This is a genomic window from Aquirufa avitistagni, assembly GCF_042715545.1.
Classification (GTDB): Bacteria; Bacteroidota; Bacteroidia; order Cytophagales; family Spirosomataceae; genus Aquirufa; species Aquirufa avitistagni.
In genome coordinates this window covers 173,015-230,685 of sequence record NZ_JBBKXZ010000002.1, presented here as the reverse complement: position 1 = coordinate 230,685, position 57,671 = coordinate 173,015, and the positions used below count along the sequence as shown (strand labels likewise).

At 40.4% G+C, this 57,671-nt stretch carries 52 protein-coding genes and 1 tRNA gene (2 of these 53 running past the window's edge); 38 read left to right on the top strand and 15 right to left on the bottom strand.

Annotation, left to right across the window (positions count from 1 at the left end; translation table 11 throughout):
- The 14 genes from U0R10_RS06835 to U0R10_RS06770 all read left to right on the top strand — a co-directional run.
- Positions 1-459, top strand: partial view of a nucleotidyltransferase family protein gene (locus tag U0R10_RS06835; protein ID WP_377983213.1) — the end only. 591 nt of this gene lie to the left of the window's left edge; 459 of the gene's 1,050 nt are visible here — the last part of the coding sequence; the start codon falls outside the window, past its left edge; the stop codon is at positions 457-459.
- The gene (locus U0R10_RS06830; protein ID WP_377983212.1) at positions 456-1,145 is read left to right on the top strand and encodes an acylneuraminate cytidylyltransferase family protein; all 690 of its coding nucleotides are present in this window, start codon (positions 456-458) and stop codon (positions 1,143-1,145) included. Before U0R10_RS06835 ends, U0R10_RS06830 begins: the two co-directional genes overlap by 4 nt.
- Positions 1,139-1,990 (top strand): imidazole glycerol phosphate synthase subunit HisF, encoded by an 852-nt coding sequence (gene hisF / locus U0R10_RS06825; protein WP_377983211.1) that lies wholly within the window; start codon positions 1,139-1,141, stop codon positions 1,988-1,990. The genes U0R10_RS06830 and hisF overlap by 7 nt, the downstream gene beginning before the upstream one ends.
- A gap of 2 nt (positions 1,991-1,992) precedes the next feature.
- Positions 1,993-2,652 (top strand): imidazole glycerol phosphate synthase subunit HisH, encoded by a 660-nt coding sequence (gene hisH / locus U0R10_RS06820; protein WP_377983210.1) that lies wholly within the window; start codon positions 1,993-1,995, stop codon positions 2,650-2,652.
- Positions 2,653-2,656: 4 nt separating this feature from the next.
- A complete protein-coding gene (locus U0R10_RS06815) occupies positions 2,657-3,889 on the top strand; it encodes an N-acetyl sugar amidotransferase (RefSeq protein ID WP_377983209.1) in 1,233 nt (410 codons plus the stop codon).
- 6 nt (positions 3,890-3,895) lie between these two features.
- Positions 3,896-5,155 carry a hypothetical protein gene (locus U0R10_RS06810; RefSeq protein ID WP_377983208.1) on the top strand — a complete coding sequence of 420 codons (1,260 nt, stop codon included), beginning with the start codon at positions 3,896-3,898 and terminating at the stop codon, positions 5,153-5,155.
- 1 nt (position 5,156) lies between these two features.
- Positions 5,157-6,314 (top strand): hypothetical protein, encoded by a 1,158-nt coding sequence (locus U0R10_RS06805; RefSeq protein ID WP_377983207.1) that lies wholly within the window; start codon positions 5,157-5,159, stop codon positions 6,312-6,314.
- A complete protein-coding gene (locus U0R10_RS06800; protein ID WP_377983206.1) occupies positions 6,307-7,167 on the top strand; it encodes a glucosamine inositolphosphorylceramide transferase family protein in 861 nt (286 codons plus the stop codon). Before U0R10_RS06805 ends, U0R10_RS06800 begins: the two co-directional genes overlap by 8 nt.
- A 7-nt stretch (positions 7,168-7,174) precedes the next feature.
- Positions 7,175-8,212, top strand: coding sequence for a glycosyltransferase (locus U0R10_RS06795; protein ID WP_377983205.1), 1,038 nt, complete (start codon positions 7,175-7,177; stop codon positions 8,210-8,212).
- Positions 8,202-9,350, top strand: coding sequence for a glycosyltransferase (locus tag U0R10_RS06790; RefSeq protein WP_377983204.1), 1,149 nt, complete (start codon positions 8,202-8,204; stop codon positions 9,348-9,350). Before U0R10_RS06795 ends, U0R10_RS06790 begins: the two co-directional genes overlap by 11 nt.
- Before the next feature lie 4 nt (positions 9,351-9,354).
- Positions 9,355-10,113: a class I SAM-dependent methyltransferase gene (locus U0R10_RS06785; RefSeq protein ID WP_377983203.1), complete on the top strand. Its 759-nt coding sequence runs from the start codon at positions 9,355-9,357 to the stop codon at positions 10,111-10,113.
- Positions 10,114-10,197: 84 nt separating this feature from the next.
- Positions 10,198-11,181, top strand: coding sequence for a glycosyltransferase family 4 protein (locus U0R10_RS06780; RefSeq protein WP_377983202.1), 984 nt, complete (start codon positions 10,198-10,200; stop codon positions 11,179-11,181).
- On the top strand, positions 11,178-11,921 hold the full coding sequence (locus U0R10_RS06775) for a glycosyltransferase family 2 protein (protein ID WP_377983201.1): 744 nt from the start codon (positions 11,178-11,180) through the stop codon (positions 11,919-11,921). The genes U0R10_RS06780 and U0R10_RS06775 overlap by 4 nt, the downstream gene beginning before the upstream one ends.
- Before the next feature lie 11 nt (positions 11,922-11,932).
- The gene (locus U0R10_RS06770) at positions 11,933-12,814 is read left to right on the top strand and encodes an NAD-dependent epimerase/dehydratase family protein (protein WP_377983200.1); all 882 of its coding nucleotides are present in this window, start codon (positions 11,933-11,935) and stop codon (positions 12,812-12,814) included.
- Here the strand turns inward: U0R10_RS06770 and U0R10_RS06765 are convergent.
- Positions 12,811-14,241, bottom strand: coding sequence for a capsule assembly Wzi family protein (locus U0R10_RS06765; protein ID WP_377983199.1), 1,431 nt, complete (start codon positions 14,239-14,241; stop codon positions 12,811-12,813). The genes U0R10_RS06770 and U0R10_RS06765 overlap by 4 nt on opposite strands.
- 187 nt (positions 14,242-14,428) lie before the next feature.
- On the opposite strand from U0R10_RS06765, the gene U0R10_RS06760 reads away from it, so the two are divergent.
- From U0R10_RS06760 to U0R10_RS06725, 8 genes are all read left to right on the top strand, one after another.
- Positions 14,429-14,501: transfer RNA gene (locus U0R10_RS06760), tRNA-Phe, on the top strand.
- A 159-nt stretch (positions 14,502-14,660) separates the two neighbouring features.
- On the top strand, positions 14,661-15,104 hold the full coding sequence (locus U0R10_RS06755) for a PqqD family protein (protein ID WP_377983198.1): 444 nt from the start codon (positions 14,661-14,663) through the stop codon (positions 15,102-15,104).
- A gap of 8 nt (positions 15,105-15,112) precedes the next feature.
- Positions 15,113-16,171 carry a hypothetical protein gene (locus U0R10_RS06750; protein WP_377983197.1) on the top strand — a complete coding sequence of 353 codons (1,059 nt, stop codon included), beginning with the start codon at positions 15,113-15,115 and terminating at the stop codon, positions 16,169-16,171.
- Between the two features lies 1 nt (position 16,172).
- Positions 16,173-17,282: an SGNH/GDSL hydrolase family protein gene (locus U0R10_RS06745; protein WP_377983196.1), complete on the top strand. Its 1,110-nt coding sequence runs from the start codon at positions 16,173-16,175 to the stop codon at positions 17,280-17,282.
- A complete protein-coding gene (locus tag U0R10_RS06740; RefSeq protein ID WP_377983195.1) occupies positions 17,276-17,974 on the top strand; it encodes a glycosyltransferase in 699 nt (232 codons plus the stop codon). The genes U0R10_RS06745 and U0R10_RS06740 overlap by 7 nt, the downstream gene beginning before the upstream one ends.
- A 6-nt stretch (positions 17,975-17,980) precedes the next feature.
- Positions 17,981-18,874 carry a hypothetical protein gene (locus U0R10_RS06735; RefSeq protein ID WP_377983194.1) on the top strand — a complete coding sequence of 298 codons (894 nt, stop codon included), beginning with the start codon at positions 17,981-17,983 and terminating at the stop codon, positions 18,872-18,874.
- A gap of 12 nt (positions 18,875-18,886) precedes the next feature.
- Entirely contained in the window at positions 18,887-19,804 is a 918-nt protein-coding gene (locus tag U0R10_RS06730) for a glycosyltransferase family protein (protein ID WP_377983193.1), read from the top strand.
- Positions 19,791-21,050 (top strand): glycosyltransferase, encoded by a 1,260-nt coding sequence (locus U0R10_RS06725; protein WP_377983192.1) that lies wholly within the window; start codon positions 19,791-19,793, stop codon positions 21,048-21,050. The genes U0R10_RS06730 and U0R10_RS06725 overlap by 14 nt, the downstream gene beginning before the upstream one ends.
- Here U0R10_RS06725 and U0R10_RS06720 read toward each other — a convergent pair.
- Positions 20,998-22,215 (bottom strand): nucleotidyltransferase family protein, encoded by a 1,218-nt coding sequence (locus U0R10_RS06720; protein ID WP_377983191.1) that lies wholly within the window; start codon positions 22,213-22,215, stop codon positions 20,998-21,000. The two genes, U0R10_RS06725 and U0R10_RS06720, sit on opposite strands and share 53 nt — an antisense overlap.
- 3 nt (positions 22,216-22,218) lie before the next feature.
- Complete coding sequence (locus U0R10_RS06715; RefSeq protein WP_377983190.1) at positions 22,219-22,908, bottom strand: glycosyltransferase family 2 protein; 690 nt, start codon at positions 22,906-22,908, stop codon at positions 22,219-22,221.
- A gap of 90 nt (positions 22,909-22,998) precedes the next feature.
- Between U0R10_RS06715 and U0R10_RS06710 the strand changes: the two genes are divergently transcribed.
- Positions 22,999-24,612: an ABC transporter ATP-binding protein gene (locus tag U0R10_RS06710; RefSeq protein WP_377983189.1), complete on the top strand. Its 1,614-nt coding sequence runs from the start codon at positions 22,999-23,001 to the stop codon at positions 24,610-24,612.
- Between the two features lie 9 nt (positions 24,613-24,621).
- Here U0R10_RS06710 and U0R10_RS06705 read toward each other — a convergent pair whose 3' ends face one another.
- Positions 24,622-25,620, bottom strand: a complete 999-nt coding sequence (locus tag U0R10_RS06705; protein ID WP_377983188.1) for a hypothetical protein — start codon at positions 25,618-25,620, stop codon at positions 24,622-24,624.
- Positions 25,621-25,773: 153 nt separating this feature from the next.
- On the opposite strand from U0R10_RS06705, the gene U0R10_RS06700 reads away from it, so the two are divergent.
- Together U0R10_RS06700 and U0R10_RS06695 are read left to right on the top strand one after the other, a co-directional pair.
- On the top strand, positions 25,774-26,679 hold the full coding sequence (locus U0R10_RS06700) for a sugar phosphate isomerase/epimerase family protein (RefSeq protein ID WP_377983187.1): 906 nt from the start codon (positions 25,774-25,776) through the stop codon (positions 26,677-26,679).
- A gap of 20 nt (positions 26,680-26,699) precedes the next feature.
- Entirely contained in the window at positions 26,700-29,048 is a 2,349-nt protein-coding gene (locus U0R10_RS06695; RefSeq protein ID WP_377983186.1) for a glycoside hydrolase family 95 protein, read from the top strand.
- Between the two features lie 249 nt (positions 29,049-29,297).
- Here U0R10_RS06695 and U0R10_RS06690 read toward each other — a convergent pair whose 3' ends face one another.
- The 5 genes from U0R10_RS06690 to U0R10_RS06670 all read right to left on the bottom strand — a co-directional run bounded on the left by U0R10_RS06690 (position 29,298) and on the right by U0R10_RS06670 (position 34,608).
- The gene (locus U0R10_RS06690; RefSeq protein WP_377983185.1) at positions 29,298-30,290 is read right to left on the bottom strand and encodes a multidrug DMT transporter permease; all 993 of its coding nucleotides are present in this window, start codon (positions 30,288-30,290) and stop codon (positions 29,298-29,300) included.
- 2 nt (positions 30,291-30,292) lie between these two features.
- Positions 30,293-31,828: an ADP-ribosylglycohydrolase family protein gene (locus U0R10_RS06685; protein WP_377983184.1), complete on the bottom strand. Its 1,536-nt coding sequence runs from the start codon at positions 31,826-31,828 to the stop codon at positions 30,293-30,295.
- The gene (locus U0R10_RS06680) at positions 31,825-32,769 is read right to left on the bottom strand and encodes a nucleoside hydrolase (RefSeq protein ID WP_377983183.1); all 945 of its coding nucleotides are present in this window, start codon (positions 32,767-32,769) and stop codon (positions 31,825-31,827) included. The genes U0R10_RS06685 and U0R10_RS06680 overlap by 4 nt, the downstream gene beginning before the upstream one ends.
- Positions 32,766-33,662, bottom strand: a complete 897-nt coding sequence (gene rbsK, locus U0R10_RS06675; protein WP_377983182.1) for a ribokinase — start codon at positions 33,660-33,662, stop codon at positions 32,766-32,768. The genes U0R10_RS06680 and rbsK overlap by 4 nt, the downstream gene beginning before the upstream one ends.
- Positions 33,663-34,014: 352 nt before the next feature.
- Positions 34,015-34,608, bottom strand: a complete 594-nt coding sequence (locus U0R10_RS06670; RefSeq protein ID WP_377983181.1) for a hypothetical protein — start codon at positions 34,606-34,608, stop codon at positions 34,015-34,017.
- 32 nt (positions 34,609-34,640) lie between these two features.
- Here U0R10_RS06670 and U0R10_RS06665 point away from each other — a divergent pair, with 32 nt between their 5' ends.
- Positions 34,641-35,093 (top strand): GNAT family N-acetyltransferase, encoded by a 453-nt coding sequence (locus U0R10_RS06665; RefSeq protein ID WP_377983180.1) that lies wholly within the window; start codon positions 34,641-34,643, stop codon positions 35,091-35,093.
- Positions 35,094-35,357: 264 nt separating this feature from the next.
- Here U0R10_RS06665 and U0R10_RS06660 read toward each other — a convergent pair whose 3' ends face one another.
- Positions 35,358-37,097 (bottom strand): T9SS type A sorting domain-containing protein, encoded by a 1,740-nt coding sequence (locus tag U0R10_RS06660; protein ID WP_377983179.1) that lies wholly within the window; start codon positions 37,095-37,097, stop codon positions 35,358-35,360.
- A 100-nt stretch (positions 37,098-37,197) separates the two neighbouring features.
- Between U0R10_RS06660 and U0R10_RS06655 the strand changes: the two genes are divergently transcribed.
- From U0R10_RS06655 to U0R10_RS06645, 3 genes are read left to right on the top strand one after another with little or no spacing between them, the layout of a single operon-like run.
- Complete coding sequence (locus U0R10_RS06655; protein ID WP_377983178.1) at positions 37,198-40,197, top strand: amidohydrolase family protein; 3,000 nt, start codon at positions 37,198-37,200, stop codon at positions 40,195-40,197.
- A gap of 11 nt (positions 40,198-40,208) precedes the next feature.
- Complete coding sequence (locus tag U0R10_RS06650; RefSeq protein ID WP_377983177.1) at positions 40,209-41,495, top strand: amidohydrolase family protein; 1,287 nt, start codon at positions 40,209-40,211, stop codon at positions 41,493-41,495.
- A gap of 50 nt (positions 41,496-41,545) precedes the next feature.
- Positions 41,546-42,715, top strand: coding sequence for a glycosyltransferase (locus U0R10_RS06645; RefSeq protein WP_377983176.1), 1,170 nt, complete (start codon positions 41,546-41,548; stop codon positions 42,713-42,715).
- Here the strand turns inward: U0R10_RS06645 and recF are convergent.
- Complete coding sequence (recF, locus tag U0R10_RS06640; protein ID WP_377983175.1) at positions 42,690-43,787, bottom strand: DNA replication/repair protein RecF; 1,098 nt, start codon at positions 43,785-43,787, stop codon at positions 42,690-42,692. The two genes, U0R10_RS06645 and recF, sit on opposite strands and share 26 nt — an antisense overlap.
- A 111-nt stretch (positions 43,788-43,898) precedes the next feature.
- Between recF and pdhA the strand changes: the two genes are divergently transcribed.
- The 5 genes from pdhA (at position 43,899) to U0R10_RS06615 (ending at position 48,825) form a co-directional block, all read left to right on the top strand.
- Positions 43,899-44,909, top strand: coding sequence for a pyruvate dehydrogenase (acetyl-transferring) E1 component subunit alpha (gene pdhA / locus U0R10_RS06635; RefSeq protein ID WP_377983174.1), 1,011 nt, complete (start codon positions 43,899-43,901; stop codon positions 44,907-44,909).
- A gap of 65 nt (positions 44,910-44,974) precedes the next feature.
- Positions 44,975-45,619, top strand: a complete 645-nt coding sequence (locus U0R10_RS06630) for a DsbA family oxidoreductase (RefSeq protein ID WP_377983173.1) — start codon at positions 44,975-44,977, stop codon at positions 45,617-45,619.
- Entirely contained in the window at positions 45,606-46,652 is a 1,047-nt protein-coding gene (locus U0R10_RS06625) for an NAD(P)-dependent alcohol dehydrogenase (RefSeq protein WP_377983172.1), read from the top strand. Before U0R10_RS06630 ends, U0R10_RS06625 begins: the two co-directional genes overlap by 14 nt.
- Before the next feature lie 170 nt (positions 46,653-46,822).
- Complete coding sequence (locus U0R10_RS06620; RefSeq protein WP_377983171.1) at positions 46,823-48,244, top strand: DUF2271 domain-containing protein; 1,422 nt, start codon at positions 46,823-46,825, stop codon at positions 48,242-48,244.
- Between the two features lie 2 nt (positions 48,245-48,246).
- Positions 48,247-48,825, top strand: coding sequence for a PepSY-associated TM helix domain-containing protein (locus U0R10_RS06615; protein ID WP_377983170.1), 579 nt, complete (start codon positions 48,247-48,249; stop codon positions 48,823-48,825).
- Here the strand turns inward: U0R10_RS06615 and U0R10_RS06610 are convergent.
- On the bottom strand, positions 48,822-49,322 hold the full coding sequence (locus U0R10_RS06610) for a heme-binding domain-containing protein (RefSeq protein ID WP_377983169.1): 501 nt from the start codon (positions 49,320-49,322) through the stop codon (positions 48,822-48,824). The genes U0R10_RS06615 and U0R10_RS06610 overlap by 4 nt on opposite strands.
- Positions 49,323-49,466: 144 nt before the next feature.
- Here U0R10_RS06610 and U0R10_RS06605 point away from each other — a divergent pair, with 144 nt between their 5' ends.
- On the top strand, positions 49,467-50,303 hold the full coding sequence (locus U0R10_RS06605) for a DUF1684 domain-containing protein (protein ID WP_377983168.1): 837 nt from the start codon (positions 49,467-49,469) through the stop codon (positions 50,301-50,303).
- On the opposite strand, the gene U0R10_RS06600 is transcribed toward U0R10_RS06605, so the two are convergent.
- The gene (locus tag U0R10_RS06600; RefSeq protein WP_377983167.1) at positions 50,297-50,779 is read right to left on the bottom strand and encodes a GNAT family N-acetyltransferase; all 483 of its coding nucleotides are present in this window, start codon (positions 50,777-50,779) and stop codon (positions 50,297-50,299) included. The two genes, U0R10_RS06605 and U0R10_RS06600, sit on opposite strands and share 7 nt — an antisense overlap.
- 76 nt (positions 50,780-50,855) lie before the next feature.
- Positions 50,856-52,913 carry a glycoside hydrolase family 97 protein gene (locus U0R10_RS06595; RefSeq protein WP_377983166.1) on the bottom strand — a complete coding sequence of 686 codons (2,058 nt, stop codon included), beginning with the start codon at positions 52,911-52,913 and terminating at the stop codon, positions 50,856-50,858.
- An 81-nt stretch (positions 52,914-52,994) separates the two neighbouring features.
- Between U0R10_RS06595 and U0R10_RS06590 the strand changes: the two genes are divergently transcribed.
- The gene (locus tag U0R10_RS06590) at positions 52,995-53,813 is read left to right on the top strand and encodes a sterol desaturase family protein (protein ID WP_377983165.1); all 819 of its coding nucleotides are present in this window, start codon (positions 52,995-52,997) and stop codon (positions 53,811-53,813) included.
- 94 nt (positions 53,814-53,907) lie between these two features.
- The gene (locus tag U0R10_RS06585) at positions 53,908-55,386 is read left to right on the top strand and encodes an NAD(P)/FAD-dependent oxidoreductase (RefSeq protein ID WP_377983525.1); all 1,479 of its coding nucleotides are present in this window, start codon (positions 53,908-53,910) and stop codon (positions 55,384-55,386) included.
- Here U0R10_RS06585 and uvrB read toward each other — a convergent pair.
- Positions 55,383-57,404, bottom strand: coding sequence for an excinuclease ABC subunit UvrB (uvrB, locus tag U0R10_RS06580; protein WP_377983164.1), 2,022 nt, complete (start codon positions 57,402-57,404; stop codon positions 55,383-55,385). The genes U0R10_RS06585 and uvrB overlap by 4 nt on opposite strands.
- A gap of 71 nt (positions 57,405-57,475) precedes the next feature.
- Here uvrB and U0R10_RS06575 point away from each other — a divergent pair, with 71 nt between their 5' ends.
- Positions 57,476-57,671, top strand: partial view of a glycoside hydrolase family 16 protein gene (locus U0R10_RS06575; protein ID WP_377983163.1) — the 5' portion only. The gene runs 668 nt beyond the window's last position; the window shows 196 of its 864 coding nt (coding positions 1-196); its start codon is at positions 57,476-57,478; its stop codon lies off the right edge, out of view.

Here is a 57,671-nt window from a genome sequence, read left to right as displayed (position 1 = left end):
AAAGAACCATTGGGGACGATTGGCTCGGTCTCTTTAATAGATAATTTTAAACATAATTGCATTCTAATTACGAATTCTGATATATTAACAAATTTAGATTACGAAGATTTTTACTTGAAATTCATTGAATCGGGGGCAGACTTTGCCGTTGTAACGATTCCATACAAAGTTGACATTCCTTATGCTGTACTTGAAACAAATGGGAATGAAATTCTTAGTTTTAAAGAAAAACCTAGTTATACATATTATTCCAATGGTGGAATTTATCTCTTAAAAAAAGAAGTTTTAAATTTGATTCCTTATGCAGGTTTTTTTAATGCAACTGACCTGATGGAGCGCTTAATCGAAAATGGTAATAAAGTAATTTCCTATCCTTTGAATGGGTATTGGTTAGACATTGGCAAGCCTGATGATTACGAAAAGGCGCAAAGAGACATCCATTTAATTAATTTAAAATGAAATTAGTCGTGCTTATACCCGCAAGAGGAGGCTCAAAGGGTGTTCCGGGTAAAAATATTAAAGTATTAAACGGCAAGCCATTAATTCAGCATACAATTGATGCGGCTCGGGAAATTTGTTCTGATGTGGATATTCATGTTTCATCTGATGAAGTTCAAATAATTAATGTTGTTTCTAACTTAGGCCTTAAAGTACCATATATTCGTCCAGCAGAATTAGCAACAGATGTTGCGAGTAGTTTTGAGGTCATTCAACATGAAATCGCATATTTGGAGTCAATTAATTCTAATCCAGATGTATTGATTTTATTACAACCAACTTCTCCTTTTCGCAAAGGAAAACATATTCTTGAGGCATTGGCTCTTTTTGATCGATCTTGTGATTTAGTTGTATCTGTAAAAGAATCCAAATCGAGTCCGTATTTTAATTTGATGGAAGAAGATAAAAATGGATTTTTGATAAAGTCAAAGCCAAACAATTTTACTAGAAGGCAAGATTGTCCTCCTGTATTTGAATTAAATGGAGCCATTTACATTTATAATTTGGAAAGTTTAAAAAAAGGGGGGGCGAATGGGATTAAGAAAATCAGAAAGTATGTTATGGATGAGATGAGCTCACATGATATTGACACTATGTATGATTGGCAAATAGCAGAGTTAATAGGAATAAATATTAAAGCATGTTAAATGTAAGGTTAATACCAAGGTTAGATATAAAAGGCCCGAATTTAGTTAAGGGTATTCATTTAGAAGGTCTTCGAGTTTTAGGCAAGCCAGAAGTTTTTGCTAAATATTATTATGAAAATGGAGCAGATGAGCTGTTTTTTCAAGATACAGTCGCAAGCCTATATGATCGAAATAGTTTGCAAAGTATAATTACAAAAACTGCAAAAGAGATATTTATACCATTAACAGTTGGAGGAGGTTTAAGAACTATTGAGGATATAAACAATGCATTACGTTCTGGGGCAGATAAAGTAGCAATAAATACCGCTGCAGTAAAAAATCCTGAATTTGTGAGGCAAGCTGCAACTAAATTTGGATCTTCAACAATTGTCGTAGCACTTGAAGTAATTAAAGAAAGAGATGGGAATTACTATGTCTTTACAGATAATGGAAGAGAGTATTCTGGTCTGGAGGCTATTTCATGGGCAAAACAAGTAGAAGAATTGGGTGCAGGAGAAATAGTAATCACCTCTGTTGATAAAGAAGGTACAGGAGAGGGGTTTGATATTGATTTAATAAATAAAATAGCTTCAAATGTCAATATTCCTGTAATCGCACATGGCGGAGCGAAGGATTCTCTTGATGTAGTGAAGGCTGTAAAGGAGGGCAAAGCTGATGCAGTCGCAGTGGCATCCATTTTACATTACGCTGCCATGAAACATATAGAAGATTCAAATGAAGATTATCAAATAGAAGGTAATACTTCCTTTATGGCAAGCGGAAAAACCCCTAAGCACATTTTACCTACAGATTTGATTAGATTAAGAGAGGGGCTAATCACGGCGAAAATTCCAACGAGAAAATAAATATGACTATCAATAATAAAACTATTTGTATCGTCGATTATAAGCTAGGTAATTTATTTAGTGTAAAACAGGCTTTAGAGAATATCGGGTTACATATAATTATTAGCTCAAACCCTGAAGAGATAAAAAATTCAGATGCGCTGGTATTGCCTGGCGTTGGATCATTTAAAGATGCAATGAATAATTTAGATCAACTTGGGTTAATTGACCCAATTAAAAGTGCAATAAATGAAGGTAAGCCTTTTTTGGGAATTTGTTTAGGCTTGCAATTGCTTTTTAGTTCAAGTGAGGAGTTTGGGGAATGTACTGGTTTAGATATAATAAAAGGTAAAGTAAAGAAATTTCCCAATCAGACCATAGATGAGATAGTATATAAAGTCCCCCAAATAGCTTGGAATCAAATTTATGAAGGGAAAAGTTTAACATGGAAAAAAACACCTTTGGGCTCTACCGAAAATGCAGAATACATGTATTTTGTACATTCATATTATGTGCAGCCAGAGGAAAATGTTGGGCTAACATATACTACATATGGCTCTTGTGAATATGTATCAAGTATTTTAAAAGAAAATATTTTTGCTTGTCAGTTTCATCCAGAGAAAAGTGGAGAAAAAGGCTTGGAAATATATAAAAGGTGGGCAGAATTAAATAATATCAAATAATAATATGGGACAAGAATTAAGAGAAGCTTTTTTTGGACTTCCTCAAGAAGTCAAATTTTGCAAAAAATGTGTGATGAGTAATCAAAGGCCAGCTTCAGCGGTGGAATTTAAACACACAAAAGACAGTAAAAAAGTAACGTTGAATTTCGACGATGAAGGTATCTGTGATGCTTGCAGAACTGGGGAACAAAAAGACTCTATTAATTGGGGTATGAGAGAGGAGGAATTATTAAAGCTTCTAGATAAATACCGGTCTAAAGATGGTAGCTATGATTGCTTAGTTCCAGGAAGTGGAGGAAAGGATAGTGCTTATCAAGCACATGTGCTAAAATATAAATATGGCATGAATCCATTGACATGCACATGGCCACCAATTTTATATACTGAGTATGGATATCAGAACTGGAAAAATTGGATTGACTCGGGTTTTGATAACATTTCATTTAATCGAAATGGTCAAGTAATGAAATTGTTGACTAAGTTATCTATAGAAAACTTATATCATCCATTTCAGACTTTTATGTTAGGTCAAAAAAATTTGGCACCAAAAATTGCAAGTAGATATGGCATAAAACTAATTTTTTATGGTGAAAATGAAGCCGAGTATGGTAATCCAATCGCAGATAATAATACATCTTTGCGAGATAAGTCTTATTATAGTTTTAATAACTTAGATGAGATATACTTAGGTGGAGTATCAATTAGAGAACTAAAAGAAAAGTATAATGTCTCTCAAAATGATTTAATGAGCTTTTTGCCTGCTGATGCAAAAGAACTTGAAAAATCAGAAATTGAGGTTCACTATTTAGGATATTACTTGAAATGGACACCTCAAGAGGTTTACTATTATGCTGTAGAGAATACAGGATTTAAAGCTAGGCCATTTAGAACTCAAGGTACATATAGTAAATACAATAGTATAGATGATAAAATTGATGATCTACACTATTATACTACATTTATTAAGTTTGGGATTGGTCGAGCAACATATGATGCCTCTCAAGAAATAAGAAATAAACATCTTACCCGCGAAGATGGAATAGCTTTAGTAAATAAGTTTGATGGGGAATTTCCAGATCGCTATTTTAATGAGGTTATGGAATACTTAGATATAGATCCGGATTATTTTAAAACAAAATTGACTGATAAATTTAGGTCGCCTCATTTGTGGGGGAAGGACGAATTAGGTAATTGGCAATTAAGACATACCGTTTCTAAAAACGGGTTAGATGATTAGTTGGTAGTGAGTGCATTTTTAAAAGATTTAATCAAGGTATTTAATTTTGTTAAATATTTATTTTCAGTCAATGAAAAGAAAAATCTAATACATTCAGAGGTTCTTTTCATTTGTGGGGACTCGAGTCGAACCATTTTAATTGAAAATAAAAGATATTCCCACTTAGTTGATACATTAAATGAAAAGCTATTTTCATTAAATATTAATACTCTTACTATTGCATCGCCCCCAGCAATTATTTTTGGGGATGATGCTTTTGGTAATGTTCATTCAATAAATGGTTTATATTTTCGAGCGCGATTAGTCAAAAATATTTATTCCAAATTGTTGCGAAATTCCCAAGCTGGTAATGCCATTATGGGAGGCATGTGGGCTAATATTTTATCCAAAGTTCGACCTAAATTGATTATTGGAATCCAGCCTGAAATTGAGCTGTGTTTAATTGCGAAAAATAAGAATATCCCAATCTTCGATTTGCAACATGGGATACTTTCAGATGAGGGCTATTATGGTTTACAATGTCGAGAAAGGATTAATCAAGAAGGATGGCCCACATCCATTTTATGTTGGGATCAAAATAGTAAAAATTGGGTTGATAAGAATTGTAAAAATTTTGTTTCTTCAACTGTAATCGGAAATCCATGGTTAAATAGATTCTTAAACAAAAGTGAAAATGATACTGTAGTCAACAGTTTTTCAAACATTGAAAGTATAAAATTAACCGAAAATGGAAAATTTAGTATTTTGATAACTTTACAATGGGGGGCAGAAGAGCAGAATATACAAGGTGCAATTTTAGGCATGCCTCAACAGTTAGTACAAATAGTGAAGGAAACAAGTAATATTTATAATTGGTTTATTCGGATACATCCAATACAAATACTAAATCTAGGCAAAGGGGAAATATTTGAAAATTTGTGCCGGTCTTTTAATGGTTTTTATAATATAAATTGGGATTGGGCTACAGATATGCCTTTGCCAATTGTACTTAGTAAAATGCAATTACATTTAACCTCCCATAGTGCTTGTACGATTGAGGCGTCTTATTTTAATATTAAAACAGGGTTGTTTAATAGTAACTCCAAGATGCTATATGACTATTTTTCTAATCAAATTAAGGAGGGAAACGCAGAGATTGTCGAACTAAGTACACTAAATGATTGGATTAAGAAAAATTTCGAGGATTTAAATACGCAAATAGTTAATAAGGGTTCTGAATTTGAAAATTTCTTAGATTTGGTAATTTCGATTGTTAGAAAAAATTGAAATGGCAAAAGTTTCCAAAGAATGGTTTTCAAATATTTATATAATTCAACTTTTTTTGTTGGCATTCTTGCCGGGTTCAATTTTGTTTGTAAGTCCTATTGCAAGAGCATTTTTTTATTTATTGCAATTATTGTTTTTCTATTTTGGGCTTAAAATTTCGATTGCAAACAAGAATGGTGTTTTTTTGAATTATTATTGGTTGTTGATTTTATTTTCTGTTGGGTTTTCTTTGTCTGGGTTGTTATTAGGGCAAAATGATATAAGTTCTTCAATTTTACTCTCATATATTAGCTTCATATTCTTAATCATTAATTCAGGCTTATTCTTTTCAAATTTGCAATCTTTGAAACTTGAAAACTTTAAATCTATATTTAGCTGGTTTATATTCATTTGTTTAATTATAGGAATTCTGCAATATTTTGGAATAATTGATTTTGAGTTTGCTCGTACTAAATATTTTGTTGCTGGGGAAGATAATAAAATTTTAGAGGCCTCTAGGTCGACATCTTTATTCATCGAACCTTCGGGGTGGGCATACTTTTATTCTCTATTTCTTTTTTATTCAATAAACAAGCAATCGAACAAGTTTTGGAGTATTTTGATTGTCCTGGCATCCTTGTTTTTAAGTAATTCAGGTTCAGGTTATGTTTTTGTCATTTTGCTCTTAGGTTATTGGTTTATTTTTTCTAGATCAATTCCAATTCTCATTAAATTGGTTGTTGTTTCTGTTTTCATTTTTAGTATAATTTATATCGGTTATAGTCAATTTGAACTTATTGATAAATTATTTTTCAGAAAGGATTATCGAAATGTCGCCCCAGCTTTAACTCTCACCTATTTATTAAATGAGACTCCAGAGTCTTTAATTTTAGGGAATGGAATCTTTTCTCTACTCAAATTTACTCCTCAATTGGATTTAGCTGAATACGCTCAAACAACTACTAACTTCTACGTAGATGTTTTATTTGAATTGGGGTTATTTGGTTTATTTGGAGCCTTAATATTCCTCTATAAATCAATTCGAATGTCATTTATTTATTTTATCATTTTATTGGTATTTATATCTCAATTTGGGTATAGATCTTATTTAATTCCATTCACTTTATTTTTGTTTTGGGTTACTCAAAATACAAAATTGAATAAAGGTACAAATGCATAAATTTTCATTGTTGGTTTCACATTATGATAGACTTTTTATAGTTGAAAATCCAATTTGGAAATATTTGGCAGATCCTTTTATTTTAATTTCAGAGGAAAATAAACTCGTAGTTTTAGCAGAGGAGTTTGATCGGTTTAAGAAAAAAGGGGAATTAATATCCATAACAATTACTGGATTTTCTACAAACGAATTATTCGTCTCAAAAAAAGTATTGATTTCTGAGGATTTTCACCTTTCTTTTCCTGCTCCTTATTTTGTAGAGGGTGAATTTTATATTCTTCCTGAATCTTCGGAGATAGAAAAACTTTTACTCTATAAATTGGATATTCCGAATCTTAAAATAATTAAGAAACTTGATTTAAGTGAAGGCCATTTTGTAGACCCGGTTATTTACTCAGATGGTCAGTCGAATTATTTATCATGGTATACAGGTTCAGGCAATTCTGATGGAATCACCGTTGCTCAAAAAATTGATTTGTCGAAATTTTTGAATGGGGAGTTTATTTATGACTCATTTAAATGTAAAAAACTTTCTGATTATAGGGCTGCGGGCAAAATTAATTTAAATGGATATAGGCCAGCACAATCTAGCGAGACTTTTTATGGTGGAGGTTTATTTTTTGAAGAAAATTCAAAGTATAATTCTGTTTCAATTTTAAATAATATTAAGACACCACCCTCCATACTTAGCAAAATTAATACAGAATTATCGCACCATTTTGATATTAATGGTCATTCATGGTGCATTGATTTTTGTTTAAAATCCTATACGCATTTTTCTAAAAATGTAATTCTCAAAAGACTGAATCTCGATTCTCTCGGAAAGGAAATAAAATTCATTAATATAAATTAGTATTTCTATGGGAGTAACAATACTTAATGATTTCCCAACTAGCTATTTTTTTAAACCATTTTCTGATTGTTCGGGTATAAATTTGGTTTCCCTATTTGAACACTCTTCAATAAGGAATAAGGATTATTATACGCTTAATTCCCGTGTAACTTCATTAAATAAACAGTATGAATCTAATTCAAATTTTAGTCGATTAGTAACATTATATAGGCATAGAAAATTATTTAAAGAAAAGGTCTGTATACCTGGATGGGATTATTTTGAATATTGGGTGATTGTTTTTTTAATTAGGCCAAAATATGTTTCAATGATATTTGAATCAACTATTTATGAATCAAAGTATACAGGAATAAACGGGTTTTTAAAGTTTTTGTTTTTGAGTAAAGTTGATTTAGTATTTGCGCCCGGTATTCCACATCAGAATCTTTCAGAAAAACTGGGATTCAGAAAAGAGGTATATATTACTGGGGGGGTTGGATGGCATAATTGGTTTAATTTAGCAATGGTAAATAGAGAAATTGTTGAGGAAATTACCAATATACTCTATGTAGGCAGGCTTTCTGAAGAAAAAGGTGTCACAATGATTCTAGATTTGGCTGAAAATTTCAGCAATTTTCACTTTCAAATTGTTGGCTCTGGGCCTTTGGAAGATAGCTTAAAGGCTAGAATTTTAGATAATCAAATCGATAACGTGGAACTCGTAGGATATGTAAATAGTACAGAGCTCGAGTATTATTATAAAAATAATCAAATACTAATAGTTCCATCAGTATCAGAAGTTTGGTGTTTAGCAATTGAAGAGGCACTTCATTTTCAACTACCTGTTTTAATTTCTGATATGGTTGGATGTCGAGAAGATTTAATTGAAAAATTTGATTTAGGCCTTGTATTCAAATCAGGAAATTTAGATGATCTAATTATGAAATTCGGATTAATTTCCAGCAGGTCTAATTATTCTAAGTTGGTTGGGAATATTTCTTCATGTTCCTTCAAGCAGATTAATAAATATTCGCATTTAGTTGAGAAATTAAAGGATGCAGAATGAAATAAAAGTTGCATTTATTACGTCAGTCTCTCATAGGGAAGGGGCATTTTATGGAGCTGAGACTAGTTTGAAATTTTTATTAAACGAAATCAAAGACGCAAATCCGTCAATTAAATTTGATGTAATCTTACGCAAATCATTTTTGCCTTGGAGAAATAATTCCACTGCTGATATATTGGTAATTGCTAAATTCTTTGAAATAGAGACATCGCAAATAAAAGAAGCTTGGATACCATATGTAACTTTTCCAATTGAGAGACTTTCAATTAAATCATTTATTCGATTTATAAGTACAAACATGATTGAGCCCTTTTTTAGGACAACAATTAATAATTTATTAATTGGTTATGATTTTGTTCATATAAATAATTCGCACTTATATTTAACCGGGAAAGCTCTTAAGTCTAAAAAGGGGAATGTTAGTCAGCATATTCGCGATTATATTCATTATCCAAGTTGGATGTCTAATTGTGCAAGTAAATATTTTGCTATAGATGATACTACATTTAATAGTATGCCTTTTATTTATAAATCAAACGGTTGGAAGTTATTAAATCCTTACCAAAAAAAGGAAATTATAAAATTGGATTTTGAGCTATCAGAAATTAGGGGAAATTATAAGTTTGTTTTTTGCATAGTCGGAGCATTAATTCCAATAAAAGGGGTCGATTATGTGATTAAAGAATTTATAAAAATTAATAATAGTAACTGCTGCCTTGTAATTGCTGGAGGTTATCATGAAAAGGAATATTTCACTTATTTGAAAAAATTGGTAAATGGCGATAGCCGTATTTTTTTTATTGGCCAGGTTGGCGAAGTCGAGCAAGTGTATAATATTTCAGATTTTAATATAAGAGGCGATGATCGATTTTGCATTGGGAGGACAACAATCGAATCATGTTATTGGGGTTTATTAAATATTTTACCCAAAAAAAATTCAGATAAAATTGTTTTTGAATCTGATAATGTAAGTAAATTGATTGAAGAGCGTAGTACATTTTATGATGCCAGAATTGGAGGAAGTTTGTCAACTGTAATTAGAAAAATAATTGCTGGAAGTATCCATAAGCCAAAACCTCAAAGAGTGATCACAACTGAAAAAAACACCTCTTTTTTCCTTCAAAAGATATTAAGTTAAAAATATGATTATTGCACTTTTCAAATCAACATTTGAAATCCTTAAAAAGAATTATTACAAGGCCCAATTTGAGCCCACAATTTTATCTATTTTTATTAATCCTAGTTATTTTATTAGACGTGATTTATTTAACAATATTTCAATCTTAGCTTTAAAAATTCAAGGCTCATTATTGGATTTTGGCTGCGGAAGAAAACCTTACCAGAATCTATTTACTAATTCATTTAGCTATATTGGATTAGATTTGGATCATAGTGACAAATTAAAGAATAATGTATTTGCGGATTTGTTTTATGATGGTGTAACGATTCCAATTGAGGATTATACAATTGATAATATATTTAGTTCAGAAACATTTGAGTTGCTGCCAGATCCCAATCAGATTCTTTGTGAATTTAATCGGATATTAAAACCAGGCGGAAAATTATTAATAACTGTTCCATTTGTTTGGGAAGAGCATTGGAGGCCATATGATAATGTGAGATATACAGAAATTGGAATAAAAAATCTCCTTCAAAATAATGGGTTTGAAATTCTTGAATCTCGAAAATCAACTTCATATTTTGCCTCCGTTCTCCAATTGTTCATTACTTATTTGTGGAGGGTTGTATTTCCGAATAACAAATTATTGAAAGGATTATTTACAATATTATTGATTTCTCCATTTAATTTATTAGGTATAATTATTGATTTTTTTTCTCGGAAAAATTCAGACAGTTATTTCTATCTTAATACAGTCGTTTTAGCACATAAAAAAAATTAAGTGCGCCCTGGCCTTCTTTTTTTCGGAGAACTTTCACCACGAACTATTCACGGCTCAAGTATTTCTAGTACGATTAATCTAGAAATGTTGGAAGGGCGATACCATATAACGAAAGTAGAGGAATTTGCAGACTTAAAGTATCATGGTCAAGTTTCTTTGGGGAAACAAATTGCATTTATTCGAGCTTTTCTGAATTTTTTGCGTCAATTATTTCGCAAAAGATATGCAGTGTACTATGGGGTATTATATCTTTCCTTCTTTGGAATGCTTAAAAACCTTCTGATTGTTTTAAGTTATAAATTATTAAACTTAAACGGTCGAGTTTATTTGCATATACATCGAAGTGATCTTAGTTGTTTTTTGGAGCGCTTTAAAAATCGCTACCTTTTTAAACTGCTCACTAATCTAGTTGACCAATTCATAGTCTTATCTGAAATGCAGGTTACTGAATTGAATGGAATGGACATTTACAATGTTTCTTATCTTCCGAATTGTGTTGAAAAGGAATTAGTCCCTGATTTAAATTCAATGCCTAATAGTAAAAACTTTTCATTTCTTTTTTTAAGTAATTTTTTAGAGAAAAAAGGTCTTTTAGATTTAATAGATGCAATTAGTATTGTAAATGAGAAGCGAAGTGCACCTGTTTTTTTTGAATTAGTGGGGAACTATTCGAATGAGATTTCGAAAGAGAGACTACAGGATTTAGTCAAAAATAATCCGTATGTTCAAGTGGGTAATCCTGTTCAAGGAATGGATAAATTTAAGGCAATTCAAAGAGCAGACGCTTTAATACTACCTTCATATAATGAAGGGTTGCCATTAGTATTGCTCGAATCACTCAGCCTAGCAAAACCAATATTGATTTCTCCTGTCGGATATATTACAGAGGTATTGGGTAATAATTATCCATATTTTATTGAGCCAGGCAACATAAGTTCCATTGTTAATCGAATCAACGACTTAGTTGATAACTTTTCGATAAATCTTAAGTCTGAAATGTATCAATTATATAAGCCCTATAGTTTAGAAACGCATAAGCGCAAATTATTTCAAATATTTACAGAATGAAGGTTTCGCTAATTACTGTTTCCTTTAATTCCATTGAAACTATCCAAGAAACGATAGATACGGTTAAATCACAGTCTATTCTTGGTGATATTGAATATATTGTAATCGATGGGAATTCTACGGATGGTACTAAGGAATTGCTTGCTAACGAAAGGTGTATATCGAAATTTATTTCTGAAAAGGATTACGGTATTTATGATGCCATGAACAAGGGGCTAAGAATTGCAACTGGTGATATTGTTGGATTTATTAATTCGGATGATCTTTTACTGGAAAGCCATGTGATTGAGAATATTGTTCAGGCATTTATAGATTACAATGCTGACGTCGTCTATGCGAATCTCTTTTATGTCAAACGAGAGGATCCGAGTATAATTGTTAGAAAGTGGAAGTCAAAAAAATATTTTAACCGGTTTTTTGAATTTGGCCATGTTCCGCCACACCCCACTTTTTTTATTAAAACAGATCTGTTAGATAAGATAGGCTTATTTAATACTAGATTTAAGTTGGCTGCAGACTATGAATTTATGTTGCGAACCTTAAAAATTCAAAATTTAAGGGCGCACTATTTAGACAAGTATACTGTAAAAATGAGATTAGGTGGCGCAACAAACTTAAGTTTTGGCAATATATTTAAGCAGAATATTGAAATACTGAAAGCTTGGGAGATAAATGGACTGAAGTCCCCTTATTATTTTTTACCTATTCGGATTTTGAATAAAATCTTACAATTTTTTTAAATTAAGCAGATATGAGTGATAAAAAACGCGTTCTGCTTACAGGATCTTCAGGATTTTTAGGTAAATATATTCGGGATGAATACATTTCTGAAGAACTTGAGATTCTGAATCGAATTTCACCTGGAGACCATATTCTTGATTTGTCGCAAAATGTCCCCAAATTTTCTCATCGTTTTGATTTAGTTATTCATAATGCTGGTTTAGCCCATACCGCTTTTGGAAATTTTTTTGAAGTAAATGTCCAGGGGACACGTAATTTATTAAAGGGTCTGAGTAAATCACCACCCAATTATTTTGTATTTATTAGCAGTGTTTCAGTTTATGGACGAATTGAAGGCGAGTATCTAAGTGAAAAATGTCCCGTTCTTGCGACTGATGAATACGGGATGAGTAAAATACAAGCTGAGGCTGAAATTATGGAATGGTGCCAATATCATCAGGTTTGTTGTACTATTTTAAGACTTCCACTGGTCGTTGGGCCTAAACCGCCTGGGAACTTAGGATCCATGGTTTATGCGATTAAAAGGGGTTTTTACGTAAATGTATCAGGCGGTCAGGCAAAAAAAAGTATGGTATTAGCAGGAGATGTAGCTAAATTTATTTTACCTGCTTCGCGTATTGGAGGGATATTTCATTTAACAGATGGGGAACACCCAACCTTCTATCAACTTAGCCATGTAATTGCTCGGCAATTAAATAGAAAGGGAATATGTTCTATCCCCTTCGTACTAGCAATGTTAATGGCTCGGATTGGTGATTTATTTGGAACAAATGCTCCTTTAAATTCAGATAAACTGATTAAGATTACTTCAAATTTAACATTTGATGACTCTTTGGCAAGAGAAAAATTCGGATGGACACCAAGGTCAGTGCTTGAAAATTTTAAGATTTAGTTAATTGAATACTTTAAACCTAGTTGGCCGCCGATCGAGTTATTAATTTGCTCCCCTTGATCAAGTCCAATAACAATATTAGTTATCAAACGTGTCATAAATATTTTTTCTAGCTTCAGTGAAGCTGAAAGCTGTGGGATGTATGAAATAAATCTTGAACTAGGGTAATTCGTCCCATCCTGAATATAACCATGTTTCGATTGGGATAGTCGCATCATCCAATTAATTTCGGCAGGTAATCGACCTCGAACCGCAAGATAAAAGGATTTAAGCGCATTATATCGGAAAGAAGTAGTACCTCCTTGACGCGTTTCTGCATCGATTACAATTATAGGAGTGCCAATCCCTTTTTTCCAATAGGCCCACCCACCACTAGCACCATTGTTAAAGTAGTTTTCCGTTTCAGGATAATGGGTATCGGTAAGTCCAAGGACTTTGGCAAGGCTCGCAACATACAGTCCTTGATTTGCTGTACTTAAATATTCAATGGCAATATGTTCAAATAAGCCATGATTTTTTAATTGCACAGAAGCCCCCCAAATTCCATCATCTGAAGTAGTTAACGAAGCAACTCTTCCTGTTTCATAGGCAGTCTGTTTGTAAAGTAGAATTTTCCCCCAATTGGGCTTTATTTGTATTGCTAAATCAATCGATCCTAAGTGATTCCCATATTGATTTAATGCATCATACCAGGACGTATTTTTATCTGTAGAGACAATTGTTCGATCTTTTAATGCTGTGACTACATAAAAGTAGGCATTTAGACTTGAGGGGTAATAATCAAATTGGCCACCTTTTTCTTTGGCTTCTCCTCCCCAAAATACCTGATGATTTAGTCCCCCAAAAAGATTTATATGTGCATTTGGTTTACCTAATCTACCATATAAGGATTTTTGATGTAAATAAGCATTGATAGTTGGTCCCTGATTATCAAACCAACCATGCGAATAGGTCATGTGCACTCCGAGCCATCCTTTGGCAAAATTCAAGTAATCACGCGTTCCAAGTTGGATTTTTGGCATTGGTACCGCATTACCTGACCAAGCATAGAATCCGCTAGTCATTGTCGTATCTCCCAATCCATATACCTCTTTTCTTCTACCTGCCCAAAGTTCCCACTTTCTCCATCTTCCACTGAGGTAAGCTTGTGTTAGCCAGAAATCATTCCGTTTGCCCGTCCACCCGGTTGCTTCGACCTCATATTTCCAATCGTACTTTTTCTTGAGATTATAGTTCTTACCATTCCAAGCGCGCAATACTAAGCCTGGGTTTTCCATGGGTACAGAACCATATTGCAAACTGCGCATCCAGAAGGGCGTGACACCTGCATCTGAAACGATGGCTTGAGCTTCAACTGTGGTATGAATACTTGTATCAGGTGAAACTATCAGCGAGCTGAAGAAGGTAAGTAAGATACTTAATGTCATCTTGAATTTGGGTAACAAGGTAAAAGTACGGAGTTTTATCTGAATTTATCAAACGGTGTTTAGCGAACGGCTGGATGTTTATCCTCGAATGGCGATTTCCATCTTTTTTAACAATTTTTCTGGGCCCAATTGGGATTAACTAAAATTTCTCCTATTTTTGCAGTCCCGTTACCCTACGGGCAATTGAGGTGGATTAGCTCAGTTGGTAGAGCATCGGACTGAAAATCCGTGTGTCCCCGGTTCGAGTCCGGGATCTACCACTTCAATTTTTGAAACCCCTGCTTTTTGAGTAGGGGTTTTTTTGTGGATTACATTTGGCCTATTGTTTAGGATGTTTTACCGCTAAATACATGATTTTCTCGATAGTTTTTGAGATATTTATGTTTTAAATGATTTCCAATCTTTTATTATAAAGTGTTATGAGTCATACTAGGTATACCGTTTTTGATAATAATATCATAAGCGATGTTTTTGGCGAAGAAGTGGTTTTGGTTAACCTTGAATCAGGCGTATATTATAGCTTACGGGGTTCTGCCACTCAAATTTGGATTCGATTAGTTTGTCAGTATGCAATCCCAGAAATTATTACGGATTTACTGAACATATATCAAGTTGCTGAGCAAGATTTGAAGGTAGATATTGATCAGTTTATAAATCAACTAATTGATTTTAAAATTATTAAGATTACATCTGATTCAACCAGCAAGCCAATTGAGGTTATTTTAAATACCACATTACTTAAATATACTTCTCCTATTTTGGAGACATTTTCTGACATGCAAGAAATTCTTCTTCTTGATCCTGTTCACGATGTTGATAAAGCGGGCTGGCCCATTAGTAAAAATTTAGACACCCAGTCCTAATCGATACCATGGGGGGTAAAGACTATTTTTATGAATCAGTATTTAAAATAACTGATGATGTTTTCAATTTCAGTTCAGCAATTGAGAAACGATGTATTTTAGTTGCGGGACTATCAATCGAATGCCGATTTGCTGGTGACGCCCTCCTGCCCGTTATCATACCTGCCTTAGAACATCTATTAGTTGATGCAAGTGAAGGACATCCGTCCTATAAAATTGATATTTGGGATAGTGAGTCTACTCAAATGGAATTCCCCACATCACCCTGCGGTATCGATGAAATTCTAGTTCGGGGAGAACTCGAAGGGTTTATTTCTGACCGTTTTGAGGCTGCATTTTTCACACATGCCCGAATGCTTACAGTTATCGATCATGATCTCAAACGTGGTGTCGTATGTTTAGCAACTAGTTTAGATATTCCTGCCTTCGAACTTGCGTGTCCTTTAAGGGGAATTTTAAGTTGGATTTTACGTCAGAATGACACTGCTATGATTCATGCTGCATCAGTAGGCACACCCGATGGTTGTGTATTAATTGGCGGTAATAGTGGTGCAGGAAAATCATCAACAGCACTTAGAGGGCTAGCTGGAGGTTTATACTATTTTGGTGATGATATTTGCGCGATTTCAAATAGGCTAAATAGTCCAAAAGTCTATGGAATTTATTCTTCTGGAAAAACATTTAGTTCAGATTTAAAATTATTCCCAACCTTAAAATCATCTGTTCATAGTCATTTTGAGGAATTTTACGAAAAAGAAGTTTACTTCTTTAATAATCAATTTCATGCGCAACTTCCCCAATCAGGGGAGATTAAGGCAGTTGTTATTCCACATCAGGATGCTTTATTAACCATTGGTTTTCAAAAAATACCCTATGCAAATGCATTAAGTGTCATGTGCTCCTCCACAAAAAATTTACTTCCGAATGCTGGGAATGAAATGTTTCACATATTAGTATCAATTTTGCATCAAGTTCCTTGTTATCGGTTTAACTTGGGCAATGACCCAAGCCTTATTGCTGATTCATTAGCTCTTTTTATTTCGTCTTTGAAACCATCTCATCGCTAAAATGAATGATTATTTTAAGCCAAGAGAAGGTCTTCATGCGCTTCATGTGGATTTACATATTAGATCTTGTAAAATTGCATTCTTAGGGAATAGTATTACTGCTCAAAAAGAAGGATATGCATATCAATTAGCTAGTCAAATCAACGACTATTTCCTGCCTAATCATCAATTTATCTATGCTGGAATAGGGGGAGTAGGTTCTTTAGCATCTTGTTTTTTAATGAATGACTTTGTAGTCCGTTATAAACCCGACATCTGTTTTGTTGAATGTACGGTCGCTGACATTGGGTACGCCACGCCACCTCAATATATAAAACCAGCCGTAGAAGGTATTATTCAAAAACTTATTGCATCATCTACTCAAATTTGTTTTCTGCACCTTTTTAATACCCATACTTCAGCTAATCGAGCTGATGAAATCATTGAGGATTATGAAGAAGTATTGGCTGAATATAAAATACCATCCATTAATGTGCGTGAAAAAATTTGTGCGGGAATACGTAATAGCGTTTACCATCAAGCAGATATTCTTTATGATGGCGTGCACACAACCAAACAAGGAGCAATAATCTATGCAGAGGCAATCATGGATGCTTTCATCCCCATGTTAAGCCTTAAGACGGATTTGCGGAATCTCCCGGATTTAAATTTTTCTAGTAAATTTAGATATACACAAATTGTCTTACCTGAAATATTGCTTTCTGAAACATCGCTTAATCTAGTTAAATCAAGATTTAGAGGCTTAATTAAGTATGTTCAAATAGACAATGAATATGTATTTAAAGCCTTATTGACAGATGGGGTCATAGTCGGGTTTTTTATCATTGCAGATGATTCATCAGGCGTATTACATGTTTCTTATGAGGAGAATTCATTGAATATTCAAACTTATGATCAATGGTGTCATAAGGAGCGCATTCAGGCAGTTATACTTGATGAGCCAGTTGCGGAATTTCAAGATCTCAATATTTCATTATCCAGATTAGACAGAGCAGAAAGAGGGGCAAATGGATCTGCGAATGAGTATAGACATTTAGGTAGTTCTTGGAAATTAATAGGTTTGATGGTAGCATATACGCAAGAACCGACCGTTAAAACAAAATTATGGTAAACGAAAAACAGGAGCCAATCGTAAGCGTCATTATTGCGACGTTGAATGCAGAGAAATACCTCGAGGAGGCCCTCAACAGTATTTTGAATCAGACGTATCAAAATTTTGAGATTTTGATTATTGATGGGGGGTCAACCGATAATTCCCAAACAATTGCTAGCACATTTCCGCGCGTATCTTTTATCAAACAACAAGGATTTGGACTCTTTGATGCATGGAATCAAGGTATAAAAATGTCTAAAGGGCAGTTTGTCGCTTTTTTAGATAGTGACGATATATGGGAGTCTAGCACCTTGACAAATCACATGAATGCTTTATTAAGCGATCCTTCCAAAATAGGTTCTGTTGGCCATGTTAATTTCTTCATTGAAAAAACACAAACTCCGCCTCCTGAATTCAAGTTGGCTTTATTAGAAAAATCTCATCTAGCCTATATGCCTGGATGTTTTATGGGGCGTAGGGAAATTTTTAATCGAATTGGTTATTATGAGACAGAATGGAAAATAGCGAGCGATATTATTTGGTTTGGTAAAGTCAAAGAATTAAATGGTGAGATTTGCTTATTAGATCACGTGGTGTTGAACAAACGAGTTCACAAAAATAATATTTCATATAATTCGGTCGATGAAGATATTTATGGTCGTGAATTATTAAAATTGTTGCATCTTAAGTTGAAATCCAGACGGGAATAAGATAATATGAATTTCATTCAACGAGTTGAACTTATTCAAAAAATCAACGCCTCTGTTTTACAGAAAAATGGATTCGCGATGGGGAAACTGGGCTTTTCGGAGCAATTTCTTTTAGGCTATTTGCCATTCAAGGAGACTAATCCGGGAAATATTCAACTAAAGGCTTATGAGGCCATGCTACGATATCATTGTGAATTTCAGTTTGGGATATTTCCAACTGATACTTCTTTTTTGCATGAATTTGCCCAATTTTATACAAATCATGTTCAACAAATAGATATTCTAGGTCTTTTTCAGGCGGATCAAGAGGAGAAGATTATCATCGAAAGTGGTTTAAATGCACTCTTCATCCCCTATCAATTGACCGAGCCAGATAGGTCTCTTCCCGCAAATGAATCCAATTGTTATTTGCCATTTTTTGAAGGAAAGAAATTGCTGATTATTTCTCCTTACGCAGAATTGTTAAAAAGTAGGGCCAATAGAGATACATTTGAGTCAGTATGGCATAATATAGGTAAAAAGTGGTTTTTTGTGAGCGAAATTAGCTCTTGTGAGATTCCTTATTCTTATAAATATTCAATTCAAACCCATCAGAACTTTAAGAACTCAATCGATCTGTTTAATACTATTTGTACCCGTATTGAGAGTATAGACTTTGATATTGCACTGATTGGTGCTGGAGCGTTAGGTCTACCGATAGCCAGTTATTTGAAAAGTCAGAGTAAGATAGCAATTTCTTTAGGGGGGCATTTACAAGTTTTATTTGGTGTTGGTGGCGGACGGTGGAATAAAGATGAATTTTGGATAAGAAGTTACATTAATCAGCATTGGATTGATATGCCGGAAAATTATCATCCTGAAAATAAATCTATTTTAACAGATAATAGCGCATATTGGTAAATATCCAGGCCTATGTTTCAGACACCAGTAGCCATTTTTATATTCAATCGACCTGAATGCACGCGGCAGCTAGTAGATTCTTTGGCTGTCATTAGGCCTACTAGTCTATTCGTGATTGCTGATGGCCCGCGGAATGAAAATGACTTTGCACTTTGTCAGCAAACACGTGCCATTATTGACGAAATTGATTGGCCATGCAATATTGAGAAACGATATGCAACAGTAAATGTGGGTTGTCGAGAGAGTATTCCAAGTGGTTTGCAATGGGTATTTGATCAAGTGGAGTCTTGTATTATTCTAGAAGATGATTGTATTCCACAACCTAGTTTTTTCCCTTTTTGTGAAGAATTGTTGCATTTATATCAAGATGATGTGCGTATCATGACCATAGGTGGCCACAGAAGCGATGGGCCAAATGAATTTGACACAACGAGTTATTATTTTTCTAAATATCCAAGTGTTTGGGGCTGGGCCACTTGGAAAGAAAAGTGGGCAAAGTTTGACTTGAATATGGAAAGTTGGGACGAGCTAAAAAATTCAGATTGGTTAAGTGAAATCCTAACATCTCCTAAAGCAGTAGCGTATTGGAGTCGAATTTTTGATCAAATGAAAAATGGAATGGATGCATGGGATTATGCACTTACGTTTGCCTGCTGGTTACATCGGGGTCTTTCTATTCGCTCGAAGGTGAATCTGATTTCAAATGTTGGGTTTGGGAAAGATGCTACGCATACCCAACAAGTCGATTTGGGGGGTATTTATGCAAAATCAAGTGATATAAAATTCCCATTGATGCATCCGACAAAAGTATGCATCGATGAATCCGCAGACGATCGGATTGAGTGGGTAAGTTTTAGTGGAATGAATGAGCGAAGGTTAGCCAAAGTTAGCGAACGAATTAATCAATCAAGGTCAGATGAAGGTTCTTGAAGTATTGCATATAGCGACCTATGAGTCATTGGGTGGTGCAGCAAGGGCAACCAAGCGTGTTTATCTAGGGTTGCAAAAAGCGCCAATTATTTGTCACATGTTTACCATGCTAAAATCCTCTGATGATGAAAGCATTCAGGTAGTTCAACCCAAGGACCCTCGTGCACAATTAAAGTATATTCATGCCCTTTTGCAGTCAAATCAAAAACAGAAACTTAATCAGAATGTAGTATTGGAATCCGGTGGAGATGTGAGTGCTGGAATAGTTGATGAAATAAATGAACATCCGGCCCCTATAGTCCATCTGCATTGGATAAATAATTTATTGTCCATTTCTGATATTGGAAAGATAAATAAGCCAATTGTTTGGACTTTACATGATATGTGGCCTTTTAGTGGGAGAGAACATTTGAGCTATGACCCTGATGCATATTTTTACAAAGACTCCACAAAAGTTTCTTCGGAGGATACGCTTAGACTTAAAATAGAAAATTGGGCACATAAAAATTTTAAAATTGTTGCACCTAGTCATTGGCTTGCTAATTGCGCTAAAAGAAGTATTCTATTTAATCAATGTGATGTAAGTGTTATCCCCTGCCCAATCGATCATGTATTATGGTCACCACAAAATACACATTCAAGTCGACTGGAGTTTAATTTTGATCATGCTAAACACCAAATCTTATTTTTAGGGCAAAATTTGATTAACGACACCAACAAAGGCTGGGATTTATTGCAAGCTGCATTAGCCATACTTTCCCAGGGGCGTGATATTGAATTTGAATTGGTTGTTGTGGGGCATTCTGGTGAAATCTTAGTGGATTGTCCTTATAAGATTCATTCTTTGGGAGAGATTTCGGATGATGAGATATTGATTCAATTATATTCTACTGTTGACTTATTAGTCGTCCCTTCTAGATTTGAGGCATTTTCACAAGTAACCCTGGAGGCTCAATCCTGTGGATTACCCGTTATCGGTTTTGACATTGGCGGTATCCCCGATATTTTAATCCATAAAAAAACAGGTTGGATTTCGCCAGCCTATGATCTAATTGACTTTGCCGAAGGGATACATTGGATATTGAGTGTAGATGGCCGTGCTGAGCAGTTGGGCAAAGGTGGTAGGACACATGCCATTGAGAACTTTTCTTCAGAAAGGGTCGCGCAACTATATATGGACCTTTACCAACAAGTTATTTTTGGCGGAAAAAGTGAATTGAAAATTGATTTGGATGATAAGTTATAGGTCGGTTGATTTGGCTTGAATCACTCTTATTTGAAAATAGAAACCATTTAAGTGTATTTAAAATTTTCAAGATTACTCTTGAAAAGAAGTATGTCAGCACATGTATACCATGATTTAAACTTTTCAATAAGTTAATCAACTGGAAAATTATCAACAATCGGATAATGTGAATTAAGAAATTTTGATTGACGGAAAGATTAATTCGATATTCTTTGTTTCGTTGCTGGAGGGGATTTCCATTTATTTCATCGACAAGGTTAGCAGACTGTCTAATTAAATCACCCATTTTCACCAATCTTTCTGCATCAGTTGTAATTAATTTTAATTGATTAGCATCAATTTGACTTGATAGCGATAGCATATCGAAAATATATTTTGTGGTATGGCCTACTTTCCAATTTTGTAAAAGGAATGCATTTGCAACGGTGATGATATATCTATCTTCTACTGAGGGAATGAAGCAAGATGGATATTTTTTTGCTCGGACCTTTCGCTTCCAGAGGTTTTTAGTAAATGTTTGAGAAGCGGATTTAGCTCCTGGAATTGCAGCGAAGTGCACATCTAAATCAAAGATTCTTTCTTTTTTTTGAAAGGTTTCTGCATGTGGTTTGATTGGGCTATTAAAATAAGACCAACTAGACAAGTTTTTGGATTTAGTCCACCGTATATTTTCAAATATCAGCCTACATTTCTCCCAGTCTTCTTCATGAATCAATAAATCTATATCGCGTGAAGTGCGCATAAAGGCAAGTGTGCTTCCGTCTAACATTTCACAAATCCCTTTAAGCGCGATGAATTCAATATTTTCTTGATCTAATGCGGCTGCAATCTTTTGATATTCATTGATAATATATTGATTTTTAGTCCAGGTATATCTAGGAAGGCCTGCTAGGAATTGTGCATTTTTGGGAATAAATTGTTGCCACTCACCATCTTGGCAACATGTCTGAATTTTATTCACGACTGACGGCATGAGTTCTTTACATGAAAACAATAAATCCTCATAGTCCTCGGTATGTTTCCATAACTCTTCCCAATGCTTGATTGCTTCTTCTTTTTCACAAGAGATTAATCTCAATATCGCTAATTCCTCATTACTGGGTTTAAATTTCAATATCCCCAATGGGATATCTTGACTTAATTCAATCGCAAATTCTTTTCCCATAATTTACTGTTGATTTCTTCTGCGATCTAATGCTTCTTTTAATACAGCCACATATTGTTTGGCATCTGGCCTATGTAACCGATCTAAGTTCCCCTCGTGAATTCTTCTAAATGCCAGTATATCGGGAAGTACGATCTCTGTTAATCCCATATGTTTTGCTCTATCGTACCAGTCGATGAATTCAGCCACTTTCCATTTTGATTGAAAATCACCAACTTTGAGAAAATCGCGTTTGGAAATTAAAAGGGTGATTGGACTATAACCTACAAAAGTCTTTGCTTCTTTTTGAAGATCAGTATGGCCATTAATCGAAGAATCATAAAATTCTTTTACCTGGCCGAATACCATATGCACCTTACTCTGTTTTGTGAGGACGTCTAATTGACTTTTTAATTTATTGGCAGCCCACATGTCATCGGCATCTAAAAATGCGATAAATTCTCCTTTAGCATTCCTTATCCCATTATTTCTTGCTTCTGCAGCACCGGAATTTACTTGTTTGATTAATTGGATACGTGGGTCATGGATGCTGTTTATCTTTTCTTCAAAATTATCTGTTGAACCATCATCAATTACAATAACTTCAATTTTCTCGATGCTTTGTGATAGAACACTTGTGATCGCTTCTTGTATAAAAGGGGCATCATTATAGAGCGGAATAATTACACTAATTAGCGGCTTTGTGTTAGACATGGGTTTTCTTTAGAGGAACAAGGCTAGACAAAAATAACCCTTTTTAGGTTTTTTTGAATCATATTTGTGTTTTACAATTAATACTGAATCGTGGATTCGAATTTGGTCACCTTCAAGTCTCTATTTTTTTTTGATAAAAGGCGCGCGTCTTTAAGTATTTTATTGTCAATCACACAATCAATTACCCTCTTACCAATAGGTCTAATTGTTCAATATTTGTTTGATCACGTTCATGATAAAACTGACACGAACATACTTCTCGCTGGCGTCCTATCTTCACTTTTTTTGATTTTGCTAAATACGATGGTTGTGCTTTACAATAAGCATATATCATTAACGTTGATAAAAAATTTCATTTTAGATTTAAGAGAAAAGCTCCTTCATAAGTTAATCTATTTAAATGCTCATTTTTATGTGGCTGAAGACCTTGACAAAATTCATAGTCAAATAGTTCAAGATACGGAGAGGTTAGATAATATGGCTGCGGCTTTACTGACCCAACTTATCCCGGCTATAATTGTAATTATAGGTTTGTCGGGAGTACTTCTGTACATGAATTTCAGCCTTTTTATTTTGCTTTTATTTTTACTACCACTTGTTTATTTAGTAGGTGCTCGACTAAGTAAGAAGTTGAAAGGATCTATACAGGTTTTTCATGAAGACTTTGCCAAATTCTCTGCGGGTGTTACATTTATTTTGAAATTTCATGATTTAATCAAAATTTCAAGTGCTGAGGTGGCGGAATTTTCAAAGCAGAAATTTATACTTCAATCGGTTCAAAAATCAAGCAAAAATGTAGCCTGGAATGCTACTGCCTATAATACAATACAAGGCAATTTAGTTGTTTTTGGAGGCTTTGTGGTGCTATTACTTGGAGGATTCCAAGTTATGAATGGTCAAATATCGCTTGGCACATTAATTTCATTTTATGTCATTTTAAACGTCACGAGCTCATATTTTAAGACCATCATTACATTTGTTCCTGTAGTCGTTGAAGGGCAAAACTCGATTAATTCATTAGATGCGATATTAAGTAATGATTCGATCGAAATCACATCACTAGCTAATTTTAGATTTCAAAATTCCATTTCATTTCAAGAAGTTGGTTTTTCATATGGAGAGGCACAAATTTTGTTGAAAACTAATTTTGAAATACAGAAGCATCAGATTTTTGGAATTTCTGGGGAATCAGGTTCTGGTAAAACAACTTTGATCAAGTTGTTGCTTGGGATATATCCTGTAGGGAGTGGTCAAATTTTGATTGATGGGCAAAATATTGAAATGCTAAATTTAGCGGAATTCAGAAAGCAAGTGGGTTATCTTCCGCAAGAGCCTATGTTTTTTGCAGGAACGATTATTGAAAATTTGACCTTTGGTTTAAATGAATTTAATTCGTCTGAAATTGAATTCCTGTGCTCTAAATGTTTGATTCATGATTTCATCATTTCATTACCCAATGGATACGACACGGAAATTGGCAATACTGGAAATAAATTGTCAGGTGGCCAGAAACAAAGATTGGCTTTAGCCAGAGCTTTAATTAGAAAACCGGAAATTTTGATATTGGATGAGCCTGATAAAAACCTAGATGAAAAATCTATATTATCAATTCTAGCTTATATTAAGCAAATGAAAATCACTACAATTCTTATTAGTCACAACAGTAGTTTATTATCGAAAATTGAAAATCAAGTGAAACTTTAAGAGCTGGAACTATTCTTCCATTAATTGATTTACAAGCTCTGGCCGTGATTTAAGATTTTTAGCTAACGTAGAAAAGCCCGAGAACCTTGCATGATGTGCATTTTCAATCAAATTTGGGTAGAATAGATTTTTTGACTTAGCCATACCAATCAGATCGGCTAACATATTTATGTTGTTCAACTGAATTATTTCCTCGGTTAATCTCCATTGAAAATGTATTGGAGTTTTATTGGAGAAATATTTTTCTATGTATGTTATTTCAGATTGCGTTAATATTTCTTTGGCATCTTGGATGGCATCTGAATTGTCCGTACATATTAAAATTCGTCGATTTAAAATCTTTGGTTTAAGTCTTTTCAGGAATGTTCTATAATCAGTCTGATAGTCTGTATTTCGGATATGAATAGAATCGTAATTGTTGCCCAAATAATTGATTTTGCGATTAATAGCATTTCTTAAGTCCCTCTTTAAAGAAAGCAAACCTAAGGTTTCAATGGATTGCTCGCCACCTCCAGACATGTGATGTACAATTAATTGTGCAGGATGATTTATTAAATCTTCAAATTTGATTTTAAAAGGTTTTTTTCGAATCTGTAGGTAATTAAAGATGAAACTAAATTTTAAAGATATCCTATTGAATGCTACATAATTTAATAACTTGAACAGGGTAAAAATTGAATTGAAATGCCTACAGGTATACATTTTTTTTGATTCAATGGCTGCAAATCGATGATATATCCAGTCTATTTTACCTTCAAATTCATTTGGGAAGCATGATAGTTGGCTTAAGTAATTTAAGTCCTCATTGCTCAAATCAAGTTTAATTCTATTGTTCGGAAATCGTAATTCGAAATAGTTCGAAAATGAGTCTGCAAGACCAGATAACCGCGTATCAATAAGTAGTATTCTGTTACTTTTTTGAGAAAATTTGTAAGCTTCCTGAATTTGGCATAAAACATCATTGAATCCACAACCTCTTGGGATACATAAAATGTATTTTTCTTCCATTGTATGTTTTCTAAAATTCAGTTTTATTCTTGATTGAAAAGATATGAAATTGTAAGGGCATTTGTAAAATTTTATCATTCCTACAATTGATTTTATTTCTCCAGATACGCATTTAAGTCAAATGTTTTATCTTGCAAACAAACCTATTCCCCTATGAACGATTTCTCTCGCCGCAACCTGCTTAAAGCAGCTGCGCTCGTGCCTTTTTCCACGTCGGCCGTGGCTTCTGTTTCCGCAGCGAGTATTGTTAAACCCGAATTATCCCTCAACATGTCCACCATTATGGGGCAAAAACTCGGCTTCATTCGGGAACTCGAAGTATGCGCCCAAGCTGGTTTTCGCTCCTGTGAGATTTGGATGCCTACGTTGGAAGCCTATTTGAAATCGGGAGGGAGCATTTCAGAAGCCCGCAAACGCTTATCCGATCTTGGTCTTCGTATTCAAAATGCCATCGGTTTTGCGCAATGGATCGTTGATGACAATACCGTTCGCACGGCTGGGGTAGAGCAATTGAAACGCGAAATGGATCTATTGGCCCAACTAGGATGTACCCGAACCGCCGCGCCACCCATGGGTGCTACGAAAGAAGCGGGACTTGATCTGCACTGCGCTGCGGAACGCTACCGGGTGATTTTGGAGCTAGGTGTGACGATGGGGGTTACGCCCCAGCTCGAAATGTGGGGACATTCGAAAAATTTGAACCGCGTCGCGGATGTTTTATTTGTGGCCGCGGAAGCCGGCCACCCTTCTGCGCGTTTATTGCTCGACGTATTCCACATCTACAAAGGTGGATCCTCCGTCGATTGCCTCCATACCGTTGGCCACGACGCCGTCGAGGTCTTCCACGTCAATGATTACATTACCTCGTTGGCACCCGATCAAATCACAGATGCGGACCGCATTTACGTCGGCGACGGGGAAGCACCCATTAAGAAAATTTTGGATCTCCTGAAACCCGTAGTCATCTCCCTCGAACTATTTAACAAAGAACTCTACAAGCAAGACGCCCTGCTCGTCGCACGGAACGGCTACCAGAAAATGAAGGCCTTAATCGCTTAATTAAACCTATGCTACATTCGATGAAAAAGTCATTATTTCTATTGCTTGGCCTCGCTTTGACCGGCTACGCACAAACTCCCCAGCCCCTAAAATTATGGTATACCAAACCCGCCGAATACTTCGAAGAAGCACTCGTTCTCGGGAATGGAAAGCAGGGAGCCACGGTTTTTGGCGGAACAAAAACAGATAAAATTTTCCTGAACGACATCACGCTTTGGTCCGGCGAACCCATGAATACCCGCATGAATCCGGAGGCCTATAAACACCTGCCTGCTGTGCGCGAGGCACTAAAAAATGAAAATTACCGCGCCGCTGATTCACTCGTGCGGAAAATTCAAGGAAAATTCTCCGAGTCCTATGCGCCTCTTGGAACCTTGTACCTGGATTTTGACCATGAAAACGCGCGTAATTACTACCGCGATCTCAGCCTAGACCAAGCCACCGCCCACGTTTCCTACGAAACCCAAGGCCATCAAATCAAACGGGAATATTTCGTTTCCCATCCCGATAAGGTTTTTGTCATCCATTTGACAAGCTCGGCAAAAGGTACCTTGGCCTTCCGCATTCGCTTTGATTCTAAATTGAAATACGCGATTCACTCGTCGGTGAATCACTTGCATGCAAATGGCACCGCGCCGGTTCGGGCGGATCCTAATTACATCCGCAAAAAAGACAATCCGATCCAATTTCGCCCAGATCAAGGTACGCGTTTCTCGACCGACGTCTTAATCCAGTCGGCAGATGGCTCCGTCACCCGGACCGATTCCACGCTTTCATTCAGCGGGGGTACCGAGGCAGTCGTGTTGGTTTCCCTGGCCACGAGTTTCAACGGCTTTGACAAGAGCCCATCGAAAGAAGGCTTGAACGATGATTTGATTGCCCAAAAGCAATTAGAGGCTGCAAGTCAGGTTCCTTTGACGCAACTTAAATCGCGTCATAAAGCAGATTATCAAAAATTCTACCAACGTGTTTCCTTGAATTTGGGTGGTCCGCAGGCGACGGATATTCCTACGGACGAGCGCTTGCGTCGGTATGCGACGGGGGCGAAGGATCCTTATTTAGAGACCTTGTACTTTCAGTTTGGGCGGTATTTGTTGATCAGTAGTTCCCGTACGCCGGGGGTACCTGCCAACTTGCAAGGCCTGTGGAATCCACACATCCAACCGCCTTGGAGCAGTAATTATACGATGAACATCAATGCCGAGGAGAATTACTGGTTGGCCGAAAACACCAACCTTCCCGAGATGCATCAGTCGTTTTTGGGCTTTTTGGACAATTTAGAAAAGACAGGTCGCGTGACGGCGCAGACATTTTATAACATGCCGGGCTGGGTGTGTCACCACAATTCGGACATTTGGGCCATGACGAATCCTGTAGGGGATTTTGGGAATGGGGAACCGAGCTGGGCGAATTGGCCGATGGGTGCTGCCTGGGCTTCAACGCACCTGTGGGAACATTATCAGTTCACCCAAGATTTGCCTTTTTTACGCACCAAAGCCTATCCCATCATGAAGGGTGCGGCGGAGTTTTGTTTGGCATTTATGGTTCCAGATGCGAAAGGTCGTTTGATGACATCGCCATCTACCTCACCTGAAAATAAATTTTTAACCTCGGCGGGGTATGTTGGGCAAACCTCCTACGGTGGAACCGCTGACATCGCCATGATTCGTGAATTATTTCTAGACGTACTGGCGGCTGAAAAAGTGCTCAAAAACGATCAATTATTTGCTTCGAAAATTCAGGAGGCCTTGGGACGCTTGTTGCCCTATCAAATTGGCGTTGCTGGAAACTTGCAAGAATGGTACTTTGACTGGAAGGATGAAGATCCGAAACATCGTCACCAAAGTCATTTATACGGGCTTTATCCTGGAAACCATGTGAGTGTTGCGGAGACTCCTTCCATTGCAGCTGCGGCACGGAAGACCTTGGAGATCAAGGGAGACGAGACGACCGGTTGGTCTAAAGGCTGGCGCATTAATCTGTGGGCACGTTTGCAGGATGGTGATCATGCGTATAAGATGTACCGGGAGCTGTTGAAATACGTAGAGCCTGACGGAGTGAAGGTAAATTACCAACGGGGTGGAGGTACCTATCCGAATTTATTCGATGCGCACCCTCCGTTCCAGATTGATGGTAATTTCGGTGGTGCTGCTGCCGTGGCTGAGATGCTCGTACAATCTACCACGGACCAAGTGGTGTTATTGCCAGCTTTGCCTGCTGCCTGGGATTCGGGTTCTGTCTCTGGCTTGAAAACGCGCGGAGGCTATACGCTTTCGATGCAATGGGTGAAGGGGAAAGTTGTCAAGTATACATTGACTCGTCCGGGTGGAGGGAAACCGAAGGTGCGGGTGAATGGGGTTTGGAAGTAGGGGCTTAATGGCTCCCCGCGGGCAATACCGCTGGCGCGGGTACACCTTTGGCAAAGCTTAAAGCTTTGCCAAAGGTAAGGTTTTCGGTGCACTTCACGGGGCGTAAATGTCAGATTATCAAGTACTTGATATTTAATTTGGGAGCAAAAACTCCTGATTCCCATCTACCTTTGGCAAACCTTGGAGGATTGCCAAAGGTAAGGGATTGCGGGGACTTCAAAGCACCGCCGTTTCAATTTACCACCTTACTTATTTCGCATAAATCAACAACCCCAACCCGACCACATACATAGCTAGCATCACCCGCAATAGTACCTGCGTGCCGGAGGGTGCCAACTTGAATTCCTTCCAAATATAGATTCCCCAGACTGCCGCTACCACCGTCGCCCCTTGGCCTAAGCCATAAGACACTGCCGCACCAGCCTTCTCCGAAGCCAAAATACTCATCGCCATTCCCACAAACCAGATTGCACCACCCAATATCCCGATCAAGTGGTCCTGGAATAAGCCACGGAAATAATCACCAAATCCCAAGGCCACCCCCGAAAACGGACGCAGCATTTGAGCGGTGTTGAAAATAAATGAACTCACAAAAACCCCACAAGCGAATAAGACTAAGGCCGTGTAAGGCGTCAATAAGCCTGCTGACGGGTGTGCAAAATCAAGCGCCATCGCCGCCGCCACATAGCGGTAAAACAAACCCATCAAACACCCACTCAACACCGAAAGCACCAAACCCTTCGTAGACATCCCACGCGAACTGCCCGTTTGGCGATACGCCATCGCATTCAATATAATCGCCACCGTAATTAAGGCCACTCCCATAAAGATCAACCAACCATTCCCCACCGGCGTATCTAAATAATTCACCAAAACGCCCAAGACCAGTGCGATACCTATGCCCACCGGGAAGGCCACCGACATCCCCGCGATTCCGATGGCGGCCACCAATAAGATATTAGCTGCATTAAAAACCACCCCTCCTACAAACGCAGAGCGCAAAGCTTCCGAACTCGCTTGGCCTAAATCCGCCAAAAATCCACGACCTTCAACCCCAGAACTTCCTAATGTAAAAGCCAATAATATAGAAGCTAGCAAAATACCAACCACGTAATCCCAATAAAACAATTCAAAGCGCCATCCCGCGCTCGTCATTTTTTGCGTGTTTGCCCAGGATCCCCAGCAAATCATCGTCACCAGGCACATCCACACCGCCGTCGAATACGTCTCGATTATAAACATAGCTAATCAGTTAAACGGTAAAATTTGTCATTCGTCTTCAATAAGGGCTGATCGCGGTAAATAATCGCATCCATCAACTTACAGGTGTAATTTGGATTTGGATTCTTCAACAACAAACGCACTTCATGCGGGCCCATCGGCAAATCGTAATTCCATGTCAATTCATGTCGGCGCGTGGTGAAATTAACCGGTAATTTGACCTGCTCAAAAACCTTCCCATCCACATATACATCCACCTCAAATGCATGCGGATCCGTAGACGCCCATTTCGCCATGTCCGCCCGCACCACAAATCCCTTACCCTCAAACGAGAATCGATATTCACTCGTCAAATCCTTATTAATGCCAATTTTCTCCGTAGGATACACCCCCGCAAAACTCTCCTCGAAGGCCACTGCTTTTGGCGCAGCTGACGGGATCACCACCACATCCGCCGTCACCTGACCGCCATGCGCGAGAATATTCTTCAAGGCATGTTGGTACCCAATCTCATACACATCATTCAAGGACGTGGACGTATATTTAAAATCTATGTCTTCCGCTTCCTTCAAACCCAATTTCCAATAAGCCGGGATGCGGTCATAGCCAAGCATCGTTCCTAAAATCCCCGCCGCCGATGATGGATTGCAATCCGCATCTTGTCCACAGCGCGTCGCAATTTCCACCGTCTTGCCAAAATCCCCCTGACCATACAATAATCCTATCACCACATAAGCTGAATTCACCGTCGCATCGATATTGAACGGCGCAAAAACGCCATCCGGACACCCGATATCATCCGCCCATTTGTTCTGAACCTGCAACCACGTTTGACGCCAGTCGGTGGGATATTGTTTATGCCAACGGATCACATCGGAGATGCATTGGTAGTATTTACTTTGTTTGGGAATCGTCTTTAGCGCTTCGGAAACGATGTAATTGATGTCGTTTGATACGAATGCCAAGGTATATGCCGCACCCAAATAAACCCCGCCATAATAGCCATCTCCATAATTCATGATGTGTCCGATTTGCTCGGAAATTTCGGAAGCGGCATTTGGCATGCCGGGTGACATCAGCCCTGCAAAGTCACATTCAATTTGGTAATCGATGCAATCTGCATGCGGATTATTTTTCCAATGCCCGGAAGCCGGCGGCATCATACCATTCAAAATATTGTAACGTCCTGCCTGATTTGCGTGCCAAAGCGCATAACCCGCCTGCGCGTACGCCTTCGCATGGGATGCCAAAGGAGCTTTCAAACCCTCCCGCTCAAACACCTCCACAAACGTCAAATCCATGTATAAATCATCGTAGAGCCCCGGATTTTCCAGCATCATTTTCTTTAAATACCCATCAAACCAAGGAATCGGTTGGTAACGATTAATCATCGTTCCGTTATACCGGAATTCCATGGGGCCACCGAAGGTCACGCCGATGGTTTGGCCGGCCCAACCGCCTTTGATTTTATTCTTTAATTCGGTTTTGCTGATGGTTTTCGTTTGAGCATGTAGGCCAAAAGCGACTAAAGCCGCACATAGAAAGAAGAGTTTTTTCATAGGTTTTGGTATAGATATTTTTGCATGATCCGCTCAATAAATGCCGCGTGATCTATTTGAATGCCAATGCGGGCATTCGGTTTTTCATTCGGAATAAGTCGCGTATAGCCTTGATCGTCTACGCGGATGTGCACATCTTCTGTTTTAAATAAGTCGGGATACGCCTCCATCCCGATCGCCACCGGGTCAAACAGCGTAGGAGTCTCCTGCCCCCAAAGCACATATAATCCACTTAATGCATTGGTCAAAGGCGATTGTCGCTGAAGTAATTTCGCACGCTTGTTGGTATCCAACTTCACCATCGCCGTCACATCTAATCCAGCATAAATAATATTCGCTCCCGAGTTTACGAATTTTTTCGCCGACGGAATGTCCACGACCACGTTCCATTCGGCATGAACTTTATCTGTCGCATCGTAGCCCAAACGGAACGAGCCAAACATCGCATAAATGGCCTTCGCCTTGTTCAAGATGTTCGGCTGCAAATCCATCACATCGGACATGTTTGTGACCGGCCCAACCGAAAAAACAACGACCTCGCCCGGGTAGCGGTTGAGTTGGTTTTTAATGAATTCAGCGGCATTCGATTTTATCGGTGTAGCAGGATTGAATCCTTTCGACCAGTAAAATTGCTCGGCAAACCAGTTGGCCCGTTTATTCTGTCCCGATGTATTTCTGCCGGCATAAATGGGAATGTTTTGGTGGGTTTCTTTCAGAAATTTGGCCGCTAAGTTCGCTCGATCTTCTGTTCTTCCGTAACAAGTGGTGATGCCTAAAATCTCATAGCGGTCTTGCATAGTGAGCAATAATCCGAGCGCATAGGCATCGTCGATGTCATCGCCCAAATCACAATCAAAAATGATTTTTTGCTTGGGGGTATCGCTTGGTTTTTGGCCAAAAACGGGCAGACTTAAGAATATCAAACAAATTATTTTTTTCATAGGTCGCTGAGCTTGGGCATGGAGGCTTGTGCGCCGGCGTGCATGACGGAATAGGTGGCGGCGCGGCAACTGAAAGTAATGGCGTCCAACCAGGTTTTTTGTTTGCTTAATGCCACCGCCAACGCCCCATTAAAACAGTCCCCAGCCGCTGTGGTATCCACGGCTTTCACGGCTTGGGTGGGCACGAAAAGTTCATCGTGTGCAGATTGATAGTAAGCGCCTTGGGCTCCCAAGGTAATGAAGACATGTGGCACGCCTTTTTCGATTAATTTCTTTGCAGCTTTTTTTGCGTCGTCCAAATGCGTTACCGTAATTCCTGTAAGTAATTCGATTTCCGTTTCGTTCGGGGTGATGGCGAAAAGATGCGGGTAGATGTGGTCTGGAATTTGGGCGGCAGGCGCTGGGTTGAGGATGACTTTCATGCCTGCATTGGCTGCTTTTTCAACGGCATACCAAACGCTAGCCAACGGAATTTCCAGTTGAATCAGTAATATGTTTTCTTTTTCAAATAGGATGGAGGCATTGTCGATGTCGGCCTTGCTCAAACTTCCATTTGCCCCTGAAGCCACCGTGATGCAATTTTCGCCATGGGCGTCTACGTTGATGAGTGCCACGCCCGACGGATTTTCGAAGTCCGTTTGTACAAATTCACAATGAATCCCCGTTTCGATGAATTGCTTCCGCGCCATTTCACCAAAAACGTCATTTCCCACCTTACATACAAAATGGGTTTCGCCACCGAGTTTGGCGGCGGCCACGGCCTGGTTGGCCCCTTTACCTCCGGGATTTAATAGAAATTGTCCGCCGAGTATCGTTTCTCCGGGTTTCGGAAGTCGGTCGGACACGATGACCATGTCGGTATTTGAGCTACCGATCACAATGATTTTTGACATAGGTTTAGTGGGCGTATACCCATTACCTTGTCAATTTATACTTTTTCTACGAATTAGTCAATATTGGAATTCTAAGCGCGGACTTAATGCTCAGGGGACAATTCCGCTGGCGCGTACATACCGCTGGCGCGGGTACACCTTTGGCAAAGCTTTAAGCTTTGCCAAAGGTAAGGTTTTCGCGGGACATCAGCCGGCAATAACCAGCAGATTATCAATTTGTTGGGTCTAAAATGTCAACTTCCCCCCCTACCTTTGGCAAACCTTGGAGGATTGCCAAAGGTAAGTAGGGGGCCAAAAATAAGGGGAGCCCAAAGATAAGGCTCCCCAAAAAATCAGTGACTCAGCCTAGTCGCTAAGCGATTTTCGCAATCCAGCCTTCGAACAATTCCGCCTCAAAAGCACAAGCTGCCGCAGCATGTTTTTCCCAATCAGGCGAGAACTCCCTCAATTGCACAATCATTTCTTCTAAATGCCCTTCCTCCTCCACGATGATGGATTTGACTTGCACCTTGGATCCAATCTCTGTTAAGATTTTTTGATAGATCGGGTAGAGCATATCCGCTCGAACCTCGATGGCATACGTGACCAATAAATAGGCGGCCCATTTGACATCAGCGCCGGATAGGCCGAGTACCTTTTTGGCATATTGACAGACACGCACGTCCAACATATCTAAGTAATGCCGCGAATTTTGTGGACTCAATAACCAGTTATCTGCATAGGTTTCAAAGCCCGTTGGCCATAGCTTGCTTATTTGCTTCTTCAAATAATAGGCATGTCGGTGCTCCTCTGCCGCATGTTTCAACACGATTAAACTGACCTCCGTTTTTGGCTCAAATTTGGAAATTTTCTTCGCCCCCACATTTTCCATGTAGGAAAGCGTGTTCAAAAATTTGGCATGCGTAAAGGCATCGGACGTGATTTTAGCAAACTTTTCGGCGATCATGGGCTTAATTTTAGTCACGAATATACCGAGCGATGGAGGGACATGTCAACAAACCTCCTAAATTTGAAATAGAAACCTTATTTAATCCTATAATGGCTATCGAATACCGCATCAATCCTAGTCTCAGCTTGACTGATTTTATCAACATCTTGGATAAATCAACCCTTGGCGAACGGAGACCTCTACATGATTTAGAAGCCATGCAATTAATGTTGGACCATGCTAATGCCTACATCGGCGCCTATGACTGCGAAAGGCTCGTGGGCCTCGCCCGCGCTATGACCGATTTTTCCTACACAACCTACCTCGCTGATTTAGCCGTAGACGAAGCCTACCAGCACCAAGGCATCGGAAAAGCCTTAATTGACGCAATGAAAGCGCATACTCCCAACGCAAAAATTATCCTAGTTGCTGCTCCGAAAGCCATGGATTATTATCCCAAGATCGGGATGGTGGAAAGGAGGGGGTGTTATACAAGTCTTTAGTCCACAGGCCTAGAGACTTGTAGTCCGAAGTCATTAGTCCGAAGGAAATAGTATAGTAGAGACGCAATACCTCGCGTCTTAATTAGGTGACTTTGTATACGATTTGTTTGGAATTTTTAATTTGAACTAGTCCCACCGGACTCCTTACCTTCGGTCTGAAGATGCGAAGTATCGCGTCTCTACTCCGGACTCTTTCCTCGGTCTGAAGACGCGAGGTATCACGCGTCTCTACTTCGGACTCTTTCCCTTCGGACTTCGGACTAATTAATTTACCGCCAATCGTTTCGTGACCTTACTCCCATCCAATCCCGTAAACTGAACAAAATAATTACCCCGCGCCCACGAAGAGACCGGGAATTGCGCTGATTTAACGCCCTCAATGACCTGTGAATAAATCTTTAATCCCGACATGCTATACACGTCCAGCACCCCATCCACAAAATTCGACCACTGCAAGGTCACCTGATCTTTCGCTGGATTGGGGAATAGTCCATACTCAATAAACTGCCCATCCTTATAGACAATCGGGAAACCCGAAAATCCAAAAGCCCGCATCCCCATTTTATTTTTCAAAAATGGCCCCGCAAACGGGAATATCTTCGTCTTCGCATCAAAGTCCCGGTGATAATCTGGTAAATACGAAATCACATTTCGATCATACTGCACATTAAATGTCAAAATCACCTTGCGCCCCTCTACCTCAATTTTGGTGATAAATGGCCCCATCGATTTGGCATTCAACTCATCATAAAAGAAATTTTGTGCCAATGTCCGCTTCTGCAACACTCCCGCCTCATCCAACACCGCGGTATCCAAGGTCGCCACCATCTCCTGGCCCTCCTCAAATTCCAAATAAACTTTGTTGCGCTCCGACTTCGAATTAAAATATGCCCGCTGAATATTTGGGCTATACACTTGAGGAGATAATGGCCGGCCATACAACTCCTTCAACATAATGCGCGCAAGCTCCTGCCCCGATGAACGATATCCGGGATTCGTATAATGTATACGGTCAAAACCCAATGTACCCACGGTCGCATATCCCTTCACTAAAGGATCCTGTGCATGCAATCTGCGCTGGTCCTCCCGAATCACCGCCGCCCGATCATACCTAAACTCATAAATATTCAATTGGGGTAGAAATATCCGTTCCACCGAAGGGAAATATTTCTTCCACTTATCCTTTATCGCCAAAAATTTAGTCGTCCATAAATTAGGCGTCCCCGCCTCATACGCTACCTCGCCTTCTCCCTGCCTAAATATAATTCCACGCACTTTAGATATCGTACCGGACTTCAACGCTTTGTAATACATAATGTCGCCACCCGTAATCGGAGGCGTTGTATTTCCACTCAAAATCAAATGAAAGTCGATGTACGATCCCCCCGCTGCCGAATTAATAAATGCCATCGGAATCTTCTCCGACTCAAATAATTGCTTCGCAATCTCAGCCGCCCACGGACCAATCCGCGCCTTGCCCACCGGCAACGACCAAAGTGTATCCGCCAAAACATATGGCCCATAATTATCATTGGCCTGAACCAACCCAAACGATCGCACCCACGTTCCCTGATATACCAAATCATCAATCGGCCCAATCCAAGCATTCGACTGCCCCGTCACATAATATACATCTCCCGCAACCACCGATTTTCTACGAACCACCAAACTCGAATCAACCCCCTTAAACGCATAAACTTCCACATCGTATTCGGCCAACTCCGCCCGAATGGAAAATGATGAAGAAAATTTTGAAGCTGAAAGCGCAGGTTTGGCATAAGCAAACAAAGCACCATTTCGTAAGACTCTTACACTCACGCCTGTCACCGCCGGATTCGTCACCGCACCCGATACGGGTACCGCCGCCAAGTTTGTTAACTCGCGTGGAACCAACTGGAAATCTTGTGGGAGTTTATTAAACGTAATGTCGCCAATCTTCTGCGCTTGAACAGCAAAGAAGCTGCCCAACAAAACCATAAATACTACACTTAATTTCAGACGCATGCGCAGGGAAAATCAATTTTTTAAAGGCTCAATTTACAATATTTCAGAAAATTAGCCAATTTATATTTATCTTGTTCGCTCAACAAATGAACCTGAATCTATGTACAAATTTACACTCAGGTGGCTTGCATTCATATTACTTTGTGTCACTAGCCCCCTCATCGCCCAACAAACATATCCGGCGAACGATATCGCAAATCCCCGCTCGGGATATTATGCCTTCACAAACGCAACCATCGTCAAAGATGCCAAAACCACACTGACGAACGCGACACTTTTAGTGAAACAAGGCAAAATTGAAGCAGTAGGTACGAACCTACCCATCCCTAAAGAAGCGGTCATCATCAACTGCCAAGGCAAATTTTTGTATCCATCATTCATCGATGCATACAGCGATTACGGTTTTGACGCTCCACAAGGTGGCGGCTCATCTTACCGATCGCCATCCCAAATGATTAGCAAAACGCAAGGCCCCTACAGCTGGAACCAAGCGCTTAAATCAGAACTCAGTCACGCGAAACTATTCAACGTAGACGATTCCAAAGCGAAAGACCTTCGTAAAATTGGTTTTGGCTCAGTTGCCTCACACCAAATGGACGGCATCTCCCGCGGAACTTCCGTTTTTGTTTCGCTTGCCAAAGAAAAAGAAAACCTGGTCATCCTAAAAGAACATGCTGCCGCGCAATTCTCTTTCGACAAAGGAACTTCCACGCAAGATTATCCAAGTTCGTTGATGGGTAGCATCGCTTTATTGCGCCAACAATACTTAGACGCAACCTGGTATAAAACCAAACCCGTGCAAGAAGGCCTAAACCTAAGCTTGCAAAGTTTTAACGCAAACAGCAGCTTGCCACAAATTTTTGAAACCAACGACAAATGGTCTGCACTTCGCGCAGATAAAATTGGCGACGAATTTGGCGTGCAATACATCATCAAAGGTAGCGGTAACGAATACCAGCGCATTGACGAAATCAAGTCGACAAAAGCGACATTCATCCTGCCACTTAATTTCCCGCAAGCCATGGATTTAGAAGATCCAACAGACGCACGTTTTGTGAACGTGGCCGACCTGAAGCATTGGGAATTAGCACCTACCAACCTAGGCGCATTCGAAAAAGCAGGGATTGCATTTGCTTTGACATCTAATGGATTGAAAGACCAATCTAGCTTTTTGGCAAACGTACGTAAAGCGATGCAATACGGCTTAACAGAGCAAAAAGCCCTAGAAGCCTTAACGCAAACGCCCGCTCAAATCTTACAAGTAGCTGACCAAGTAGGAACGCTTGACGCAGGTAAATGGGCCAACTTCCTTATTACGAGCGGTCCGATATTTAACGAGAAATCAGTGATTATCGAAAACTGGATTCAAGGAGCATCGTATGCTATCCAGTCGGACAACTGGAATACATTAGCCGGAACTTACCGCTTGCAAATCGGCAAAGAAGAAAAAAGCTTAGTCATTAAAGGCAACCCAGGCAGCTACAAAGTGACTATGATCGCCAAAGACACGACGCAAGTAGATCTAAGCCAAAAGGAATCCTTAGTGAATTTATCATTCACCAATAAATCAGGAAAATCTCGTTTATCTGGAAATTGGAACGGCACCGACATCGGCGGAACGGGTCAGCTTGCCACCGGCGAATGGATTTCATGGAAAGCGGTACGTACTGCTGCAGCAACAGCAGACAGCAGCGCAAAAGCAAAACCAGCTAAACCTGAAGTGATTGGAGATGTCGTTTTTCCATTCACGGGTTTTGGTAAAAAGACCATCGCCAAACAAGAGACCATCTTGATCAAAAATGCGACGGTTTGGACCAACGAAAAATCAGGTGTCCTAGCTGGAACTGACGTCCTATTAAAAGGAGGAAAAATCACGGCTATCGGCAAAGGCTTGAAAGACGTTTCCGCTCGCGTGATCGACGGAACCGGAAAACACGTTACGGCAGGTATCATCGATGAACACTCGCACGTAGGTGCGACAGGAGGCATCAACGAATGTTCCCAATCCGTAACGGCTGAAGCGCGCATCGCTGACGTCATCGATCCAGAAGATGTGGATATCTATCGCCAACTATCCGGTGGGGTAACCGCATCGCATATCTTGCACGGCTCTTGTAACACCATTGGTGGCCAAACGCAATTATTGAAATTCCGTTGGGGTAAAAATGCCGAAGACTTGAAGTTTGGCAATTGGGATCCGTTTATCAAATTCGCTTTGGGTGAAAACGTAAAACGTTCTTATAATACGGCTAATAACCGCTTCCCAGATACCCGCATGGGTGTGGAGCAAGTGCTGACAGATGCGTTCACACGTGCCCGTGACTACGAAAAATTAGGACCAGGCAAGCGCATTGACCTTGAATTAGAAACGCTATTGGAAATTCTAAATAAGAAGCGCTTTATCACATGCCACTCGTATGTACAAAGCGAAATCAACCAGATTTTGAAGGTGGCAGACAAATTTGGCTTTACCGTAAATACGTTGACACATATTTTAGAAGGCTACAAAGTAGCCGATAAAATGAAGGCGCACGGAGCCAATGGATCTACGTTTGCCGACTGGTGGAATTATAAAATGGAGGTACTCGATGCGATTCCACAAAACGCTTATTTGATGCAAAAGAATGGCGTGAACGTGGCAATCAATTCAGATGATGCTGAAATGGCACGTCGTTTAAATCAAGAAGCGGCGAAAAGTGTGAAGTACGCAGGTATGTCGGAAGAAGACGCCTTGAAAATGGTGACGTTAAACCCAGCTAAAATGTTACACGTCGCTGATCGCGTAGGTAGTATTAAAGAAGGTAAAGATGCAGACGTAGTTGTGTGGTCAGCACATCCTTTAAGTATCTATGCCAAATCTGAACAAACGATCGTAGACGGAACAGTTGTTTTTGACCGTGCAGAAGATGCCAAATTACAAGAGGCATTGAAGGCTGAAAAACAACGTTTGGTGATGAAAATGTTAGGGGCTAAAAAAGGAGGAATGGCAACACGTCCAGCAACTCCTTCGTATAAAGCTGAAAACATGTGCGAAGAGGATCACAACCACGAGCGCAGTTTATGGGAGCGTATCTCGCACCGTTTTGTTAACATCGACTAAAAGAAACAGATATGAAAACGAAAATATTCGCATTATTGATGTTGGCCAGCTTGGGACTTAACGCCCAAGAAACCATGCATCCCTCGCCGGCACAAACTAAAAAGATTGTGATCTCAGGCGGAACGCTTCACATAGGCAATGGCCAAGTGATCGAAAACGGAACCCTAAGCATTGAAAAGGGGAAAATTAAAATTGAAACAGGTGCTGTGACAGGCGATGTCGAGCGTATTGACGCAACTGGAAAACATGTGTATCCAGGTGTGATTGCGCCGAATACCAATTTAGGTTTGGTGGAAGTAAGCTCAACCAAGTCTACTGCCGACTTCGACGAATTAGGTGAAATGAATCCAAGCATTCGTTCGATAGTTGCCTATAATACAGATAGTAAAGTCATCAATACGCTACGTTCCAATGGCGTTTTGTTAGCCCAAATTGTTCCGCAAGGAGGCATGATTTCTGGTATGTCGACTGTCGTACAATTGGATGCTTGGAACTGGGAAGATGCTGCGTATGCGCTAGATAATGGTGTGCACATGACTTTTCCGGCCTTGATCAATCGCCCGATGCAAATGCGTAGACGTGGTGCTGATTCAGATCCAGTGAAATTAGGTTTGGATAAGATTGAGCAAGCACGTGTATTTTTCCGTGAGGCTAAGGCCTATTTGCAAGAAAAGACACATGCTGCCACCAACTTGAAATTCGAGGCAACGCGTGGCTTATTTGATCGTTCAAAAACCTTATATGTTCATTGTGACTTGGTGAAGGAAATGCTTGTGGCCGTAGATTTTGCCAAAGAATTTAACTTCAAATTAGTCATTGCCGGAGGAACGGACAGCTACATGATTGCGGACATTTTAGCTGCCAATAATGTCGCAGTTATCTTACATGAGCCACATGCATTACCAGCTACAGACGATGACGCGGTAGATCAACCGTACAAAACAGGTGCTCAGCTCCAAAAAGCGGGTGTTTTATTCACTATTTGTCAAGATTCTGGCGATGGATATACGCAAATCCGTAATTTGCCATTTATGGCTGGAACGATGTCGACCTATGGGCTAACCAAAGAGGAAGCTTTAGCTGCCATCACGCTTAACCCGGCGAAAATTTTGGGGATTGCGGATCGTACAGGAAGTTTAGAAAATGGGAAAGACGCGAATATTGTGATCTCAACAGGAGACTTGTTGGACATGAAATCAAGCATCGTGACCCACGCCTTTATTCAAGGTCGGGCGATCAATTTGGACAACAAGCACACGCAGTTGTTCAATCGATACAAATATAAATACGGTCTGTAAGACTAATTTTGCAGAGGCGCTTTTAGCGTCTCTGCTTTTTTCTACTGCTTGTGAAACATCGCTTACTTCTTTTTGATACCATTTTGGACGGCCACCACCCGGATTACCTCACGCATGTGATTGGGTATTTTAGCGGTCGAATGGATGTGGACGTAATCGTGGTTTCAGGCGAAAAATTCAAGGAAGATTTTGACTCACGCCGCATGGCCGACCAGCTTGTCTGGGGTTCAAATGTGACGTTTGTGGGAATTCCGATGGATCAAATCGCGCGCTTGCATGCCACCAACATTTACCGCCGTTCGTTTATGGAATGGGATTTAATGTTGACCTATGCTGTCACGCATCAAGCGACACACGCCCTCTTGATGTATTTCGATTATTTTCCTTTAGCTGCATGGCTAGGGAAACGCAGTCCGATACCCGTTTCAGGGATTAGTTTCCGTACTGATTTTTTTGAGGATGCCCCCGGCTTTTATCCCAAGCTTAAAAAATGGCTGTTGGCCCGCGCCCTTCAGTCCGGCCAAATCCACAGTCTATTTTGCCTCGTACAATCTTTAGTTCCCACGATCCGACAAATTGCAGGTCCTGCCCGCGTGGAGCCACTTTGTGATCCGATCAAATCCTATGTGATAGCAGACGAGGTTCGAGAGGCGTTGAGGATAAAACAGGGCATTCCTGTAGGCAAAAAGGTCTATTTGAATTTTGGGTTTTTGGATGATCGGAAAGGGATGGAAGTTTTCTTAGATGGCTGTAAACAGCTCCCACCATCAGAGCACGAAAATATGTGTTTGGTGTTAGCTGGGCCGATTGCCCCAGCGTATCTGCCACGCATTCAAGCCGCAATTGCCGCACTTCCTTCTTTGCAAGTGATTACGCTATTTGGCTATTTGCCGGCACAAGAGGTGCAGATCTGTTTTGAGTTAGCTAATGTGGTGCTGATGTTATATCAAGGTCACACGGGTATGAGTTCAGTGTTAGTTCGTGGAGCGATGGCTGAGAAGGCTATGTTAGGAACCGAGCTTGGGATGATTGGCGATATGATTCGGTCGCGTGGATTAGGTAAGGTGGTTGATGCGACGGATGCATTAGCTGTGGGGAATGCCTTGCGTGTTATTCAAACGGAGGGTTTGGAGGTGGATGAGGTGGCGTGCCAACAAGTTGCTGCGGAAAATTCGTTAAAGACGTTTGGGGATACTATAGCGCGATGTATTGAATCTTAGTGCGCAGATTTTTGAGTAATGATTTTGTCCGTTCTGGACGGGCATCGGTAATGAAAACCTGCCCAAAATGATCTTCTGCCATCATTTCGATCAATCGTTGAATTCGGCGATCGTCTAATTTATCAAAAATATCATCTAATAATAGAAGCGGTTTTCGCGGTTTGGCTGCGGTTAGCGCGTCGAATTGTGCCAGCTTGAGGGCTACAATAAAGCTTTTTGTTTGGCCTTGCGAACCATATTTTTTGAGTGGGAACTCATTAATATCAAATTCAAAATCATCGCGGTGAATGCCGACGGTGGTCCGTTGGGCCGCCAAATCCTGCCTTTCTGAATTTAGTAGTGCCTCATCTAATTTTCCTGCTTCGAACGTTGAGATGAGTCTTATCGTCACCTGCTCCCGATCGTCGGAAAGCGTCGCGTAATGGGCTTGGAATCTGGGCAGAAAATCTCTCAAAAATTCGATTCGTGCCTGATTGATTGCTTCGCCTAAAATGACGAGCGGTTCGTGGTAGCTGGCCAACATGACCTCATCGATTTGCCCGGAATCTGCAAATTGTTTGAGCAGGCTATTGCGCTGTTGGACGATGCGATTATACCGAATTAAATTCTCTAAAAACGTGTGGTCGAGCTGCGCCATGACGCCATCAAAAAATCTCCTGCGGGTATCGCTCGAGTCGCGAACCAGGTCCGTATCATGCGGATCCATGAGTACGATGGGAAAATTTCCGATGTGATCGGCGAGGCGGGTATAGGGTTTCTGGTCGCGCAGTAGGCTTTTCTTTTGGCCTTTCTGAACCGCGCAGGTGATTTGCGTTTCTGATTCGGGAATGTGTTCGTCTTTTTGGAAGATGAAAGAACCTTGAACCATGAAAAAGGAATCGCCGTGGCGGATGCAGAGGGGATCGGCTACGCCGCGGGCACTTTTGGTCAGCGAAAGAAAATGAATCGCGTCGAGTAGGTTGGTTTTTCCGATTCCGTTTTCGCCTACGATGCAATTGATATTTGAAATGAATTCAAATTGGGCTTCTTCGTAAGACTTAAACTGTTTGACCTGTAACGATTTTAGGTACATAGGGCGAATCCGAATGGCGGAAAGCTGTAAAAATAAAGAATAATACGCGATTTTTTGGCTGCGTGGCGCTTTTGTTTTAATTTCGCATCGATTTTAAATACAATCAATAAGATGGCGAAGAAAGAAACGCAAGCACTGAAGTATTCCAAAGAGACCTACATGTACTGGTATGAGTCGATGCAATTGCAACGCAAGTTCGAAGAGAAATGCGGTCAGTTGTACGGGATGCAAAAAATCAAAGGTTTTTGTCACTTATATATCGGACAAGAAGCGTGTTCATCAGGTGCAAAATCTGCTTTGATTGAAGGCGATAAATACATTACTGCGTACCGTGACCACGGGATTCCTTTGGCTTTAGGTACGTCACCAAACGCGATTATGGCCGAGTTATATGGTAAAATCACAGGTGCTTCAAAAGGTAAAGGTGGTTCGATGCACATCTTCGATAAGGAAGTTGGTTTTGTAGGTGGCCATGGAATCGTAGGTGCGCAGATACCGTTAGGTGCGGGTTTGGCATTTGCTGAAAAATATAAGAAAACAGGTAATGTTTCAATCACCTATTTCGGTGATGGTGCGGTGCGTCAAGGTGCTTTGCACGAGGCTTTTAACATGGCGATGACGTGGAAATTGCCTGCGATATTTGTCGTAGAAAACAACGGTTACGCGATGGGAACGTCGGTAGCGCGTACGTCCAATGTGACGGAATTATATACTATCGGGGAGGCATACGATATGCCATCTGAGCCGGTAGATGCAATGGATGTGGAAGCGGTTCACGAGGCAGTATCTCGTGCTGCGGCGCGTGCACGTGCAGGGGAAGGTCCTACATTTTTAGAGTTTAGAACGTATCGTTACCGGGGGCACTCGATGTCGGATCCACAAAAATACCGTTCGAAAGAGGAGGTTGAGACGTACAAGGATCGTGATCCTATCGAGCAAGTGAAGGCGCGTATTTTGGAAAATGGATTAGCTACGCAAGCAGATTTAGATGCGATCGATGCGAAGATTAAAATCCAAGTACAAGAGTCGGTGGATTTTGCGGAGGTATCTCCTTTCCCAACTGCCGATGAGGCGTACAAAGATGTATATGTACAAGAAGATTACCCGTTTGTAGCGGAGTAAGATTTAATCTGAATATTTTGAAACCCTAGGCCAAACGCCTGGGGTTTTTTTGTAACTTGGGCCTTATGAAAATAGAGATTTGGAGTGATATTATGTGTCCGTTTTGCTACATCGGCAAGCGGCATTTGGAGCAAGCGCTTTTGGCTTTTGAGGGCCGCGATGCGGTGGATATTACGTGGAAAAGCTATCAGTTGGACCCGGAAATTCCCATGCAATTTGACGCACCCGTGGGCGTATATGCCTATTTAGCGGAGCGCAAAGGGTGGTCGATGGAGCAGTCGGTACAAATGCATGATCGTGTGGTCGAGATGGCAGCTGCAGTGGGATTGGATTATCAGTTTGACAAGGCGGTGGTGGCAAATTCATTGTATGCACATCGGGTGATTCAATTAGCCAAAGAAAAAGGATTGGATAACGAAATAGAAGAGGTGTTTTTTAAGGCTTATTTCACGGAGGGTCGGGATTTGGCATCTGTGGAGGAGCTGGTTTCGCTGGGAGAATCGGTTGGGTTATCAGCTGCGGATGTACGCGCAGCGATTGCAAGTGAGGAGCTCGCTTATCGGGTCAGTCAAGATATTCAAGAAGGAGTAAATTTAGGGGTTCGTGGGGTGCCATTTTTTGTGTTTGATCGGAAATTTGGCATATCTGGCGCGGAACCTATTCAAGTTTTTATAGACACATTAAACCAAACATTACATGATGCAAGTTAAAGGGTATGGCGCTACGAGCGCGGAGGCACCTGTTGCGCCGATTACATTTGAACGTCGCGAGGTTGGGCCGCATGATGTGAAGATTGATATTATGTATTGTGGGGTATGTCATTCGGATATTCACATGGTACGTAGTGAGTGGGGGCCATCGATTTACCCAATTGTTCCGGGGCATGAGATTGTGGGTAAGGTGGTGGCGATTGGTTCACATGTAACGAAGTTTAAAGTAGGCCAAACAGCGGGAGTCGGCGTTTTCGTTGATTCTTGTCGGACTTGTCCATCGTGTGAAAAGGGTCAGGAGCAGTATTGCGATGAGGGAATGACGGCAACGTACAATGATCATTACCGGGATGGGAAGACGCAGACTTTTGGAGGATATTCGTCGAATTATGTGATTGATGAAAAATATGCCTTGCATGTCAATTTTGATGAAGCGGATTTAGCACGTGTGGCTCCTTTGTTATGTGCGGGCATTACGACGTATTCGCCATTGCGTTTTGCGGGTGTGGGTAAGGGTCATAAAGTGGCTGTTTTAGGGCTAGGTGGCTTGGGTCACATGGCGGTGAAATTTGCGGCGTCTTTTGGGGCGGAGGTAACGATGTTGTCAACTTCTCCGTCAAAGGAGGCGGATGCACGGGCTTTGGGAGCGGATCATTTTGCGTTATCGACAGATCCTGCGCAAATGAAGGCGCTGGCGGGGTCATTTGATTTTATCTTAAATACGGTCGCTGCGAAGCATGATTTAAATAAGTTTCTTGATTTATTGACGGTGGAAGGCAAGATGTTATTGGTGGGAATTCCGCCGGAGGACAATGCTTTTGGGGCGGCGAAATTGATTTCAAAGCGTCGGAGTATTATAGGTTCGATGATCGGTGGTATTGCTGAGACACAAGAGATGTTGGACTACTGCGCTGAACACGGCATTTTGTCGGACGTGGAGATGATTTCCATGTCGGCTGTGAATGAGGCCTATGAGCGGGTAATCAAGTCGGACGTGAAGTATCGTTTCGTGATTGATATGAAGACGCTGTAAATTATCAGGTAGATTCGGAGTTTACGGCTGTAGCTGCCGGGGTTCAAGACTTCGGCAGCGTCACTATTTTACAGGACACACGTATACGAAAATTCAAATTTGGTCTAAATTAAGGCTGACTTGATGCCTTAAACTTTAGTTTTGGGCTTTCTCATTTTAAATGCCTAGATATGAATCCGATAACAAGTTCTCTGGCAGCTGTTCTTGCTGCTGTTCCAAACGCAAACGCCACGAGCGTTTCTGGTGTTTTAACCACCCAGTTAGAAAATATATTAGGTACTTCGCTCGACATGAAAATTGCAGCTCAGACGTTCGAGTTAGCCGAAAAGGCGGAGGCTCAGGTATTGGCAGAAATCAGTCGGCTCCAACAAATTTTAGGTAGCGCGGGATCGCATAATGAATTTGCGCGTTGGATGGCTAGTTCAAAAGGCGAGGCAGTAGCTGTTTCCAATGAGATATCAGAGGTGTTGAATTTGTTTGATGAATGGAATGCGAAAACAGATGGAGCAATTAATGCAGCTTCAGAGGAAATTGCTCGTCATTGGAAAGAAGGAAACGTAGATGTGAATGAGGCGCATTGGTCTTTAGGTGAGGGAACGGCGACACGTTTAACAGATGCAGAATTACGTTTACACACATTTACAAAAGGCTATGTGATGGAAAAAGCTGCGGCTGTGGCTTTGGCCTCGCCAGGTGTGAATGGCCTTGTGTTGAATGTGGGAGGGGATATTTTGGTGAAGGGGGATTGGACGGAACCGGTTCGTGTGAGTGATCCACGTTTGGATGCGGAAAATGGTGCTTCGCTAGGAGTTGTTTCTCTAGAGAATAAATCAATTGCGACGAGTGGCAATTACCGGCGAGGCGAGGCACTGGATGGCCAATGGTTCTCACACATCATGGATCCACGGTCGGGAATGCCTGCGCAAGATGTGGTATCCGCTACGGTGATTCACCCAGATGCGGTGACTGCTGGGGCTTTGGCAACGGCATTTAATGTGCTTTCTGTTGAGGAGTCGAAGGACCTAGCTGCGAATTATCAAGATCTTGAATACTTAATTGTCACTAAAAATGGCGAGCAAATAGCGAGTGAATCTTGGGCGGGAGCGAATCCTGAGACATCGATTTCAATGGTTAATTTGAAGGAGAAATTGTGGACGGCCAACCAAGAATTATTAATCAACATACAACTGGCTAATTTAGGAGGTGGAGCGCGCCGGCCGTACGTGGCAGTATGGGTAGAGGATGCGAATCATAAACCTGTGCGTCGTTTAGCGCTTTGGTACCGGAAGCCTCGGTGGCTACCTGATTTACGTTCGTTCTCAGATGCGCAGCGTGAGTCACCAATTGACTTAATGTCCATTACATCGGCAACACGTTCAGCAGGAGATTATTCTTTAGTTTGGGATGGTAAAAATGATCAAGGCCAATTTGTCGAGCAGGGAAATTATACGATTTATATCGAGGCGGCGCGTGAGCACGGTACGTATCAATTGATGAAGCAATCCATGAAATTTGATGGCAAAGCCAAAACGCAAGCCATTGCAGGCAACGAAGAGTTGTCGGCCGCTAGTTTAGTTTACCGAACAAAATAAGTATGAAAAGAGTATTTGCCGAATGGTCGAGATGGTTGCACATCTATTTGTCCATGTTCAGTTTTGTGATTGTGCTGTTTTTCTCGGTGACGGGATTGACGTTAAATCACTTGGATTGGTTTCCGGAGAAGGAGGTTTTGCAGGAGGCAGACGGTCGCTTAAACGTGGCTTGGGTAAATGCTGCAGATACGGCTCAGGTCAAAAAATTGGAAATTGTCGAGTTTCTGCGCGCTTCGTACCACGTGAAGGGTCAGTTAAATGATTTTCGAATCGATGAAACGGAATGTTCGATTTCATTCCAAGGTCCAGGTTACACAGCAGATGTGTTTGTGGATCGAGCGAAGGGAACATTTCATTTGTCGGAGCGCTCATTGGGCGCAATTGCCTGGGCAAATGATCTACACAAGGGCCGAGATACGGGTCAGGGCTGGAAATGGGTGATTGATTTTTCTGCCATTTTCATGACGGTAATCTCCCTAACCGGGTTGATTCTCTTATTATTTATCAAGAAAAAACGAGCCAATGGGTTGCTTTGGCTCGTTTTAGGAATAGGGGCTATCGCCTTATTTTATTTCATTTAGTCGCGTTTTGGACGAGGCTTCATTTTAAGGCTGTCGGCTGGATACGTTGCTTTTAGCGTATCCATCTGCGCTTTTGCCCAGGCAATTAATTGGCCTCTTTCTGCATCACTTAAATTGGCTTTCGGGTGCAAGCCCAAGTAAGTATACGACGGCATCGGCATTTCGCCTTCCTCCACGGTCTCAATGACCTCTTCTAATTTATGATTTTGAACGGCGATTGGTAATTTTAAAAAGGTCGAAAAGTTCAAGTGTTCTTTACCTTCTTCGATGTGATGATTTAGCCCAAAGCCAACCGGCTGAATATTTGAATACCAAGGATACGTGGATTGATTTGAATGGCAGTCGGTACATGCATTCGTCAAAATCGTATTCACATGATCCGGAATGATGTATTTCTTCGAAATTGCATAGGTGTTATCATTGCTTGTATTCCGTTCCGGATGGATGAATTGAATGATAATCAGTAGGCCGATAATGGCTAGGGCGATTTTTTTCATAGGGTTAACATGTTTATGGCTCCAATTTATCATGTTTTTGACAAAATGAGGTGTGGTTTGTGAAATATCATACAAAATTTCGACTTTTGATACTTGTCGCCGGGGTCGCAGACCCCGGAAGCGTTCACTTTTCAACGATTCTTTATGCGGATTTTGATACTATGGGTCATGGGGTTTATGCTACTCGGATTTCGGGTGGGGGATACGTACCAACAAGAAATAGAGGCCTTTCATCAGGCTCGTTTGAAGAGTTTGAAATCTGAAAATGGCTGGTTGAATTTAGCGGGATTATTTTGGTTAAACGAAGGGGTTAATACGATCGGTGGAGATGCGAAAAACGATTTCGTTTTTCCTGCAGAGCATGCTGATGCTTTTCTAGGTCAGGTAGTTAAAATAGGAGAATACGTTTATTATGTTCATCAAAAGGATACCTTGCAGGTTTATCCTTATGCTGAAAAACCAGTCATAGTTGCTCATCAAACACTTCGTTGGTTTATCATTAAACGAGGCGAAAAATTCGCGATTAGATTACGAGATTTGGAAGGTGAATATGTAAAGGCGTTCACTGGAATAGCGCATTTCAAGACAGATTCTAGTTGGCGAATAACTGGAAAATTCATCCCAACGAAAGGGCGCAAAATCACGATTATCGATGTTACGGGGCGCTCTTATCAAGAAGATTCTCCTGGAAAAGTTGAGTTTAAGCTTCAAGGCAAGACGTATGCTTTGGAGGCGAGCCAAGAGGGCGAGGAATTGTTTATCGTTTTTGGTGATCAAACGAATAAAGTGGAGACCTATGGCGCTGGGCGTTTTATCTACACGAAATTGCCTGATTCGAATGGAAATGTAGTCATTGATTTCAATAAAGCCTTTAATCCGCCTTGTGCATTTACTCCATTTGCGACTTGCCCATTACCTACGCCAGCAAATAAACTACAAGTGGCTATACGGGCTGGGGAGCAATTTAATGGGCATCATTGATAGGAATATCGATGCATGAGATGACCTTCTTTTTCAAAGGTTGACTCCAATTCAAACGCTAGTTTTTTCAGTAGCCTAATTGATGCGGTATTGTTGGCCTGACAAATAGCTAACACAGGTTCGTTTTCTATCTTTTGATAGGCTAGCCACTCCTTGCTAGCTTCAAACGCATATCCATTTCCCTCAAATTCTGGCAGCAATGCATATCCTAAATCGGGAGAAGGTAAAAAATCACGTTTTACCCAAGTCACTACACCTACCGGGGTTTTATTATGTTTTAATTGAACAACCCAATAGGTAATGTCGGGATTTGCCAACATGTTTTCTATGTAGGTAGTACATGATTCAATTGTCCGCACTTGTCGATCTCCGATGAAGCGAATAAAGCCTGGGCAATTTAGCAGTTGGAGCATAAAGTCGGCATCTTTTATGTCGATTGGGCGCAATTGAAGCCGATTTGTATGAAGGATTTGCATTTATCTAGAAACTTATTTGATACCTCTTTAATTTAGAAGCTGCCGGGGTCGGAGATCCTGGAAGGGTCAACCACCTCTACAATTTTTTCAAACTTACCGCACATCCTCCACCTCGCTGCAAACGGAAAGATAATTTCGAGTTGCGAGTAACAATCGATTTCGTGATCACATAAGCCTCGGGATTTTTTTCAAAATCTGCCGTGTCCGCATCGCGGTAAATCACCGCCTCATACCGCGCGCCTGGATCAAGAAAATTCAACGAAACAGTCATTTCGCGTGCATTTTCATCCGTGATGGAACCAATAAACCAGTCGGAACGCCCACGTGCCTTTCGTGCAATTGTCACAAATTCTCCTGGTTCCGCCGCGATAACCCGCTTCTCATCCCAATCCACCGCCACATCCTTAATGAACTGAAAAGCATCCAAATGCCCCTCGTAGTTCTCCGGCAAATCCGCCGCCATCTGTAATGGACTATAAATAGTGACATATAAGGCGAGCTGCTTTGCTAGTGTCGATCGCACGCGCGTCGTACGCGATGCATCAAATTGATTCAACGACATATGAAATAAACCGGGCGTGTAATCCATTGGACCACCCAACAAACGTGTAAATGGCAAAATTGTAGTGTGCTCTGGTATAATTCCCAGCGTCGGTGCATTATTAAATTCTGACCCACGCGCCGCCTCTGAGGCCATCCAATTCGGATACGTCCGATGCAGGCCGGTTGGGTGTGCAGACTCGTGCGAATCCACCATCAATTTATATGCCGCCGCCTTTTCCGCCACCCGAGCATAATGATTGACCATCCATTGGCTATCATGATGTTCGCCACGCGGAATAATTCGGCCTACATACCCTGTTTTGACCGTATTGATTCCTTTGTCCACCATATATTGGTACGCATCCGCCATGCGACGCTCATAATTCGTAACTGCTCCCGACGTTTCATGGTGCATGATTAAACGAAGGCCTTTTGCGCGTGCATAGGCCGACAAAGAATCGATGTTATAATCTGGATATGGACTCACAAAGTCGAAAACATCCTCTTTCCAATTTCCAAACCAATCTTCCCAGCCTTTATTCCAGCCCTCAACGAGTACACCGTCAAAACCGTGTTTGGCAGCAAAATCAATGTAACGTTTCACATTCGCGGTATTTGCGCCATGTTTTCCTCCTGCCAAAGGCCAATTCGCCTTTCCAATATGCATCTCCCACCACATACCCATAAACTTTTGCGGCTTAATCCACGATACATCTGTCAGAGCCGTGGGGGCATTTAAATTCAAAATCAAACGCGATGCTAAAATGTCCTCCGCGCGATCTGAAATCAAAATTGTACGCCAAGGGGTCGAAAACGGAGTTTGTAAATAGGCTTTGTTCCCCACTGCATCAGGTGTTAATAAGGATGTAAATGTCAAGCCCGATAAGCCTAAATGCATCACCGGATAATTGATAAGCGCCGCCTCATGTATATTAATGTAAATGCCTTCTGCCGACTTCATCATCAGCGGACTCTGCACCGCATGAGGTCCAATAAGCGCGGTCAACGCAATATCTTTTTCTGCAGCTGCTGCTTTCGTGGCATCTATTTCACTTAAATGCGTTTTTTGGTAAGTATATTCATTGGTGTCATAATCTCCCGGAATCCAGAATGCATTGTGGTCACCTGTCATTTGGAATTGTGTTAACTCCTCATCTATTATAAAATGCTGAAACCCGGTCTGCTCAGGAAATTGATATCGGAATCCAATGCCATCATTAAACACTCTAAAGATGAAATCAACGCGTATTTCAGCCGACTGCCCATGGACAATTAACTCCTTGTATTGGTTACGAATCTCACGCTCCTCACCGTACACAGGTGCCCAAACTGAATTATGCGAAGAAGTGTCAACCCCAAGCAAGGTAAAATTTTGCAACGATACAGCTGGCTTTTTTAACACGAAACCTAGCGAAGATAGCCCGACAATTTCCTTCGATTTGTAATAAACTTGATAAGTTAAACGACCATCCAAAGACCGATTAACTTGCAGGGTCAATTGTTGGTTAGGAGAAAATATCGGTAAGATTTTTTGGCCAGACACTAAACCACTCACCAAACAAAAACATATTATTATCAGTTTACGCAACATAAAATCGAAGAATTTAGGCCACAAATTTACCCATCTTCGCTAAATTATTTTTAACATTGAGCACAAATACCCTTAAATCCTATGCTTGAATCATTGACTCATTATTTCGATACTATTCCTAGCTCACATAGAGCCCTTATTTTAGCCGGCGGAATCGCATTTTTTTGGATAATTGAAGGGATCATCCCCTTATTCCAATTCAAATATGTCAAGTGGAAACACGCGAAGATTAACCTCCTATTTACACTTACTACCGTTATCATCAATTTTGCCTTTGCTTTCGCTTTAGTTAAGGCGAGCGACTGGGCAGTTGCAAATCAATTTGGTGTCTTATATTGGTTCCCAATGCCCTTGTGGCTTTTTGCACTGGTTGGCTTACTCTTATTAGATCTTGTTGGCGCCTATCTAATCCACCTCATCGAACACAAGATCAAAGTTTTGTGGAAATTTCACATGATTCACCATGCGGATACGATGGTGGATACAACTACGGCAAATCGTCACCATCCAGGTGAGAGTGTATTTCGGGCTATTTTTGCCATCATTGGTATTTTTGTTTGTGGTGCGCCCATGTGGCTTGTGATGGTTTATCAAAGTGCCAGTGCCTTGTTATCCCAGTTTAATCATGCGAACATCAATTTGCCCGCCTGGTTGGATCGCGGAATCTCTTGGTTGATTGTGTCTCCTAATATGCACAAGATTCACCATCACTATGTGCGTCCTCAAACCGACACAAACTATGGCAATATCTTTTCGATTTGGGATCGTATTTTTGGCACTTATCATGACATGCCTGCGGATCAAATTCAATACGGTCTCGATGTATTACCGTTAAATAATGATTCTGATTTAAAATTTCAAATAGGCATACCTTTTAATAAATCAATCAAGACAGATTAAGTCATTAATTTCCTAAATTTGTACCCTAATACCTCTAGTGCTGATTTTTAATCCCTAATAAAAAGGATATTTTTGTAGTCTTGTTTGCAAATTCATTGATTTCAGAATGAAAAAAGTAGCGATTATCGGGGCAGGCCCAGCTGGTTTAACTGCGGCTTACCTTTTAGGAAAAAGTGGTATTCCCGTTCAAGTTTTTGAGAAGGACCCTACCTATGTAGGTGGAATTTCTCGTACGGAATCCTACAAAGGCTACCATTTTGATATCGGCGGACACCGATTTTTTTCTAAATCTCAGGAAGTTGAAGATTTTTGGACAGAAATCTTAGGCGACGAATTGCTCGAACGTCCCCGTAGTTCACGGATATTTTACAATAAAAATTTCTTTTCATACCCACTCGTGGCCATGGAGGCGCTATTCAAATTAGGCGTTTTCGAAAGCATATTGTGTGTTTTGAGTTATTTGCAGTCTAAAGCCTTTCCGATTAAGAATCCTCAAAATTTTGAAGATTGGGTGACGAACCAATTTGGCAAAAGACTATTCAATATCTTTTTTAAGACATATACAGAGAAGGTTTGGGGTATTCCTTGTAACCAAATTTCGGCGGATTGGGCAGCTCAACGAATCAAAGGGCTTTCTTTAAGCAGTGCCATTTGGAACGCATTATTTTCTAGCCAAAACAAGAAAAAGAAAGGAGATGCTTTAATTAAAACGTTAATTGATTCTTTTCGTTACCCTAAAACTGGCCCTGGACGCATGTGGGAAGTTTGTGCAGAGAAAAGCAAAGCCATGGGTGTTGAAATTATCATGAATACGGGTGTGCAAAAAATCGAAAAGACCGACGGTACATGGCAAGTGCATACGAGCGATGGTAAAAAGGTCGGCGATTTCTCTCACGTATTGTCTACAGCTCCCATGCGCGAGTTGATACCCAATATTTTACCTCAAATGCCATCTAAATCTTTAGTGGCTGCTTCTAAATTAGCCTATCGTGATTTCTTAACTGTCGTACTAATCTGCCGCGATAAAGACGCCTTTACAGATAACTGGATCTATATTCACGATCCAAGTGTTCAAGTAGGTCGTATCCAAAACTTCAAATCTTGGAGTCCATTCATGGTGCCCGATCCAACGATGGCCTGCTACGGTCTTGAGTATTTTTGCTTTGAGGGTGATGGCCTTTGGGATAGCTCAGATGATGCATTAATTGCCCTTGGCAAAAAAGAAATAGCTCAAATTGGGCTTACAGATCCTAGTTCGGTACTAGACGGTTATGTGGTGCGCCAGCCGAAAGCTTACCCGGTGTATGACCATGAGTATAAAGACCATTTGGCCAACATACGTGAAGACTTAGAGGCCTATTCAGGTCTTAGTTTGATCGGCCGTAACGGCATGCACAAGTACAATAACCAAGACCACAGTATGATGACAGCCATGTTAGCGGTTAAAAATATTGTCGCAGGAAAGGAAGTGTACAATTTATGGGATGTCAACGAAGACGCTGAATACCATGAAGGAGGCGACCGTGGTGCAGAGAACAAGTTGGTAGGTAGAGCTGTTCCAAAGAAGATTTAAACAGCTAATAATTTATCGATTGCCAGTAGTTCATCTCGGAATTTAGCTGCCAATGGGAAATCCAATTCGCGCGCGGCACGTTCCATTTCTTTTTGGATAGACTCTTTTTGCTTCTTCAGTTCTGGTTTGGACATATAGGCCAAAAGCGGATCTGCCGCCTGTAAACTTTCTTTCGGTGTAATGCCATAGGACTTCATCGGCTTCGCCATTTTATCCGCAATTGACGTCTGTTCCATGATTTCATCATGACTTCGCCAAATGGTTTTAGGCGTAATTCCATGTTCTGTATTATAGGCCATCTGACGTTCGCGACGGCGATTTGTTTCATTAATCGCTTTCTCCATCGATCCCGTCATCCGATCCGCATACATGATTACTTTGCCGTTTTCATTCCGAGCTGCCCGACCAATCGTTTGAATCAACGAGCGAATATCACGCAAGAAACCTTCTTTATCCGCATCCATAATCGCCACCAAAGAAACTTCTGGAAGATCCAATCCTTCACGTAATAAGTTAACGCCCACCAATACATCAATCACCCCCAAACGTAATTCACGTAAAATCTCCACGCGCTCAAGCGTCTTGATTTCCGAGTGTATGTAGCGGCATTTGATTCCTACCCGATCCATGTATTTGGAAAGTTCTTCCGCCATACGTTTCGTTAGGGTTGTAATCAGCGTACGCTCTTGTTTTTTGATCCGATCATACACTTCATCCATCAAATCATCAATCTGATTTTTAGTTGGCCGCACATTGATCAATGGATCCAACAGTCCCGTTGGCCTAATAATTTGCTCCACCACCACGCCTTCCGACAATTGTAATTCGTAATCAGAAGGGGTAGCTGAGACGAAAATCGTTTGGCCTACTAAGTCTTCAAACTCCTGGAATTTTAACGGTCGGTTATCCATAGCAGAAGGTAATCGAAAACCATATTCCACCAAAGATTCTTTCCGCGATCGGTCACCTCCATACATAGCCCGAATTTGGGGCATAGAGGCATGGCTTTCATCTACAACCATTAAGAAGTCATCCGGGAAAAAGTCGAGTAAGCAAAAGGGCCTTTGACCCGGTTTGCGTTGATCGAAATAACGCGAGTAATTTTCGATGCCTGAGCAATAGCCCAGTTCTCGCATCATTTCTAAATCAAATTCCGTTCGTTGCTTGATGCGTTCCGCTTCTTGCAGTCGGCCATCCCTTCCGAAATAGGAGATCTGATTCACCAAATCTGCCTGAATATCCGAGATCGCGTTATTTAAAGTCTCTCTTCCCGTCACAAATAAGTTGGCCGGGAAAATCGCCACTATCGTTTCCTTCGAAATTTTCTTTCCCGTCCACGGATCGATCCGGTGAATTTCTTCAATCTCATCGCCAAAGAATATCACGCGATACCCAAAGTCAGCATAGGCCAAAAAGATATCGACCGTATCGCCTTTGACCCGAAATGTCCCGCGTAAAAACTCACCTTCCGTACGGGCATATAGAATTTCAACCAACCGAAATAAAAATTGATTTCTAGAAATCGTTTCCCCCACACCAATGCGCATGATTGAATTTTTGTATTCATCGGGGTTTCCCATACCATAAATACAGGAAACGGAGGCGATGACGATGACGTCGCGCCGACCAGACATTAAGGCAGCCGTTGTGGCCAAACGCAATTTTTCAATCTCCTGATTAATCGAAAGGTCTTTTTCAATGTACGTGCCCGTGGACGCTATGAACGCTTCCGGCTGGTAATAATCGTAATAGGATATAAAATATTCAACGGCATTTTCCGGAAAGAACGATTTGAACTCGCCGTATAACTGCGCCGCCAGGGTTTTATTATGACTTAAAATAAGGGTGGGACGGTTGACTTGTTGGATCACATTCGCAATCGTAAACGTCTTTCCGGATCCGGTTACTCCAAGTAAGGTTTGGGATTTTTCGTTTTTGTGTAAACCATCCACTAATTGTTTGATCGCACTAGGCTGATCGCCAGTAGGCTTATAGGAGGATGATAGTTTAAATTCCATGCATCAAAAGTACATAATCGGTAGGATTTATGGTGTACTTCCACTTATTTTTGGCTACTTAAAAAATCATCATGACTAAATTGATTTCCATTTTTGGTGGCTTTGCGTTAGTAGCAACTTTTGCTTGTTCACAAGCAGAAACGCCTGCACCTACACAGCCATTTGTTCCCACGCCACCTGCCCCTCCTAAGGTTTATACATTTTCGGAAAAGCCGATTTGGGTGGATGAGTTTGATATTCCTGGATTGCCAAACGACAAATTTTGGT

Bases quoted from the DNA above. Each gene is read 5' to 3' on its own strand.
- U0R10_RS06605 (WP_377983168.1), top strand. From the start codon at position 49,467: ATGCGGATTTTGATACTATGGGTCATGGGGTTTATGCTACTCGGATTT.
- U0R10_RS06685 (WP_377983184.1), bottom strand. From the start codon at position 31,828: ATGAAAAAACTCTTCTTTCTATGTGCGGCTTTAGTCGCTTTTGGCCTA.
- U0R10_RS06610 (WP_377983169.1), bottom strand. From the start codon at position 49,322: ATGAAAAAAATCGCCCTAGCCATTATCGGCCTACTGATTATCATTCAA.
- U0R10_RS06805 (WP_377983207.1), top strand. From the start codon at position 5,157: ATGGCAAAAGTTTCCAAAGAATGGTTTTCAAATATTTATATAATTCAA.
- U0R10_RS06780 (WP_377983202.1), top strand. From the start codon at position 10,198: ATGTTGGAAGGGCGATACCATATAACGAAAGTAGAGGAATTTGCAGAC.
- U0R10_RS06750 (WP_377983197.1), top strand. From the start codon at position 15,113: ATGGGGGGTAAAGACTATTTTTATGAATCAGTATTTAAAATAACTGAT.
- U0R10_RS06655 (WP_377983178.1), top strand. From the start codon at position 37,198: ATGTACAAATTTACACTCAGGTGGCTTGCATTCATATTACTTTGTGTC.
- U0R10_RS06595 (WP_377983166.1), bottom strand. From the start codon at position 52,913: ATGTTGCGTAAACTGATAATAATATGTTTTTGTTTGGTGAGTGGTTTA.
- U0R10_RS06740 (WP_377983195.1), top strand. From the start codon at position 17,276: ATGGTAAACGAAAAACAGGAGCCAATCGTAAGCGTCATTATTGCGACG.
- rbsK (WP_377983182.1), bottom strand. From the start codon at position 33,662: ATGTCAAAAATCATTGTGATCGGTAGCTCAAATACCGACATGGTCATC.
- uvrB (WP_377983164.1), bottom strand. From the start codon at position 57,404: ATGGAATTTAAACTATCATCCTCCTATAAGCCTACTGGCGATCAGCCT.
- U0R10_RS06745 (WP_377983196.1), top strand. From the start codon at position 16,173: ATGAATGATTATTTTAAGCCAAGAGAAGGTCTTCATGCGCTTCATGTG.
- U0R10_RS06775 (WP_377983201.1), top strand. From the start codon at position 11,178: ATGAAGGTTTCGCTAATTACTGTTTCCTTTAATTCCATTGAAACTATC.
- U0R10_RS06695 (WP_377983186.1), top strand. From the start codon at position 26,700: ATGAAAAAGTCATTATTTCTATTGCTTGGCCTCGCTTTGACCGGCTAC.
- U0R10_RS06590 (WP_377983165.1), top strand. From the start codon at position 52,995: ATGCTTGAATCATTGACTCATTATTTCGATACTATTCCTAGCTCACAT.
- U0R10_RS06615 (WP_377983170.1), top strand. From the start codon at position 48,247: ATGAAAAGAGTATTTGCCGAATGGTCGAGATGGTTGCACATCTATTTG.
- U0R10_RS06670 (WP_377983181.1), bottom strand. From the start codon at position 34,608: ATGATCGCCGAAAAGTTTGCTAAAATCACGTCCGATGCCTTTACGCAT.
- hisH (WP_377983210.1), top strand. From the start codon at position 1,993: ATGACTATCAATAATAAAACTATTTGTATCGTCGATTATAAGCTAGGT.
- U0R10_RS06755 (WP_377983198.1), top strand. From the start codon at position 14,661: ATGAGTCATACTAGGTATACCGTTTTTGATAATAATATCATAAGCGAT.
- U0R10_RS06720 (WP_377983191.1), bottom strand. From the start codon at position 22,215: ATGGGAAAAGAATTTGCGATTGAATTAAGTCAAGATATCCCATTGGGG.
- U0R10_RS06715 (WP_377983190.1), bottom strand. From the start codon at position 22,908: ATGTCTAACACAAAGCCGCTAATTAGTGTAATTATTCCGCTCTATAAT.
- pdhA (WP_377983174.1), top strand. From the start codon at position 43,899: ATGGCGAAGAAAGAAACGCAAGCACTGAAGTATTCCAAAGAGACCTAC.
- U0R10_RS06690 (WP_377983185.1), bottom strand. From the start codon at position 30,290: ATGTTTATAATCGAGACGTATTCGACGGCGGTGTGGATGTGCCTGGTG.
- U0R10_RS06795 (WP_377983205.1), top strand. From the start codon at position 7,175: ATGGGAGTAACAATACTTAATGATTTCCCAACTAGCTATTTTTTTAAA.
- U0R10_RS06790 (WP_377983204.1), top strand. From the start codon at position 8,202: ATGCAGAATGAAATAAAAGTTGCATTTATTACGTCAGTCTCTCATAGG.
- hisF (WP_377983211.1), top strand. From the start codon at position 1,139: ATGTTAAATGTAAGGTTAATACCAAGGTTAGATATAAAAGGCCCGAAT.
- U0R10_RS06705 (WP_377983188.1), bottom strand. From the start codon at position 25,620: ATGGAAGAAAAATACATTTTATGTATCCCAAGAGGTTGTGGATTCAAT.
- U0R10_RS06735 (WP_377983194.1), top strand. From the start codon at position 17,981: ATGAATTTCATTCAACGAGTTGAACTTATTCAAAAAATCAACGCCTCT.
- U0R10_RS06630 (WP_377983173.1), top strand. From the start codon at position 44,975: ATGAAAATAGAGATTTGGAGTGATATTATGTGTCCGTTTTGCTACATC.
- U0R10_RS06600 (WP_377983167.1), bottom strand. From the start codon at position 50,779: ATGCAAATCCTTCATACAAATCGGCTTCAATTGCGCCCAATCGACATA.
- U0R10_RS06730 (WP_377983193.1), top strand. From the start codon at position 18,887: ATGTTTCAGACACCAGTAGCCATTTTTATATTCAATCGACCTGAATGC.
- U0R10_RS06785 (WP_377983203.1), top strand. From the start codon at position 9,355: ATGATTATTGCACTTTTCAAATCAACATTTGAAATCCTTAAAAAGAAT.
- recF (WP_377983175.1), bottom strand. From the start codon at position 43,787: ATGTACCTAAAATCGTTACAGGTCAAACAGTTTAAGTCTTACGAAGAA.
- U0R10_RS06725 (WP_377983192.1), top strand. From the start codon at position 19,791: ATGAAGGTTCTTGAAGTATTGCATATAGCGACCTATGAGTCATTGGGT.
- U0R10_RS06700 (WP_377983187.1), top strand. From the start codon at position 25,774: ATGAACGATTTCTCTCGCCGCAACCTGCTTAAAGCAGCTGCGCTCGTG.
- U0R10_RS06680 (WP_377983183.1), bottom strand. From the start codon at position 32,769: ATGAAAAAAATAATTTGTTTGATATTCTTAAGTCTGCCCGTTTTTGGC.
- U0R10_RS06650 (WP_377983177.1), top strand. From the start codon at position 40,209: ATGAAAACGAAAATATTCGCATTATTGATGTTGGCCAGCTTGGGACTT.
- U0R10_RS06665 (WP_377983180.1), top strand. From the start codon at position 34,641: ATGGAGGGACATGTCAACAAACCTCCTAAATTTGAAATAGAAACCTTA.
- U0R10_RS06800 (WP_377983206.1), top strand. From the start codon at position 6,307: ATGCATAAATTTTCATTGTTGGTTTCACATTATGATAGACTTTTTATA.
- U0R10_RS06765 (WP_377983199.1), bottom strand. From the start codon at position 14,241: ATGACATTAAGTATCTTACTTACCTTCTTCAGCTCGCTGATAGTTTCA.
- U0R10_RS06625 (WP_377983172.1), top strand. From the start codon at position 45,606: ATGATGCAAGTTAAAGGGTATGGCGCTACGAGCGCGGAGGCACCTGTT.
- U0R10_RS06620 (WP_377983171.1), top strand. From the start codon at position 46,823: ATGAATCCGATAACAAGTTCTCTGGCAGCTGTTCTTGCTGCTGTTCCA.
- U0R10_RS06830 (WP_377983212.1), top strand. From the start codon at position 456: ATGAAATTAGTCGTGCTTATACCCGCAAGAGGAGGCTCAAAGGGTGTT.
- U0R10_RS06660 (WP_377983179.1), bottom strand. From the start codon at position 37,097: ATGCGTCTGAAATTAAGTGTAGTATTTATGGTTTTGTTGGGCAGCTTC.
- U0R10_RS06770 (WP_377983200.1), top strand. From the start codon at position 11,933: ATGAGTGATAAAAAACGCGTTCTGCTTACAGGATCTTCAGGATTTTTA.
- U0R10_RS06815 (WP_377983209.1), top strand. From the start codon at position 2,657: ATGGGACAAGAATTAAGAGAAGCTTTTTTTGGACTTCCTCAAGAAGTC.